This is a genomic window from Allobosea thiooxidans (assembly GCF_900168195.1).
Classification (GTDB): domain Bacteria; phylum Pseudomonadota; class Alphaproteobacteria; order Rhizobiales; family Beijerinckiaceae; genus Allobosea; species Allobosea thiooxidans.
Genome location: NZ_FUYX01000011.1, coordinates 1 through 56,221 on the forward strand (window position 1 = coordinate 1; position 56,221 = coordinate 56,221).

The following is a 56,221-nucleotide window of genomic DNA, read 5'->3' on the forward strand; positions in this document are numbered from 1 at the left end:
CCACTACTGGACCCCCACGATCCGTTCGGACATCTACGGTTCGTACTCGGCTCTCCAGACGAACGACGCCATCCTGATCAACGGCGTTGCTCGCGACTTCGACCCGAAGGAGCTCCTGGTCGCTGCCAACCTCGTCTGGTCGCCGGTCTCCGGTCTCGACCTCGGCGTCGAGGTGCTCTACTCGCGCACCGAGTACGGTGTTCGCGTTCCGGACGCCAAGGCCTTCGCCGTCAACGGTCGTACGATCAAGTCGGACGACGCCTGGACCGGCCGTCTGCGCATCCAGCGCGACTTCTGATCGGTTTCCGATCTTTGGTCAGGAAGCCCCGGGGAAACCCGGGGCTTTTTTGTTGCCTGTGGGTTATTGCGGCTTTGCCGTTGACGGGATGGCCGTGCCCGTCCCTGATCTCGAAGCCGGCTCATCGGGCCCGCTCGCTGCGGGCGCCGGCAGCGGCCCGGCAGGGCTGATTCGAAATCTGTGGATCTCCGGATAAGCCTTTGAGAAAATGGCGGTGATCCTCTTGGATGGAGGCCGTGCCGGCTGCGAGCTGGCACGGAACGGGGGGTAGAAATGTCTCAGCCGGCACGCTGGCTCTGGGGTTTCGTTCCGCTGGCCTTGCTCTGGGGCGCAGGCAATCTCGCTCTCGACCCTGCGATCGAGCGGGACGTCGCGGCGCGCGCGCTGCGGGTGGTGGATGGCGTGGCCGGAAAGACACCGGGCGCGCGTCCGATCGTCGCCCAGGTGGATGGTCGCGACGTCACGATCTCCGGCGAAGTCCTGTCGACCGATGGCGCCACCACCGCGATGGCGCAGCTGCGCGGCGAGTTCGGTGTTCGCCGTGCGCTCGGCGGGCTCTCGCAGGTCGTGGCGCAGAAGCCCTATTCGTGGTTCGCCAGCCGGCAGGGAGACAGCGCCGTGCTGGGTGGCTTCGTCCCCGATCTCGATACGGCGGCCGCCAACCGGACGGCCATGGAGGCGGCCCTGCCGGGGATGCGGATCGCCGACCGCCAGACGGTCGCCTTCGGCGCGCCGGAGGGCTTCGTGGCGATGACGGCGGCGATGATCACCGAACTGCCCAAGCTCTCCTCCGGGCGCGTGACGCTCGACGACGGCCGCTTCTGCATCGAGGGCAAGGCGGCGAGCCCCGACGCTTTCCTGGGGCTTCAGGCCGCCCTGGCGCAGCCGGCTCAGCCCGGTTTTCGCGCCGTGACCTGCGATCTCGAGCCTCCTGCAGTCTCGCCCTATCGCTGGAGCGCCGAGCGGCAGGCGGGCGGCGATCTTATCCTGCGCGGGTTCTATCCCGGCGCCGAGCCGCACGGCCGGATCCTGGCCGCGATCCAGCGCGCTTTCGGCTCCGCGGTGAACCTCAAGGACGAGCTCAAGCCGGCCCTCGGCGCACCCGCGACCTTTCTCGACAAGGTGGCGCGTGCGGTCACCGATCTCGCCCGGCTGAGCGAGGGCAGGGCTGAAATCACCGATAACGTCTATTCCCTGTCCGGGAAGGGCCCGGACGGCTACGACGCCTGCCAGGCGCTGCGCCTGCAGATTGCGCAGATGGACGGGCCCGACTCCGTCGCGCAGGTCGAGATCGAGTGCCCGCCGCCGCCGCCTCCGCCGGTCCCGGTCGTCGTGCCGTTGCCGGAGATGCCGGACCTGATCCTGCACGACGTGCTGCCGGCCGCGCCGCCTGCGCCCGCCGGTGCTCCGCCTGCGCCGGAGCCCGCTTCGCCTGGTACAGCGCCTGCGCCGGCTGTGCCGCCGCCTGCTCCCGCAGCGCCTGCCGATACTGCAAAGCCAGCAGCAGTGTCGCCGGCGCCGGTGCCGCTCGATTGGAGCGCGCGCCGTGCCGATGGACGGGTCGATCTCAACGGTCCCGTTCCGAGCGAGGCTGCGCGCGCCGAGATTCTCGACGCGGCGCGCCGCTTGTTCGGAGGCGCGACGATCGAGGATCGCATGGCCATCGCCCCGGCCTTGCGTTCGCAGCTCGACATACCGGCCGCGACCGGTTTTGCGCTCGAGGCGTTGTCGCAGCTGAAGGCCGGTTCCGTCACGATCCGGAACGACGCCTTCGCCATCGCCGGCGAGGCGGCGGATGCAGCGGGGCTGGCAGCCCTGCGTGCGCTTCTTGCGCGCGGCGGCCCGGCGGGGCTGGCCCTCTCGGCCTTGCCCGACGCCGTTACCGTGCGGCCCTACGGGCTCGCGCTTTCGGCCTCCCGGTCCGGGCTCCGCTTCAGCGGTTATCTGCCGGATGAGGAGACGCGCCGGGCCTTGCAGGCGCAGGTCGCGGAAACGCCGCTGAAGGAGCGTTTCGAGGATGCGACGCTCATCGTTCCCGGAGCGCCGGCGGGTTTCGGCGCGGCGGCGCGAGCGGTTCTGGCCGATCTGCTGCGGCTCGATCTCGGCACGGCCTCGGTCGAGGATGATCGCGTCAGACTGCGCGGCCTGACTTGCCGCGAACTGATGAGGAGCGAGATCCAGACCAGCGCGACGAGCGGCTTGCCGCAGGGCTTCAAGGCGGATGTCTCGATCGGCCTGCGCGAGACCGGTTGCGTGGCCGACCCTCCGGCGAGCTGCCAGAACCAACTCGACGGGCTGACGCGGGGCAACACCGTCCTGTTCGGGCAGGGCACCACCGTGGTCGAGCTCGACGAGCCGACCGAGCGCGTGATCGGGGAGGCTGCGGCGATCCTCGGGAAGTGCGCGGGCTCGGTCGTCACCATCGAGGGGCATGCCAATCGCGACGGCGAGTGGCGCGGCTACGACAATATGGACCTCTCGCTGCGCCGCGCCCTGCGCGTGCGGGACGAGCTGGAGCGGCGCGGCATCGACCCCGCGCAACTCGCGGTCAAGGCCTATGGCAGCACCCGTCCGCTGGTGCCCTATGGGGAGCCGGAAGCGCGGGCGATGAACCGCCGCGTGCAGTTCACGGTGGCGAAGTAGGAGGCGGCCATGCTCTATCTCGCCAGCCAGTTCGTCTGGTTCCTGCTCGCCGCCTTCGGGCTGGGCCTCGCCATGGGCTGGATCGGCCGCGACGGCGGCAAGCCCCGCCTGTGGAGCGCGGGCTGGAGTGTTGTCGCGGTGCTCTGGCTCGTCGGCGCGGCCGCGAGCTGGTTCCAGTTCCTCAACGGTGCGCTGGCGACCTGGGTCGAGACCGCTCTGCTGTTCGCCGCGGTCTATTGGCTCGGCTGCGCCTGTGCCGGCCTGTCGCGGCGGCGGGGAGCGGAAGCCCCCGCGCCGTCTGCGCTTTCGGCCCTGCCGAACGAGACTGCGCTGCCGGGCCAGCGCCCTGCCGGCCTTGCCGCTCCGCAACGCGGCGGAGCTGACGACCTCAAGCTGATCAAGGGGGTCGGCCGCCAGAATGAAGGGCGGCTGCACGGTCTCGGCATCTGGCATTTCGAGCAGATCGCGGCCTGGTCGCCGGGCAATGTCGAGTGGATCGGCGGTTATCTGGCCTTCCCGGGCCGGGTCGAGCGCGAGGACTGGGTCGGGCAAGCCAGGATTCTGGCGGCTGGCGGCGAGACCGAGTTTGCCGGGCGCGCCAAGGCCGGGCTGGTCGAGACCTCGCGGGATGACGGCTCGGCCGGGCAGGCCAATGTCGAGGCGTCGGCCGCCGAAGCGGGCCGGGCGAAGCCCTGAACCAGCCTCAGTCCGCCTGCCGTTCGGCCCGCGCGATCAGCTTGCCGATACGGCGGATCATGTCCTTCGTTCCGAGCAGCGGGGCATGGCCCTGTCCGGCCGCGGTGTGGATCTCGCAATCGGGGTGGCGCTCCGCCATCTCGTGCAGCGTCTTCTCGGCCAGCAGATCGGAGTTGGCGCCGCGGATCGCCAGCAGCGGCACCGTCCGAAGCGCGTCGAAATAGGGCCAGAGTACCGGCAGGGGCGCTTCCAGATCGAGCTCCTCCAGCACCTTCATCAGCCTGACGTCATAGTCCGGCCGCAGGGCGCCATCGCGATCCGTCCAGGTGCGACGCGCCATCATCTCCCATTCGCCGTCGCCGAGCGCGGGGAACTGCTGGTCCGAAAGCCGTTTCAGGATTTCGGCGCCTTCCGAGAAGCTGCGCGGCACCGGCAGCTTGCCGACATAGCCGCGGATGCGCAGGAGGCCGCGGGCATCGATGACCGGGCCGACATCGTTGAAGACGACGCCGCGGATGACGGCCGGGCGGGCGGCGCCCAGCGCCATGGTCAGCAGCCCGCCCCGCGACGTCCCGACGAAGACGGCGTCGTCGATGCCAGTCGCGACCAGCACCTGCATCAGGTCGTCGAGCTCGACGCGGATGTCGTAGTTCTTCCAGTTGCGGTCGTATTCGGAGAGCCCGCGCCCGCGATAATCGAGGGCGAGCACGCGGCGCGGCCGGCTGCCGTCCTCGGCCAGCGCGAGCGCCAGCTCATGGAAGTCGGCGGCCGTGCGCGCGAAACCCGGCAGGCAGACGACCGGCAGGGCCGTCGCGGCGAGCGGGCCATAGTCGCGCAGATGCAGCTTGAGACCGTCGCGAGCGGTGACGAAGCGGGAGATGAAACCGGAAGAGGCAGTCATGCGGGGCTCGGGCGGGCAGGGCGGGCAGCCTGCACCTAACCATGGCCCGGCCTGGTGCGAAAGCTTCCCGTCCGGCGCGTCCCGGAGGGCAGGCGTCGGTGGCCTGCGAGCGCGGTTTCTCAGTCCTGCTTGCCGCCGCGCTTCAGGTCGAAATCGATCAGATAGGCGGTGCGCTGGTTCAGCCGCTCCCGATAGACCTGCAAATTCTCCATCACGCGCTGGACGTAGTTGCGCGTCTCCGAAAAGGGGATGCGCTCGACCCAGTCGACGGCATCGACCTCGGGGTCGCGCGGGTCGCCATAGGCGGCGATCCACTTCTTCACATTCGGCGAGCCGGCGTTGTAGGCCGCGAAGCTGAGGATGTAGGAGCCGCGCCATCCCTTCAGCAGGTCGTTGAGATGGGCGGCGCCCATCCGGGCCGCATAGAGCGGATCCTCTCCCAGCTTCTGCCAGTCGAAGGGCAGGCCGGCACGGCGCGCCGTCTCGCGCGCGGTCGCCGGCATCATCTGCATCAGCCCGCGCGCGCCGGCATGCGACATCGCGGTCGGGTCGAAGGCGCTTTCCTGGCGGGCGATGGCGTGGACGATGGCGCGCTCCATCGGGTCTCCGAGCACGTCGAATTCGGGGATGCCGTTGGTCGGATAGGCCGCCATGTCGAGCGGGAAGCCGCGCTGCAGCGCCGCCTTGCCGATCCCCACCAGGGCGCGCGCATCCGCCTCCCGCTGCGCGATGGCGGCGATCGCCTCCAGCGCCTCGGTCGTGTGCAGCCGCTGCGCCAGATCCTTCAGCATCAGCGTGGCGAGCTCGCCCTCGCCGATGCCGTAGAGCAGGCGCACGCCGCGGTGTCCCGGCAGCGCCTCGAGCGCGGCCGCCGGCGTGCTCCTGAGCGGCAATCCGGAAAGCCCGAGCTTCGCCCGCGCGAGCTGGCCGTAATAGGCGACGGGCTGCTCTGCCGCCTTGGCGAAGGCGGCCCGGGTCTCGTCGGTCTTGCCCATCTCCTCATAGGCGCGGCCCTGCCAATAGGCCGCGCGCGCGACCGAAATCGGCGTCTCGGCGATCGCGCCGGCGGCCTCGAAATGCTTCAGCGCCACATCGGCCTTCTTGAGGAAGCGCAGGGCGAGGAAGCCGGCATGCCATTCGGCCTCGATGCGCTCGGCCGCGTCCTCGGCGCCGTGGCCGGCCGAGACCTCGTAGGCCTTGGCCGGCTGGCCGGCATCGAGCAGCTTGCGGGAGATGATACGGCGCTCCTCCCACCAGCCGTCACCATCTCCGAGCAGGGCCGGGTCGCGCGGGACATTGGCCAGCGCCTTCACGGCGTCGTCGAGCTTGTCGGCGCGGCGCGCTTGCTGCGCCTGCAGGAAGGCGAAGGAGACGTCGCCGCGCAGCGCTGCCGGAACGGCCGCGATCAGCTTCTCGGAAATCGGCCGGCGCGCCTTCGCGCTGGCGAGCCGTGCCCTGGCGAGCACGACATAGTCCGCCGAGACGCGCGCGGCGTTGCGCAGCGCCGCCTCGCCGCTCTCGCGAAACAGGAAGCGTTCGGTGCGCAGGCGGTGGTCGTCCTTGGTCAGCGCCGTCTCGAACGTCTTGAGGACGATCTTCTCGAGCCCGGTCCCGAACGGGTCCGTGCGCCAGCTCCGGCGGATGATCGCCATGGCCTCGGCGGTCTTGCCCTCGTCGGCGAGCGCCAGCGCCAGCGCGATGCGCCCGGCCGGCGAGACCGGCTGCTGGCCATGGAAGAAGGCGCGAACGATCGCAGGGCTCTTCCGTTCCGCGATCAGCGCCTCTTCGGCGCGGCGTCGAAAACGGGTTGTGGCCGGATAGTTGGGGTGCTCGCGCAGGAAGGTGTCGATCCGCGCGAAGGGCACGGCGCCGGCATTGGCATGGATCGCGACCCATTCGAGCAGCGTGCGCGCGCTCCGATCGTCGATCCGGGCCGCGAGGCCGTCACCCTCGGCGAGCGCGCCGCGGCGATAGGCTGAAACGGCGGCCTTCACCGCCTCCGGGCTGACCTCCTCCTCGCCGCGGACGGATGCCGGCGGATAGGGCGGCAGCGTGCCCGTGGTTTCGACATCGCCGATCATGGCGAGCTTGCGCTGGCTCGCCAGCATGCCGTCATCTCCCGCCTGGGTGGTCGAGGCGGTGAGCAGCGCGGGCAGCAGCAGGCCGATCAGTCTCCTCGCGGCGGCAGGCGAGGCCATGGCGGGTCTCCATCCTGGGGCAGGTAGCGGTCGATGGTCGGGGAAGGGAGTATATGAAGGCTTAACTATGAGCCCACGCATTTTCATGGGTTGCCGGCTTTGCCTTGGCGAAACGACGGTTTATGTGTGGCGGCCCCGAAACCCGTGTTTTCGCTTCAGGATCGTTCCCATGACCAAGCACATTGCCTTCACCGGCTCGATGCCCGCTCTGGTCACCCCGTTCAAAGCCGGCAAGGTCGACGAGGAAGCGCTGCGCGCGCTGGTCGATTGGCAGATCGCGAACGGCTCGACCGGCCTGGTTCCGGTCGGCACCACCGGCGAGAGCCCGACACTGTCGCATGACGAGCACAAGCGCGTCGTCGAGATCGTCGTCGCGCAGGCCAAGGGCCGCGTCCCGGTCATCGCCGGCGCCGGCTCCAACAACACGATCGAGGCGATCGACCTCGCCGTCCACGCCGAGAAGGCCGGGGCCGACGCCGTCCTCGTCGTCACGCCCTACTACAACAAGCCGACCCAGGAGGGCATGTACCAGCACTTCAAGGCGGTGAACGACGCGGTCGGCCTGCCGATCATCATCTACAACATCCCGCCGCGTTCGGTGGTGGACATGTCGGTCGAGACGATGGCCCGGCTCTACGAGCTCAAGAACATCGCAGGCGTGAAGGACGCCACCGCCAACCTCGCCCGCGTCTCGCAGCAGCGCCACGCCATGGGGCCGGACTTCATCCAGCTCTCCGGCGAGGACATGACGGCGCTCGCCTATATGGCGGCGGGCGGCCATGGCTGCATCTCGGTCGTCGCCAATATCGCGCCGCGCCTCTGCGCCGACCTGATGGACGCCGCGCTCAAGGGCGACTTCGCCGGGGCGCTGAAGGTGCAGGACCGACTGGTGCCGCTCCATGACGCCACCTTCAAGGAGCCCGGCCTCGCTGGTGCCAAGCACGGGCTCAAGCTGCTCGGCCGCATCGAGGAGGAGATCCGCCTGCCGCTGATGCCGGTGACGCCGGCCACGGGCAAGGTGATCCGCGAGGCGATGGTTTTCGCCGGGCTCCTGAATGCCTAAGTAGGGATTGCGTTCGGCCGGTCGCACCGGCCGAACGCCTGGCCATCGGATCCATCCGATGGCCAGACAACATCATGGACCGCCGGTCTGCGCCCGATGGGACGCAGGGCGATCCAGGGAGACGCGTGGGGATGTACGAGCCCAGTCACTTCAAGGTCGAAGATCGCGCGCAGCTTCACGCGGTCATCCGCCAGCACCCGCTCGCGACGCTGGTGACGGTCGGCGAAGACGGGCTGGTCGCCAACCTCGTCCCGTTCGTCCTGCATGCGGACGAAGGCGAGAACGGCGTGTTGCGCGCGCATCTCGCCCGCCCGAACGCGCAGTGGAAGGCGGTCGCGGCCGGTGCCGAGACGCTGGTGATCTTCACCGGCGTCGAGCGCTACGTCACTCCGGCCTGGTACGCGACCAAGCGCGAGACCGGCAAGGTGGTGCCGACCTGGAACTACGTCACGGTGCAGGTGCGCGGCCCGGCCCGCGCGGTCGAGGATCCGGCCTGGCTGCGGGCTCAGCTCGAGTCGCTGACGCAGCAGCAGGAGGCGCCGCGCGCCGAGCCCTGGGCCGTGACCGATGCCCCCGAACCCTTCATCGCGGCCCAGGCGCGCGGCATCGTCGGCGTCGAGATCGAGATCGCCTCGATCATCGGCAAGTTCAAGCTCAGCCAGAACCGGCGGGAGGACGACAAGCTCGGCGTTCTCAACGGCTTGAGTTCCGATCCTGAATCGGAATCGCAGGCCATGGCCTCGTTGGTGAAAAAACACGGATTCAGTGGAACGGCATGAAGAAGCCTGATCCCGCCCGCTACCGGCTCGCTGCCGACAACCGCAAGGCGCGGTTCAACTACGAGATCAAGGAGACACTGGAGGCGGGCATCGCCTTGCAGGGCACCGAGATCAAGTCGCTGCGCGGCGGCAAGGCGACGATCGGCGAGAGCTATGCCGGCCCGATGGGCGAGGAGCTCTTCCTGTTCAACGCCTATATCCCGGAATATCTGGAGGCGAATCGCTTCAACCATGAGGTTCGCCGGCCGCGCAAGCTGCTGCTCCACCGTCGCGAGATCAACAAGCTGATGGGTGCGGTTCAGCGCGAGGGCATGGCTCTCATCCCGCTCAAGGTCTATTTCAACGACAAGGGCCGGGCAAAGGTCGAACTCGGCCTCGGCAAGGGCAAGAAGCTCCACGACAAGCGCGAGACGGAGAAGACCCGCGACTGGAACCGTGACAAGCAGCGGCTGCTGAAGAACGGGTAAGCTGTTTGGCCGTCATGCTCGGGCTTGACCCGAGCATCGTGGAAACCACTGCCTTCTCGTCACAAAATTCTCGGGCCTGCGCTTCGCTTCGCCCGGGAATGACGGCAGGCGCGGCATCACCCCTCGACCGGCTCGTCGCCCTGGCGGATGCCGTAGCGGCGTTCGAGCGCCGGGTTGCCCGGAGCAGCCGGAGCGGCGGCAGGGCCGCCGGTGCGGCTCGCGCGCTCGGCCGGGTCGCGCCCGACCTTCGGCATCAACTGGGCGAGGTCGACGAACTCGTCGCATTGCCGGCGCAGCTCGTCCGAAACCATTGGCGGGTTGGTGGAGATCGTCGAGACGACTGAAACCTTGACGCCCTTGCGCTGCACCGCTTCCACCAGCGGGCGGAAATCGCCGTCGCCCGAGAACAGGTAGATCTGGTCGAGATGGGGGGCGAGCTCGAGCATCTCGATCGCCAGCTCGATGTCCATGTTGCCCTTCACGCGCCGCCGGCCGGTGGCGTCGGTGAACTCCTTCGCCGCCTTGGTGATGACGCGGTAGCCGTTGTAGTCGAGCCAGTCGACCAGCGGGCGGATCGAGGAGTACTCCTCGCTCTCGACGAGCGTCGTGAAGTAGAAGGCGCGGATCAGATTGCCGCGTCCCTGGAACTCGCGCAGCAGGCGGCGATAATCCATGTCGAAGCCGAGCTGCTTCGAGGTTGCATACAGATTGGCGCCGTCGATGAAGAGCGCGATGCGCGGTGCGCCGTTCATGGCAATCACTCCTGCTGAAATAACTTCAAGCAATAAAGATGGAAGCAAAACGCGTTCGAACAATGTCGTTCATGAATGAAATTTGACAAGTTTCAAGGAGTCGTGAGGGCGCCGTGGCTGGGCTCAGCCATGCCGTGGCGGCGAAGTTTCAGCCGTTGTCCGGCGAGGCCCTCAAGGGCGCAGCCGCGCCGGATTTCCGACCGCCGTGCCGCCTGCTGGCACGTCGCGCGTGACCACGCTGCCGGCCCCGATGATCGCGTCGTCGCCGATCGTGACGCCGGGCAGGATGATGGCGCCGCCGCCGATCCAGACATTGCGGCCGATGCTGACCGGGCGGCCGAATTCGAGCATCTGCCGGCGCTGGGCCGGATCGCGCGGATGATCCGCCGTCAGGATCTGGACGCCGGGGCCGATCTGCGTGCCGTCGCCGATGGTCACGGCCACGACGTCGAGGATCACGCAGTTGAAGTTCAGGAAGACGCCGTCGCCCAGGCTGATGTTGTAGCCGTAGTCGCAATGGAAGGGCGGGCGGATGGTGACGTCGCGCCCGACATGGCCGAACGCTTCGTGCAGCAGCGGCAGGCGCTGCTCCGGCGTGGCGCCGGTCGCGTTGAAGCGCTCCATCCAGGCGCTGATACGGCGGTTGTCGGCGATGAGCTCGGGGCTGTCGGCGCGGTAGAGCTCGCCGGCCAGCATCTTGTCCTTCTCGCTGCGCATCGATGTCCCGAACTCCAATCCACAGCCCTCATCCTGAGGAGCGCTCGCAGAGCGCGTCTCGAAGGATGCTTCAGCAAACTCCGGAGCTATCTGGAGCATCCTTCGAGAGGCGCTTCGCGGCTCCTCAGGATCAGGGCTCATGAAACAGCAGGTTGAAAACGGATCGGTTTGATGCAGCTCAGCCTTTTCCCTTCGGGAATTCGAGCCCCATCTCGCGATAGCGCTCGGGGTCGTCGCTCCAGTTCTCGCGCACCTTCACGAACAGGAAGAGATGCACCTTGGCCTCGGCCGCCTCGGCGATCTCGGCGCGGGCCTTCTGGCCGATCGCCTTGATCGTCTGTCCGCCTTCGCCGAGCACGATCTTCCGCTGGCCCTCGCGCTCGACATAGATCGTCTGCTCGATCCGGACCGAGCCGTCCGGCTTCTGCTGCCAGCTCTCGGTCTCGACGGTCGAGCGGTAGGGCAATTCGTCATGCAGCCGCTCGAAGATCTTCTCGCGGGTGATCTCGGCGGCGAGGAAGCGCAGCGGCGCATCCGAGATCTGGTCCTCCGGATAGAGCCAGGGCCCGAGCGGCAGGCGCTTTTCCAGCCAGGCCAGGATGTCCTTGACGCCGTAGCCGGTCAGCGCCGCGACCATGAAGGTTGCCTCGAACTGCCCCCGTTCGTTCATCTTGGCGGTGATCTCGAGCAGCTTCTCCTTCGCCACGGTGTCGATCTTGTTGAGGATCAGGAACTTCGGCTGCTTCAGCTCGGCGAGCTTTTCGAGCAGCAGGGTGTTCTCCTCATGGTCGAAGCGCGCAACGTCGATCAGCACGCCGATCAGGTCGGCATCGGTCGCCCCGCCCCAGGCGCTTGTCACCATGGCGCGGTCGAGCCGGCGCTTCGGTGCGAAGATGCCGGGCGTGTCGACGAAGATGATCTGCGCCGTGCCGGACAGTGCGATGCCGCGCACCTGGGTGCGCGTCGTCTGCACCTTGCGCGAGACGATCGAGATCTTGGCGCCGACCAGCTGGTTGAGCAGCGTCGACTTGCCGGCGTTGGGCGCGCCGATCAGCGCGACGAAGCCGCAGCGCGTGGATTGATCGGTCTCAGACATTGTCGCCTTCCGGATTGTCGTTCCACAGGCCCTCGCGTCTCAGGAAGGCCTCGGCCGCCGCCTGTTCGGCGAGCCGCTTGGAGGGGCCGCGCGCCTCGGCGTCGGCGAGCCCGGTGATCTTCGCCGCCACGACGAAGACCGGCGCATGGTCCGGCCCCGAACGGGCGCGCTCGCTATAGGTCGGCGTCGGGTAGCCTCGGCCTTGCGCCCATTCCTGCAGGGCCGTCTTGGCGTCGCGCAGCGGGCGGACCGGCTTCAGCAGCCGCTCGCCGAAGGCGCGCTCGACGAGCGCGCGGGCCGCCTCGTAGCCGCCATCGATGAAGACGGCGCCGATGATCGCCTCGCAGGCATCGGCCAGGATCGCCTTGTTCTTGCGGGCCCCGCCGAGGATCTCGCCGTCGCCGAGGCGCATGTACTGGCCGAGATTCCAGCCCAGCGCCACCTCGGCGCAGCTTTCCTTGCGCACCAGATCGGCGAGGCGCCGGGAGAGGTTGCCCTCTTCCGCCTGCGGGTATTGCCGGAACAGCAGGTCCGCGATCGACAGGCCGAGCACCCGGTCGCCGAGGAATTCCAGGCGCTGATAGCTCGCCAGGCGGGATTCCTCGGCGCTCATATGGGTGAGCGCCGTGGCGAGGAGCGTCTTGTCGGTGAAGCGGTGCCCGAGCGTGGCCTCGAGCCGCGCGGTATCCGGGGCCTTGCGCCCGGCTTCGCTGCCCTTGTTCACTTGATGGTGCTGAACAGACGGTTCCAGCGAACCGTGGAGGGCCATTCCCAGATCTTCCAGGCCGAGGCGCCGTCCTCGATCGAGAAGAAGATGATCTCCGCGCGGCCGACGAAGTTCTCGAACGGCACATAGCCGACGCTGCGGTCGCGCGAATCGAGCGAGTTGTCGCGGTTGTCGCCCATCATGAAGAAGTGTCCGGGCGGCACGGTGAAGACGGGGGTGTTGTCGAAGGTGCCGGTGTCGCCTTCGCGCTCTATGATCTCGTGGCTGACGCCGTTCGGCAGCGTCTCGCGATAGCGGATCACCGGGACGCTGCGGCCCCAGTTGTCGGCGGTCATGTAGTCGGCGATGCGCTCGCGCTTCACCGGCTGGTTGTTGATGTGCAGGATGCCGTCGATCATCTGGAGGCGGTCGCCCGGCAGGCCGATCACGCGCTTGATGTAATCGGTCGAGTTGTCGGTCGGCAGCTTGAACACGGCGATGTCGCCGCGCTTGGGCTCGGCCGCCCAGATCCGGCCCGAGAACAGCGGCGGGCTGAACGGGATCGAGTGCTTGGAATAGCCGTAGGTGTATTTCGACACGAACAGGTAATCGCCGATCAGTAGCGTCGGGATCAGCGAGCCCGAGGGGATGTTGAAGGGCTGGAACAGCAGCGTGCGGATGACCAGCGCGATGAGCAGCGCCTGGACGACGACCTTGATCGTCTCGAGGATGCCGCCTTCTTCCTTGGCCTTGCTCTTGCTGTCGACTTCGTTGGCCACGCGGGCGCTCCTGACTGCGATCCAGCGCGCGGTCTAGCCGACTATCGCGTCTGCGACAACGCGCAAGAGCAGTCCGGGGGGATGACGCTGCCGGATGGCGATTACATGACAACAACGATCCCATTCCGGGAAAACGGCAGGAGGAAGGCCGAATTCGCAGGTCGAATACGCGCTGTCATGCGTTGACGATATCGTGTTTCGAGAACAGCATTTCTTTTTACGACTTTTGGGGGAATCAGCATGAGCACGAAGAAATATGTCGCCGAGGCCATCGGCACGTTCTGGTTGACGTTTGCGGGTTGCGGCAGCGCGGTCATCGCTGCGGGTTTTCCGAATGTCGGCATCGGGTTGCTCGGCGTCTCGCTCGCGTTTGGCCTGACGGTGGTGACGATGGCTTATGCGATCGGCCATATTTCCGGCTGCCATCTCAATCCGGCGGTCACGGTGGGCCTCGCCGCCGGCGGGCGCTTCCCGGGCGGGCAGGTCGTTCCCTACATCGTCGCGCAGGTGATCGGTGCCGTCGTGGCCGCCGCGCTGCTCTATCTGATCGCGCGTGGGGCGCCGGGCTTCGATCTCGCCAACGGCTTCGCCTCGAACGGCTATGGCGAGCACTCGCCCGGCAAGTACAACCTTGTCTCGGCCTTCCTCATGGAAGTCGTCATGACGATGATGTTCCTCTTCATCATCATGGGGGCGACCCATGGCAAGGCGCCCGCCAGCTTCGCGCCGCTCGCCATCGGCTTGGGCCTCGCCCTGATCCATCTCGTCAGCATTCCCGTGACGAACACCTCGGTGAACCCGGCGCGCAGCACCGGTCCAGCGCTGTTCGTGGGCGGTTGGGCCATTCAGCAGCTCTGGCTGTTCTGGGTGGCGCCGCTCATCGGCGGCGTTCTCGGCGGCGTCGTCTATCGCTGGCTCAGCGGCGAGGCGCAGGGCGTCGTCAGCGGCACGGCGCCGGCCGAATAAGACGGGCGACACAGGATGCGGCCGATCAGGCCGCCTCGGGGAGGGCCGGTGCCGCGCAGGCGCCGGCCTTTCTTTTTGCGGCGGCGAAGCCGGCGCGCGCTGCTCGGTTCAACCGGAGACGGCGCGGGCCTCGATCACGACGAAGGCCTGCGCCAAAGGCGGGTCGTCCGTCAGAGAGACATGCACGATCGCCGTGTGGCCGGGCGGCGTCATGGCTGCGAGCCGCTCCGCCGCACCGCCGGTCAGGCGCATCGTCGGCCGCCCGCCCGGCAGGTTGACGACCTCCATGTCGCGCCAGAAGACGCCGCGGCTCATGCCGGTGCCGAGCGCCTTCGAGCAGGCCTCCTTGGCGGCGAAGCGGCGGGCATAGGACGCGGCCCGCGTCGCGCGGCGGTCGGATTTCGCCCGCTCGCCATCGGTGAAGACGCGCTGGGTGAAGCGCTCGCCGAAGCGTTCGAGCGAACGCTCGATCCGGCGGATGTCGCAGAGGTCTGAACCGATGCCGAGGATCATGCCCTGCGATGTAGCGCGCTTTTCGTCCGACCGGAACCGCTTCCGGGGATAGCAGGCGAAGCCGGCTGCTTAGAAGTTGATTGGAATGTCAGCCCTCATCCTGAGGAGTCGCGAAGCGGCGTCTCGAAGGATGCCCCAGAAGGTTCCAGAGCCCCTGGAACATCCTTCGAGAGGATGAGGGCTCCATCAATTTCCAAGCAGGATCTCAGCGCGTGGCGCCGCGTCCCTCATCCATGGCCTGGCGCATCCTGCCGATCGCCGCCTCCAGCCCGATGAAGATCGCCTCGCCGATCAGGAAGTGGCCGATGTTGAACTCGACGAAGGCGGAAACGCCGGCGAGCTGGCGCGCGGTGTCGTAGTCGAGCCCGTGCCCGGCATGGACTTCGAGCCCGAGCTTCGCCGCATAGGCGGCGCCGTTCGCCAGCCGCTGGAACTCGGCCGCGGCCTTCGCCGTTTCGCCATCCGCGACGGCATGGCACCAGCTGCCGGTATGCAGCTCCACGACGGGGGCGCCGAGCTTGGCGGCCATGGCGATCGGCGCCTCGTCGGGCTCGATGAAGAGCGAGACGCGGCAGCCGGCCGACCTCAGTTGCGCGATGCGCGGAGCGAGCTGCGCCTCCTGCCCGACGACGTCGAGCCCGCCCTCGGTGGTGCGCTCCTCGCGCTTCTCCGGCACAAGGCATGCGGCATGCGGCTTCAGCCGCTTCGCCAGAGCCAGCATCTCGTCGGTGGCGGCCATCTCGAAATTGAGCGGCTTCGTCAACTCGGCGGCGAGACGCACCATGTCGGCGTCGCGGATATGGCGGCGATCCTCGCGCAGATGGGCGGTGATGCCGTCGGCGCCGGCGGCGATGGCGCGATGGGCCGCGCGCACCGGATCGGGCAGGGCGCCGCCGCGCGCATTCCTCACCGTGGCGACATGGTCGATGTTGACGCCCAGACGCAGCCGTTCGGCCATGATGCAAGCCCTTTCGTAGCTACGCCGTGCTTAGACGAAATCGCGCCTTCGGCTCAATGCAGGGATTGTGATGGCGGCCTCACCAATTGTGATCGGTGCCGGCCGGTAGCGCCGTTTGCGACTCGATAACCCAGAACAGTTGTTTGCCCTTCGTGAAGGTAATCGTAACCGGGCTTCTGTAACGTCAAGACTGAGCCGAGTTGAATTTTGGATCGAATGGGCGGGGCCGATGCAACTCCCCTTGAAGAACGCGACCTTCCGGACGGACATCGCGCCTGACCGCCGCGACGCAGGCCAGCCGCCGGAACGGGCGCTGGGACGGGTCATCGCCTGCGACGGCTCGCGTGCCACGATTCTCAGCGCCGTCTCCACCGGCAACTGGCTGGCGAGCGACGCCTGGGCGATCGGCCGGATGATCTCGATCAATCTCGGCAGCAGCCGCATCGTCGCGCTCGTCTACAAGCTGCATGCGGTCGAGGCCGCCTGGAACGATGGCGAGAACCCGATCCAGGTCGAGGTCGAGTTTCTCGGCGAGGTCCAGGAGAGGCCGGACGGCCTCCAGCATTTCCAGAGCGGCATCACCAATTACCCACCGATCGGCGCCGTCGCCCACCGCATCCGCTCCGGCGATCTCGCCCTGGTGCACGATCTCGGCGACCGTGCCGGGGTGGAGATCGGCCATGTCACGCAGGATGCCAGCATTGCCGCGACCGTCAGCATCCAGGACATGCTCTCGCGCCATTTTGCGCTCGTCGGCACCACCGGCGTCGGCAAGTCGAGCGCGGTCGCGCTGCTGCTGCGCCGGGCCGTCGCCACTCGCCCGCGCCTGCGCGTGCTCGTTCTCGATCCGCACAACGAATACTCCATCGCCTTTCCCGACCTCGCGCTCACCATCGACGGCGAGGCGCTCGACCTGCCGTTCTGGATGTTCAAGCAGGAGGAACTGGCCGACGTCGTCTTTCGCGGCCGTCCGGCGCTCGACGACGAGCCCGACATCCTGCGCGAGGTCATTGCCGCCGCCCGGGCCCGCTATCGTGTCCCGAACGGCCAGGAACTGGCGCGCGATCTCGGTTCGAGCCTGCTCAAGCGACCGCTCGATCTCGGTGTCGGCCGTGCCGCCCCCGAGTCGACCCAGGCTGCGAGCATCGACGCCGCGACACCCTATCGCCTGAAGGATGCCTTCGCCGTCATCGACGAGCTGATTGGCCTGCACGAGCAGCGCTGGCCCCGCCCGGCTCTGCGTTCGCTGAAGGTGCGGCTGGAATCGCTCCACGCCGATCCGCGCTACCGCTTCATGTTCGGGCGCGCCAACATGTTCGAGACGGTGGCGCCGATCCTCGGCCAGATCTTCCGCGTCCCGATGCATGGCCGGCCGATCACGGCCTTCCAGCTCGGCGGCCTGCCGGGCGAGGTGGTCAATGCCGTGGCCTCGGTGCTGTCGCGGCTCGCCTTCGAGCTCGCCATGGCGAGCCAGGGCGCCTGCGAAGTGCTGCTGCTCTGCGAGGAGGCGCATCGTTACGTGCCGTCCGACCCGGCGCTGGGTTTCGCTCCGACCCGCCAGGCGATCGCGCGCATCGCCAAGGAAGGCCGCAAATACGGCGCCTATCTCGGCGTGGTGACGCAGCGGCCAGGCGAGCTCGATCCGACCATCCTGTCGCAATGCTCCACCGTCTTCGCCATGCGGCTCGCCAACGAGCGCGACCAGCAGATCATCCGGTCGGCGATCTCGGACGCCTCCGCCAGCACGATCAATTTCCTGTCCTCGATCGGCAACCGCGAGGCCATCGCCTTCGGCGAGGGCGTTGCGACGACGATGCGGATGCGCTTTGCCGAGCTCAAGCCGCACGAGCTTCCGGCGATGGGCGGGATGCGCGGCGAGGGCGGGCGGCTCGAGCCGACGCTCGACGACATGGTGCGGCGCATGCGCGCCTGAGCCGCACAGCCTCGCTGCCTGCGCCACGCGAGCGCGAGCGATGCCGAAGGAGTGCGTTGCGCGCCGTCCATCGGCGGCTGGCGCCGCCTGCGATTTTCTTGCATCGCGACGGCTTTCCCTGTAAGGCCCTGCTCAATCCATTCCCTTCATCGTCGAGATCGGAAGAAGCCGCCCATGGCTCGCGTTACCGTTGAAGACTGCATCGACAAGGTCGAGAACCGCTTCGAGCTGGTGCTGCTCGCCAGCCATCGCGCCCGGATGATCGCGTCCGGTTCCTCGATCCTCGTCGCGCGCGACAACGACAAGAACCCTGTCGTCGCGCTGCGCGAGATCGCCGACGAGAAGCTGAAGCCCGAGGATCTCAAGGAAGACCTGATCCACTCGCTGCAGAAGCATGTCGAGGTCGACGAGCCGGAGCCGGAGACCGTGCCGCTGCTCGCCAACCCCGCCACGGCCACCTCCGACAGCGACATCCAGTTCGACCGGATGAGCGAAGAGGACCTGCTGCGCGGTCTCGACGGCCTCGTTCCGCCGACCGAGAGCGCCGACGACGAGGATTGATCCTCGGCACGCGTGAATCGATTGTTCACTGTTTGACGCTAAAGCCCGGCAGTGCCGGGCTTTTTCATGCCCGCCTTCTGGAAAACGCCTTGCTGCCGCCAATGCCTGTGCAAATATTGATGCGTTGCAACGATCGAGGGACGAGGCAGGGGCCCGCATGGGCATGATGCGGCAATACGAGCTCGTTGACCGGGTCAGGAGCTACAATCCGAACACCGACGAGGACCTGCTCAACCGGGCCTATGTCTATGCCATGCGCGCGCACGGCACGCAGAAGCGCGCCTCCGGCGACCCCTTCTTCGCCCATCCCCTCGAAGTCGCGGCGATCCTGACCGATCTCAAGCTCGACGACGCCACCATCGTCGCGGCCGTGCTGCACGACACGGTCGAGGACACGGCGGCGACGCTGGAAGAGATCGAGAGCATGTTCGGGCCGGATATCCGCCGGCTCGTCGACGGCCTCACCAAGATCAAGAAACTCGATCTCGTCTCGAAGAAGGCGGCCCAGGGCGAGAATTTCCGCAAGCTTCTGCTCGCCATCGCCGACGATGTCCGCGTGCTGCTGGTCAAGCTCGCCGACCGGCTGCACAACATGCGCACCCTGCACTTCGTTCCCCCGGAGAAGCGCCTGCGCATCGCCGAGGAGACGATCGAGATCTACGCCCCGCTTGCCGGCCGCATGGGCATGCAGGAGCTGCGCGAGGAACTGGAGGAACTCTCCTTCCGCCATATCAAGCCGGAAGCCCACGCCACCGTGACCAAGCGGCTGGAGGAGGTCACTGCGCGGGAAGGCAGGGTGATCGGCGAGATCGAGCTGGACCTCAAGGAAAAGCTTGCCGCCAGCGGCATCCAAGCGGAGGTCACCGGCCGGCGCAAGCGGCCCTATTCGATCTGGAAGAAGATGGAGCGCAAATCCGTCTCCTTCGAGCAGCTCTCCGACATCTTCGGCTTCCGCGTCATCGTCGAGAAGCCCGAGGACTGCTACCGCGTCCTCGGCATCGTCCACATGACCTGGCCGATGGTGCCCGGCCGCTACAAGGACTACATCTCGACGCCGAAGCAGAACGATTACCGCTCGATCCACACCACGGTCGTCGGCCCCGGCCACAGCCGCGTCGAGCTGCAGATCCGCACCGATGCGATGGATCGCATCGCCGAATACGGCATCGCCGCCCACGCCCACTACAAGGACGGCCGCCCCGGCGAGCCGATCCAGCTCGGCGACGAGAGCCGGGCCTATCAGTGGCTGCGCCGCACCGTCGACCTCCTCAACGAGGGCGACAGTCCGGAGGAGTTCCTCGAGCACACCAAGCTCGAGCTCTTCCACGACCAGGTCTTCTGCTTCACGCCGAAGGGCCGGCTCATCGCCCTGCCGCGGGGCGCGACGCCGATCGATTTCGCCTATGCGGTCCACACCGATGTCGGCAACAGCGCCGTCGGCGCGAAGATCAACGGGCGCATAGCCCCGCTGCTGACCGAGCTGCAGAACGGCGACGAGGTCGAGATCACCCGCGCCGAGGGCCAGGCGCCACCGGCCGCCTGGGAATCGCTCGTTGTCACCGGCAAGGCCCGCGCCGCCATCCGCCGCGCCACCCGCGCCGCCGTGCGCCGGCAATATGCCGGGCTCGGCCGGCAGATCCTTGAGCGTGCCTTCTCGCGGGCCGAGCGCGCCTTCTCCGACGAGAAGCTCAAGGCGGCGCTGAAGCGCCTCGCCCGCAACACCGTCGACGACGTGCTCGCCGCGGTCGGCCGCGGCGAGATGTATTCCGGCGACGTGGTCAAGGCGGTTTATCCCGATCTCGAGCCGGAGAAGCGCGCCACGGCGGAGGGCAAGCCGGCTGGCGCGCCCTCGGGCAAGGGCTGGTTCGAACTGCGCCAGGGCGAGAACCTCAAGTTCAAGCTCCCGGGCGAAGGACCCTCCGACAGTGCCATTCCGATCCGCGGCCTCGGCCGCGACCTGCCGGTGCGCTTCGCGCCCCAGGGCGGCGCCGTGCCCGGCGACCGCATCGTCGGCATCCTGACGCCGGGCGAGGGGGTGACGATCTATCCGATCCAGTCTCCGGCGCTCGCGGCCTTCGACAACGAGCCGGATCGCTGGCTCGACGTGCGCTGGGATCTCGACGACAAGGTCGCGCAGCGCTTCCCGGCCCGCATCGCCCTGAAGTCGATCAACGAGCCGGGTTCGCTCGCCCAGATCACCACCACCATCGCCGAGCATGACGGCAACATCGATTCCGTTTCGATGAACCGCCCGAATCCGGACTTCACCGACGTCACCATCGACCTCACGGTCTGGGACCTGAAGCACCTCTCGGCGATCATCAGCGAGCTGCGCGAGAAGCGGGTGATCAGCCGGGTCGAGCGGGTGATCGGGTAGGGAGTGGCCCAGCCGTCATGCTCGGGCTTGACCCGAGCATCTCGGAAACCAGCCCCCTTCTTTTCATGAGATTCTCGGGTCGAAGCTGCGCTTCGCCCGAGAATGACGGGTTTATCCCCGGAACGCCGCGGCAAGCTCGCGCACGAAAGCCCCTGCACGCGGTGTCGCGACATTGCTCCGGAGCACGACCTGCGACCCGCCGAGCGATGGCAGGCCCCAGCTCGGACCGATATCGACCGTGCCCGCCGGCGCGATCCGCGCGGCCAGCGGCGAGACGCCGAGCCCGACCTGAACGGCGGCCGCGACCGCCGCCATGCCGCCGCCTACGAAAGCCTCGCGCCAGGCGATGCCGGCGCGGTCGAGCGTGTCCATGCTGTGCCGGCGCAGGCGGCATTCGGCGACGAGACTGACCAGCGGCACCGGCGCGTCGGCTTGCCGAACGAGACCGGGGGCTGCGAACCAGCCGACGGCATCCTCGCGCAGGACCTCGCCGGTCCGTCCTGCCGCGAGCCGGCGCACGATCACGACATCGAGCTCGCCGCGTTCGAACGCGTCTTCCAGCATCCGCGACGGCTCGATCCGCAGATTGATGACGATGCCGGGATCATGCGCCGTCAGGCGCGCCAGCACGGCTGGGACCTCGGCTCCAACAGCCTGTTCACTGATGCCCACCGCAATATGCTCTGGAGCCACCGCGAAGGCGGCGAGCGCCTTGCCATGGGCCGCCAGCAAGTCGCGGGCGGCGGGCAGGAAGCGCTCGCCCTCGGCGGTCAAGCGCACGAGTCGGGGATGGCGCTGCAGCAGCAGGCGACCCAACCCGTCCTCCAGCCGTTTGACCCGCGTGCTGACCAGCGATTGCGTCGTGCCGAGTGCCTCGGCGGCGCGGGTGAAGCTTTTCAGCTCGGCCGTGCGCAGGAAGGAGGCGACGGCATCGATGTCCAGAGTGTTCATAAATCATAATACCATATCATTGATATCATCATAGATGCGATTTTTAGATCATGAGCAGCGGTCTAAGGTGCTCTCGAAAGGCGCGGTTGCGCCTGGACACGGAGACAGACCATGCCCCTGATCAGGATTTCCATGCGCCGCGGCCGCCCGGCCTCCGAGCCGGCCGCGATCATCGATGGCGTCTACAAGGCGCTGCGCGAGACTTTCGAGGTGCCGGAGAAGGACCTCTTCGGCGTCGTCCACCAGCACGACGCCGACGAGTTCGTCTTCGACGCGAATTATTTCGGCTTCAATCGCAGCGACAGGTTGGTGATCATTCAGCTCACCGTCGCCAATACGCGCGGCGTCACGCAGAAGAAGAAGCTCTACGCCGCGATCGTCGAAAATCTGGGGAAGGAGCCCGGTCTGAAGCCGGACGACATCTTCATCAATCTCGTCGAGGTGAAGCGCGAGGACTGGTCCTTCGGCGGCGGCATCGCGCAATATGTGGCGTGACGCACGCTGTCATTCTCGGGCGCCGCTTTGCGGCGACCCGAGGATTTCATGACCGGATGGCTGGTTTCCGAGATGGTCGGGTCAAGCCCGACCATGACGCTGTTTCTTCCGGCGCCCGGCTGCCCTAAATCCTGTCCTCATGGAATGGACCGACGAGGGCACGATCATCGGCCTCAAGGCTCATGGCGAGAGCGCCGTGATCCTGGAGGTGATGACGCGCGAGCATGGTCGTCATCTCGGGCTCGTCAGGGGCGGGCGTTCCGCCAAGGCGCAGGCGCCGCTCCAGCCCGGCAACCACGTTTCGCTGACCTGGCGCGCCCGGCTCGACGAGCATCTCGGCGAGTACAAGATCGAGCTCCTGGCCTCCCACGCGGCGCGGCTGATGGCCGCCCCGGTGGCGCTGTACGGGCTGGCAACGGTCTCCGGCCTGCTGCGGCTGCTGCCGGAGCGCGATCCCCATCCCGGGCTTTATGAGGGGCTCTCGGTCCTGATCGCCCATCTCGACGAGCCGCAACTCGCCCCCGCGCTGGTCGTGCGCTTCGAGCTCGCCATGTTGGGGGAGCTCGGCTTCGGGCTCGACCTCTCGCGCTGCGCCGTCACCCAATCGCCGGACGATCTCAGCCATGTCTCGCCCAAATCGGGCAAGGCGGTGAGCCGCCCGGTCGCGCAGCCCTATCTCGACCGGCTGCTGGCGCTGCCGGCCTTCCTGGTCGAGGGGCAGGGTGGGCGCACGCCTTCCGCGGCGGAAATCCTGGCGGGCTTCGCGCTCACCGGCTTCTTCCTGCGCCGCCACATCCTCGAGCCGCGCGACCTGCGCGAGCCGCCGGAGCGGGCGCGGCTGATCGAGCTGGCCGGGCGCGCTGCGGCGAATGCGGCCGAGGCCGATCCATCCACCGATTCAGCGTGAAATGCCGGCGCCGGCGTTTGCGCGCATGGCAGCGTACCTGCATTGTTCTAGCGGGCTGATTCGCGCTGTGCCATAGAGCATTGCGCGAAAAAGTGGGTCCCGGTTTTTCGCGTCGAGCAACGCTCTGACTCTGAGAATCGATCCCATCGTATTCGGACGGTGCCGTCCGAATACGATGGGATCGGGACCGCGCGAAATTTGGACAAGACGAGGGCTGAAGACGCATGGGCAAGCCGGTCGATCCGCCGCCGGAGGACGAAGCCGAGCGCATCGATCTGAAATCGGCGCTCGAGGAGCGCTATCTCGCCTATGCGCTGTCCACCATCATGCACCGCGCCTTGCCGGATGCGCGCGACGGCCTGAAGCCGGTCCACCGCCGCATCCTGCACGCCATGCGGCTGCTCCGGCTCGATCCCGGCCAGGTCCACAAGAAATGCGCCCGCATCGTCGGCGACGTCATCGGTAAGTTCCACCCGCATGGCGACCAGTCGGTCTATGACGCGCTGGTTCGCCTCGCGCAGGATTTCGCCCAGCGCTATCCGCTCGTCGACGGGCAGGGCAATTTCGGCAATATCGACGGCGATAACGCCGCCGCCTACCGCTACACCGAAGCGCGTATGACCGAGGTCGCGCGGTTGCTTCTCGACGGCATCGACGAGGACGCGGTCGATTTCCGCGAGACTTATAACGGCGAGGACGAGGAGCCGATCGTGCTCCCGGCCGCCTTTCCGAACCTGCTGGCCAATGGTTCGCAGGGCATCGCGGTCGGCATGGCGACCTCGATCCCGCCGCACAATGCGGCCGAGCTCTGCGACGCCGCACTCTACCTGATCCAGCACCCGGAGACCTCCTCCGAGCAGCTCATGACCTTTGTGCCCGGCCCGGATTTCCCGACCGGCGGCATCATCGTCGAGAGCCGCGAGTCGATGGCGGAGACCTATCGCACCGGCCGCGGCGCCTTCCGCACCCGCGCGCGCTGGCATGTCGAGGATCAGGGCCGCGGCACCTGGCTCGCCGTCGTCACCGAGATCCCCTACATGGTCTCGAAGGGGCGGCTGATCGAGAAGATCGCCGAGCTGCTCAACGATAAGAAGCTGCCTCTGGTCGCAGACCTGCGCGACGAATCCGCGGAAGATATCCGCATCGTCATCGAGCCGCGCGCCCGCAACGTCGACGCCAACCTGATGATGGAATCGCTCTTCAGGCTCTCGGAGCTCGAAGCCCGCATTCCGATGAACATGAACGTGCTGACCGGCGGGCTGGTGCCGCGCGTGCTCGGGCTCGCCGAGGCGCTGCGCGCCTGGCTCGACCACCGCCGCGAGGTGCTGCAGCGCCGCTCGCGCTTCCGGCTCGGCCAGATCGACAAGCGCCTCGAGATCTTGCGCGGCCTGCTGATCGTCTATCTCGACCTCGACCGGGTGATCAAAATCATCCGCGAGGAGGATGAGCCGAAGATCGAGCTGATGAAGGTCTTCGATCTCACCGAGATCCAGGCCAATGCCATTCTCGACACGCGCCTGCGCGCTTTGCGCAAGCTCGAGGAAATGCAGCTCAAGACCGAACTGGACGAGCTGACCAAGGAGAAGGAGCAGATCGAGGGTCTGCTCGCCTCCGAGGCGACGCAATGGAAGACCATCGCCTGGGATATCCGCCAGGTGAAGAAGACCTTCGGCCCGGAGACGGTGATCGGCAAGCGCCGCACCGATTTCGCCGACATGCCGGACACCGCCGATATCGACCTGACCCAGGCCATGGTCGAGCGCGAGCCGATCACGGTGGTGATCTCGAAGAAGGGCTGGATCCGGGCGCTGAAGGGCCATGTGCAGGATCGCTCCAGCTTCTCCTTCAAGGGCGACGACGCGCTGCAGACGGCCTTCTTCACCGAGACCACGGCGAAGGTGCTGGTGCTGGCCTCGAACGGCAAGATCTTCACGCTCGATGCCTCCAAGCTGCCGGGCGGGCGCGGCTTCGGCGATCCGATCCGGCTGATGATCGAGCTGGAGGAGACGGCCGAGATCGTCACGGCCTTCCCCTACAGGCCGGGCACGAAGTTGCTGATGGCGACGAGCGAGGGCAGGGGGTTCGTGGCACCGGCGGACGACGTCGTCGCCAATACCCGCAAGGGCCGGCAGGTGCTGAATGTCGACGGCAAGGCGACGGCCGTCCTCGCCGCACCGGCGGATGGCGACCATGTCGCGATCATCGGCCAGAACCGCAAACTGCTCTGCTTCCCGATCACGGAAGTGGCCGAGATGGCGCGCGGCAAGGGCGTGCGGCTGCAGCGCTACAAGGACGGCGGCTTCTCCGACGCCAAGACCTTCAACCTCGCCGACGGCCTGACCTGGCTCGACACCTCAGGCCGGACCTGGACCGTGGCGCAGAGCGAATTGCTTGAGTGGCTCGGCCACCGCGCCGAGGCCGGGCGCCTGCCGCCGAAGGGCTTCCCCAAGAGCAATACGTTCGGGGGCTGAGTGCTTGCCTGCGCCAGCGTGGCGACTGGTGGTAGGGCAGCGAAAATCCCGACGGAAAACCCTCTCCCAGCGGGCAGAGGGTAGGCTGAGGGGAAGGTCGCTAGAGTTTGCGCATTTGCTCGGAACCATTCCGCCATCCTGGGCTTGACCCGGGATCCATGCCGGTACGGTACCGATCAAGGTTCAGGCATGGATCCCGGATATTCGCTTCGCTCCGTCCGGGACGACCCGCGCTTCCATGCAGAATGCAGCACGCTCTAACCGAATTTGGAGCGAGTTTGTCACAGCAGGCGTGAGGGCGCAGCGCTGGTCGAGCGGCTTACATCTCACCCCTTATCCCCCTCCTTACAGGAGAGAGGGCCCGTGTCACCCTCGTAAAATGTCAATAATATCAAAGGTCTGTAGGCGATTCCGGAATCGGATCCGCAGCCGCTTGAATCAGCTTCTCAGCGGATCGCCTGGCCGACGAAGCCGACTTCCAGACCGAGCGTGACCTTGTCGGTCACGGCCCATTCCACGCCGGCGCGCGCCTCGGGCCGCACGGCGATCTCGCTGCGGCTGAACGGGCTGTAGAAGGGCGTCGCGCCATAGCGCCAGGTCTCGTTGGCGGCGCTCATCCCGACCTTGGTATAGAGCAGCACGTCGGGCGTCACCAGCACGCCGGTCTTGATCTGGAAGGCGCCGGCGAAGTCACGCGTATAGGCGACGTTGCCGAAGCTCGGATAGCCGTAGCCGCCGATCGCGGGGGCGTAGTCGAGCGCGCCGATGATGCCGTAGACGAAGTTGCCCTCCCGCCGCATCATCCCCGCCTCGAGCCCGATGGTCGGCCCGGCGCTGGTGCGCATATGCTTCGAGCTGGTGACCTGGAAGCCGGAGGAGATCCGGGCATAGGACCCTTCCCAGCGTGGCGACAGCATCGGCTCGTCCCAGGCGAAGGAGGGCAGGGTGGCGAAGCCCGTGAGCGGCAGCAGGGCCTGTGCCTGCGCGCTGGTGCCGGCTGCGATCAGGGTCGCAAGCACCGCAGTGGCAAGAGGCGTATATCTCACGTCGTAGGCATCCTCGCGTCAACGCACCCCATGGCAAGCTACCATGGGGCCGGGAGAATGTCGCGGTTTTGTGGCCGGGCCCTGCCGCCTCAGGCGATCTTGGTCCTGAGCTTGAGAAAGCGCAGCGTCCGCTCGGCGGTGGCGAGGTCGAGCTTGGCATAGGCGTCGACATCGTCGTCGATGTCGCGCGAGGAGAAATAGAGCCGCCGCGCCCGCAGCTGCAGGATGGCGCGGAAGGCCGTGGTGCCGATGCCGAGCGAGCGACAGGTGACGGCGATGCCGCTGGCGTCGCGCTGCATGAGGACGCGCAGTGCCTGTTCGATCGTAATGTCGGCGACCTGCGCCAGCACCTGGGCGAGGTGGTAGGCCCGGTCCTCGTCGGCCAGCATGGTCAGCACGTCGTCGACCTCGCGCACCTTCGCCGTCAGGTCGGAGAGCAGGAGCTTGACCTCGAGCCGCTGCTGGCGCGCCTGGCGGGCGAGCGACACAGCCTCTTCCGTCGCCTTCGCGCCGGCGCCAGCACCGTCGGCGAAATGCTCGACGATGCGCAGCACGCGCTGGGCCCGGTTCGGGGCGAGGTCGGAACGGCGGGCCAGCGCGCCGGCGATTGCGGCATCGCCTTCGCCGCGTTCGAGCAGGCGGTCGAAGCCGCGGTCCGAGAAGGCGGCGCCTTCGTTGGCGCTGACCGTGTGCAGCACCTTCTGGTCGCCGCGCTCGACGAGGATGTCGGTGACGCTTTCCGAAAGCCGGGCACGTTCGGCGATGGCGACGAGGTGCTGCTGGGACTGGCCGACGGCGATGGCGGCGAGATCCGTATCGGTCAGCACCGGTGAGAGCGTCAGCACGAGGCGTGCCACCTCGGCATTGCTGTCGCCGCCGAGGCTTACCGCGACATTGTGCGGCAGGGTCGGCATGCTCGCCACGCGGTCGGCGTAGCCCTTGCGCTCGTCGTCGCCGAGATGGGCGAGCGAAGTCGTCGCGATCTCGCCGTAATGTTCCTTGGCGGCGTCGTTGGGTTCCTGATCGAGCAGGAACAGGTCCGTGACGGCATGAAGCAACTGCCGGCGCGAATCCGACGACATGTCGGCCGGCATCCGGGTCAGGTTACGCAACATCGAAGCCCCCACGGCAAAACAGCGGCGGAACCATGCCCGTGTCAGCTTGATTTACTCTTAAGGCAGCAGGTTGTTTTCCCGGGTAACGGAGTAATTTCTTGCTTCGTCACCCGGTTCTTGTCGTGGCCTGGGTCCCGGCAGGGGCGTTTTCCAGCCTATGTGCGTCCGGGTTGCACGTTTCTCGTCGCGATGAAATCGACCAGTCCCATCGCGATCAGCGACAGCCCGACCAGCGGGAAGACGATCCCGCCGACCGCGAGCAGGCCGAGGACGACGCGCATCGTACCTCTTTCGCCCGGCAGCGGCGGGACGCCGAGCGAGCCTTGCGGCCGCCGCTTCCACCACATGGCCAGCGCCGAGACGGCGAGCAGGATGATGGCGAGGCAGACCGCGAGCATCAGCAACTGGTTCGCCAGGCCGAATTCCTGGCCCATATGGACGTTGATGCCCCATTCCAGCGCTTTCCCGAGCGGGCCGTAATCGGCATAGCTCATGTCGATCAGCGGCTTGGCTGTGTACTGGTCGAGATGGATCACCCGCTGGAACGCCATGTCCTTCGGATAGACCGAGCCGGTGTAGACGCCGCTCGGGCCGCCCGGCAGGTTGACGGCATAGCCGCGCGTCAGCCCGAGGCGGTCGAATGCGGCGACCGCCGCATCGAGATCGATCGGTTTGCCGCCAGTCGACGCCGATTCCGGCACCTTGGCCTGCTCCAGCGACCAGGAGGTCGGGCCGGCATGGGCGAGGTGCTCGTCCGACATCGGCACGGCGACGCGGACACCGGCCGGGTAGCCGAAATTGTTCCCGTTGGCCCACTGGTTGACCTTGGCGCCCCAGAGCACGGACCAGGGCATGCCCGTGATCGCGAGGAAGAGGATGAAGCCGCCTGCGACGACCCCCGTCACCGCGTGCAGATCCCGCCAGAATACGCGCTGGCGCGGCTTGCCGCGCACGGAGAGCACGCCGCCGCTCTGCCTGCGCGGCCACCACAGATAGAGGCCGGTGAGCACGAGCAGGATGGCCCAGCCGCCGACGATCTCGATGACGCCGTTCGCCACCGGTCCGAAATAGGCGAGGCTGTGCAGCTGGCGGATAACCCACATCACGGTGCCGCGATCCGGGATCTGCCCGAGCACGCGCGCGTTATAGGGGTCGACATAGACCACCATCCGCGCGCCGGCGGCGTCGCGGATCGTGACCTCGGCGGAAGCGCTCGCGGTTTCCGGCGGCACGTATTTTACCGGCTGGCCGGCGAAGGTCTTCACTGCCTGGGCGACGATCTCGGTCGGCGGCCGCTCGCCCGTCGCGCGGGCCTCGACCTGCTTCAGGTCGCGATGGATCAGGCCGTCGATCTCGGCCCGGAAGAGGTAGAGTCCACCGGTCACGGCCAGCAGGATGAGAAAGGGCAGGGTGATCAGTCCGGCATAGAAATGCCAGCGCCAGACGGCGCGATAGAAGGATGCGGCGCGTCGGTCCGCGCGCTCGGGCGCGGCCGCCGCCGTGGAGACGGTTGTCATGGAAGGATCCTGGTCTGAGCTGAAGGAAAGGGGCTTCAGGCCAGGACGGGTGGAGCGCGGGCGCCGAGCGGGTAGCCATGCGCCGTGGAAAGCGCGACGGTCGTTGCCGGCCGCGCGGAGATGACATGCGGCGCCGGTTCGCGCCGGGCGACGGCGAAGGACGTGGCGGGCGGCGGCAGTGCGATCGCGGCAGAGAGGCACAGGCTCGCGCAGCAATCCGGCAGTCTGGCGTCGCTGCTGTCCGAGGCCGGGTCTACCGGAGCCGTCTGGCCGGGCGTGCACAGCGGATGCAGGAGCGCGGCCGAGGGCTGCGCCATGAGCCCGGCGGCGAGCGCCGCGAGCGTCGTCTGCAGGACGAGGACATAGACGGCCAGCAGCGCGAGCGCGCTCCTGTGCCAGTTCATCCCTCCCGTCCCCTTCATGCGAACGGGCTTAGCCGATCCGCCTCCGCTGCGGAAGCGCGCGTGATGACGCGCCTGCGCTCACGCTGCCGGCAGGCAGGCCGGGCCGAGCGGCTCGAAGCTCTTGTAGGTCAGGATGAATTCCTGATGGCCGAGCTCTTCCGACTTCGTCCTGCCGCCCTGGCCGAGCGAGACCACGAGGTCGCGGATCTCGGTGCCGACCTCATCGAGGCTGGCGCGGCCTTCGAGGATGCGCCCGGCATCGACATCCATGTCCTCGGACATCCGGCGATAGGTCTCCGGATTGGCGCAGATCTTCACCACCGGCGAGATCGCCGAGCCGACGACCGAGCCGCGCCCCGTGACGAACAGCACGCAATGCGCTCCACAGGCGATCAGCTCGGCGATCTCGGCATTGTCGTTGATGTTGGGGAAGCCGAAGCGGACCTCGCCGTCCGGCACGACGTCGAGCAGATAGAGCCCGCCATGCGGCGGCACGTCGCCGGGCTTGATCAGGCCGGAGATCGGCGAGGCGCCGGATTTCGCATAGGCGCCCATCGACTTCTCCTCGATGGTCGAAAGCCCGCCCTCAGCATTGCCGGCGGCGAAGGAGCCATAGCCCAGCGTCGCGTAGTAGCGCGCCGCCTTGGCCACCGACTTCTCCAGCTCGGCGCCGAGTTCGGGCGTGATCGCGCGCGCCGCCATGATGTGCTCGCAGCCGATCAGCTCGCCGGTTTCCTCGAAGATGCAGGCGGCGCCCTCGGCGATCAGCTGGTCGAAGGCGCGTCCCGCCGCCGGGTTGCCGGTGATGCCGGAGGTGCCGTCCGAGCCGCCGCAGACGGTGCCGATCACGAGTTCGGAGACCGCCATCGGCACCGTCTCCTGCGCATCGAGGGCGATGCGTTGCTCCTCGACCCAGGCGCGTCCCTCGCGGATCGAGGCGCGGGTGCCGCCCGTACCCTGGATGATGATCGTCTTCACCGGCCGGCCGGTGGCGCGCACCGCCCGTTCAAGCGCATATTTGTTGAAGCTCTCGCAGCCGAGCGAGATCAGCAGCACCGCGCCGACATTCGGATGGGTGCAGAGCTGCTCCATCATCCGCTCGGCATAGGGGTTCGGGTAGCAGCCCGGGAAGCCGATCGCGTGGACGCCTTCCTCGCGCCAGGGCAGGGCGATCTCGCGCGCCACATGGTGGGCGCATTCGACGAGATAGGCGACGGCGACGGTGTTGCGGATGCCCTTGCGCCCGTCGGACCGGAGATAGCCGCGCATCGCGCTCATGCCGAGGCTCCCGCCTTGCGTTCGTCTTCGAGATGATAGGTCGGCGTGTAGTCGCTGCGCATGTTGTGGACATGGACATGCGCGGCCGGAGCGATCGCTTCGGTCGCGACACCGATCGGCGCGCCGTATTTTAGGATCTTCTCGCCGGCCGCGATGGCGCGGCGGGCGATCTTGTGCGCGAGCGCGATGTCGCGGTCGAGCGCGGCCGGACCGGAGCCGGTCTCGATCGTCTCGCCGGCTTTCAGCCGCACCCGCGCGACCAGGACGTTGTCGCGCGGATCGAGCAGGATGAGGCGCGGATCGTGGGACATGGTGTCGAGGCCTCTCGGGGAAGGGAGCCTCATCCTGAGGAGCCATTTCCGAGGAAATGGCGTCTCGAAGGATGCTCACGGAGGCTCCGAAACCATCTGGACCATCCTTCGAGACGCCGCGTACCGCGGCTCCTCAGGATGAGGGCTGAAAACCTCTCAGAACTTGCCGTACTGCAGATAGGCCTTCTGCGGATCGGTGCCGGCCAGGATCGCGGTGCGGACCTTGTTCTCGGCCGAGATCGAGGCCTCCGACGTCTCCAGGACCTCCTCGATAATCTCCGAGGGAATGCGGACGACGCCGTCACGGTCGGCGAGGATGTAGTCGCCGGGGCGGATCCAGACGTCGCCGATCTTGATCGGCTCGTCGACCGCCTTGGGCAGCCAGGCGCCGACGATGTCGCGCGGCGTATAGGCCTTGAAATAGGCCTGGAAGCCCATCTCGACCATGAATTCGGTGTCGCGCGAGAGCCCGTCGATGACGCAGCCGCGCACGCCCTTGTTCTTCAGCGTCTCGGCCGAAAGCTCGCCCATCAGCGCGACCTCTTCGGTATTCGGCTGGCAGACCCAGACATGGCCGGGCTTGGCGGCGGAGAGCAGGCCGGTCCAGCTGAGCAGTGTCTCATGCGCGTCGAACTCGCCGAACTTGCCTTCGACGGTGAAGGCGGGGCCGGCGAGCTTCTGGCCGGGCAGGAGCGGGCGCAGTTCCGTGGGCAGCACGAAGTCCTTCAGGCCCATGGCGCGCATCGTGTCGTGGATGATGCCGGTGTAGCAGCGCTCCAGCCGCTGGGTCAGTTCGTCGCTCATATTTCCTCCGGGCGGGACTGGTCGCGGCTCACCTGCCGCGTTTCGCCGTGGGCGGCACAGTGCCGGGAGGAGGGGGGTGTCGCAAGCGCATTTTCCGCGCGTCGCTGATGCGTTTCAAACGGTTGAATCGGCGTGGTCGACGCGCTCCCAACCCTGTGGCATCAGCCGCTCCTGCGGCAGAAAGCGGGATTTGTAGGCCATTTTCGGCGAGCCGGCGACCCAATAGCCGAGATAGACGTAAGGGAGCCCGAGCCGCCGTGCGCGGGCGACGTGGTCGAGCACCATGAAGGTGCCGAGCGAACGCAGCTCCAGGCCCGGATCATAGACCGAGTAGACCATGGAGAGGCCGTCGCCGAGCGTGTCGGTCAGCGCCATGGCGAAGAGGTCGCCCTCGCCGCGGCCGGTGAAGCCGGAATCGGGGCCGCGCCGGCGATACTCGATCAGTTGGGTCTCGACATGGGTGTCCTCGACCATCATCGCGAAGTCGAGCGCCGACATCGTCGCCATGCCGCCGTCGGGATGGCGTTCGTCGAGATAGGAGCGGAACAGGGAATAGTGCTCGGAGCGCGGCTGCGGCGCCCTGGCCTCGCCGATCAGGTCCTCGTTGCGGGCGAGCACCCGGCGAAAGCCGCGCGAATAGCGGAAATCGTCGACGCAGATCCTGACGGAGACGCAGGCCCGGCAGGTCTCGCAGGCAGGCCGGTAGGCGATGCTCTGCGAACGGCGGAAGCCACCCTGCGAGAGCACGTCGTTGAGCTCGCGCGCCCGCGCCCCGACGAGATGGGTGAACACCTTCCGTTCCTCGCGCCCGGGCAGATAGGGGCACGCGGTCGGGGAGGTCAGATAGAATTGCGGGGCATCCCGCAACGGGCGCGTCACGTCGACCGGCTCCGGAAAAAGCTGCGCCCCTTCAATGTAGCATCGGCGGCGATGGCAACAAGCGTGTGGCGCGGCAAGGGTCGCTCTTATCGCGGCGATCTTGCTGCCGACATCTTCCCGGCGTCGACTGCAGCGCAGCTGGCGCGCGTGGAGTGTGGCGATGGCCGGGGAGAAGGTGACGCTCAGCGGCGCGAAGGAAACCCTCCTGGTCACGCTTAGTGCGAAGGCGGGCGAAAGCCGGCTGCACGATTCGCTTCTCAAGGATCGCTTCGCCGCCGAGGCGATGGCCCGGATCGACTATGATTTCTCCCGGCTCGGGGTCGATCGCGACATGATGATCGGCGTGGCCCTGCGTGCCCATGTCATTGATGGCTGGACGCGGGACTTCATCGCGCGAAATCCCGAGGCGACGGTGCTCAATCTGGGCTGCGGCCTCGACTCTCGCATCTTTCGCGTTGCGCCGCCGCCGGGCATTCTCTGGTTCGACGTCGACTACCCCGATGTCGTCGCCCTGCGGCAGCGCCTCTATCCGCCGCGCCAGAACTGCCGGCTGCTGGGTTCGTCGGTCACCGAGCCGGGGTGGCTCGAGGCCGTGCCCGGGGACCGGTCGACCTTCGTCATCGCCGAGGGCCTGCTGCCCTATCTGGAGCCGCAGGACGTGCTGCGCCTGCTCGACCGCCTCATCGCCCATGTTCCGGGCGGCGAGCTGGCCTTCGATGCCTATAGCGCTTTGGGCCTGGCCCTCATCGCCTGGCAGCCATCCATCCGCGCGACCGGCGCGACGCTGCACTGGTCGCTTGACGATCCATCGGAGCTGACCGCCGATCTGCCGCGGCTGGAACTGGTCGAGGAACTGACGGGATACGGCTCGGACGGGTACGATCCGCGCCAGATCGCACGCATGTCGCTGCCGGCGCGAATGGCGGTCGAGCTCTTCGGCTGGATCCCGGCCCTGTCGCGGATCGGCCGGCTCCTGCGGTTCCGATTCTAGACGAGGGATGGATCGCCGCAGGTCCTCGGAGGGAGGCGGCGATCCAGGGTTCCTCAGGCCCGGACGACGACGAGGCCGGTCAGGAGGTCGTGGCCCATGCGCCGGTCGGCGCGGGCGAAGCCGCAGGCGACGTCGAGCAGCCAGAGCAGGAAGGTGCCGGCCGCGACATAGAACAGCAGCGCATGCACAGCGGCGGCGAGCCCCTCGGGCCGGCCGCCATCGGCGGCTTCGACCCTGAGGCCGGCGACGCGCATGCCCCAGGTCGACTGGTGCCGCCCGCCGATCGTCAGCGCGGCATAGCCGAGCGCTGTCGCCACCGCGGCGATCGGGATCAGCAGCCAGGTCGCGCCGAAGGTGACGATGCCGAGCAGGGCCAGCAGGACGACGACCAGCCAGCCGAGGAAGAACAGCACGACGATGTCGATGAGCCAGGCGAACAGGCGCGAACCGAGAACGCCGCTGACGTTCTGGTAGGGGCGCTGTTCCAGCGCCGTGATAGGCGGCCGGCTATAGCGGGTGTCGCTCATCGGGACTTCGATCCTCCATCGGCGCGCGAAATGCGGCCTCTGGTCGACAATGTTTGGTCAGTGTCCCGGTTCCGCAAGACCACGCGGCAGTATGCGCCGCGGCGCGAAGCCGTTTTCGGCGAGAACGTTCTCGATCGTGCGCGAATGCGCCTCGCCGCGCGTCTCGACGGTGACGTCGAGCGAGACGCCCTTGGCCGGCACGTCGAGGAAGAGGCGGCCATGGCTCACCTCGAGGATGTTGGCGCCCTCGTTGCCCAGCAGGCTCGCGATCTTGCCGAGCAGTCCCGGCCGGTCGGCGGTGGTCAGGCGGAAGGCGACGATGCGGTCCTCCCGCTCCAGCTCGCGCACCATGATCGCGGCGAGCAGGCGGGTGTCGATATTGCCGCCGCAGAGCACGAGGCCGATCTTGCGCCCGGCATAGCGCTTCGGCTCCTTCAGCATCGCGGCGAGCCCGGCCGCGCCGGCGCCTTCCGCCAGGCTGTGCTGAAGGCTTGCATAGGCGTTGACCGCGCGCTCGATCAGGTCCTCGCCGACCAGGACGATGTCGCTGACGAGGCTGGAAACAATCGGCAAGGTGAGCTGGCCCACGGTCTTGACCGCGATGCCCTCGGCCAGTGTCGGCCCGCCGATCGGCCGGTCCTGCCGATGCACGGCATTGAAGAACGAGGGGTAGAGATCGGCCTCGACCCCGATCAGTTCGATGCCGGGCTTGATCGCCTTGGCGGCGATGGCGTTGCCGGCCATCAGGCCGCCGCCGCCCAGCGGGATGATCAAGGCGTCGAGATCGGGCTCGTCGGCCAGCATCTCGCGCGCCACCGTGCCCTGACCGGCCATCACCGCCGGGTCGTCATAGGGATGGACGAAGACGAGCTTCTCGGTGCCGGCGAGCTCATGCGCCTTCTGGCTCGATTCGTAGAGCGTCTCGCCATGAAGCACGACGCGCGCGCCATGGGCGCGGGTGTTCTCGACCTTCACCAGCGGCGTCGTCTCGGGCATCACGATCGTCGCGGGAATGCCGAAGCGCTTCGCGTGATAGGCGACGGCCTGGGCATGGTTGCCGGCCGACATGGCGATCACGCCGCGCGCCCGCTCGCTGTCGTCGAGCGAGAGCAGCTTGTTGACCGCGCCGCGCTCCTTGAACGAGGCGGTCGCCTGCATGTTCTCGTGCTTCACCAGCACGGTCGCGCCGGTCAGCGCCGACAGGCGCGGGGCGGGCACCAGCGGCGTACGCAGCACATGCCCTTCGATTCGGCTCGCCGCGGCGTCGATGTCCTCGGGGGTGATGGCGAAGGTTTCGCTCATGATGCGTTCCGTCCCGGTGTTCTGTCGTCGGACTCTGTGCGTCAGACTTGTCGTGGTGTCAGATCGCCATCGCCGAAAAAGCCTCCCGGGCGCAAGATCAGCACGATCGCGAGCAGCGAATAGACGGCGAGGTCGCGCTGTTCGATCGGCAGCGTCGCCGACCAGACCGCCTCGAAGACGGCGATGCAGAGCCCGCCCAGTGCCGCGCCGCTGACCGAGCCGATGCCGCCGAGGATGGCGGCGACGAGCGCCTTCAGGCCGAGCGAGAAGCCGCCGGCGAAGCCCATGCCACCATAGATCACTGTCACGATGACGCCGGCCATGCCGCAGACGGCGCAGGCGAGGATCACGGCGACATCGTGGACGGCGCGCGCGTCGACACCGAACAGCGCGGCGGTGCCGGCGTCGTCGGAGACCGCGCGCCAGGCCCGGCCATAGGCGGTGTGCCGGATCAGCGCGACGAGGCCAAGTGCGGTGCCGAGGCCGATGACGGCGAGCGCCAGTGCCAGCGGGTTTAGCGTGACGATGAAGTCGCCGGCATGGGCGAGAGGGATCGGGGTATTGAACACGGGCGGCAGCCAGCGCAGCTCCGGCCCCTGCGCCAGCCGGAGATATTCGGACATCGCGATGGCGAGGCCGATCGTGGCGATCAGCATCTGCTGGCCGCTGGCGCGCTCGAGGCGGCGCAGTACGAAGCGTCCCATGGCGAAGCCATGCAGGGCGCAGACCAGGATTGCGACGGAGAAGGCGACGACGAGCCCGGAAAGGGGGGTCGAGAGCGCCAGCGAGAGCAGCAGCGCCACCCCCACGACGGAGGCCAGGGCCCCGAGCGCCGCGAACTCGCCGAAGCTCAGGATGATCCGCCCGGTCAGCCCGTAGACCAGCGCATAGGCTGCCGCGAGCAGGCTGTAGATCGCCGCCGAGGGCAGGGCGCTCAGGCCCTGTTGCAGGCCGTAGGCGAGCCCGCGCGGGATCGCCGTCAGATCCTCGGCCGAAGTCGCCTCCGGGTCCGGCGGCGGCTCGGTGCGATTCTCGAGATAGAAGCGTCGCAGCAGGTAGAAGCTGGCATCGGCCATGGGGCGCCCGTCGGAGGCGATGCCGATCAGGGCGCCGCGGCCCGGCCCGCTGCCTTCCCCGGCGAAGAGGCAGTCGATGCTGCGATGGCGCGATACGCCGTCGCCGAGCTGGACGCGGTAGAGGAGCCTCAGCGCGCGCGGCACCGGCCCCGTGGTGGTGCGCTCGATCACGATCCGGGCGTTGGGGGGATTGAGCGGCGGGATCGCCTGCCGGCAGAGCCGTATCTGGTCGGTGTCGAAATTGGCGCCGCAGCCCGCAAGCGCGAGCGCGATGGTAGCCAGAATCGACAGGAGGAGCGGGCGCATGCCGGGCGACGGTAGCGCTTGCCCGTGCCGTTTGGAACATGGCTCCGATGCGGACGGGCAGGCCGGAGACGGCGCTGGCAGCCAGTATCGCAGTCATGCTGTGATTGATCCCGCTGCGCCCGGGCGGGCGGCGGGAGATTCCGTGGCTAGCCCGAGGCGAGTGGCACGCCGTAGCGGCTCAGGATCTCCACTTCCTGGGACAGGTCCCGAGCCTTGTCGTCGCGCCCGAGGCGACGATAGTCGTCGGCCGCATCGCTGCGGCTGCGGATCTCGGTTTCGACGAGCCGGAGCAGCTCGGCCCTGCCCAGTGCCTTGCGGGGCACTTCGACCGCGCCGTCGCCGAACGCATGAAAGACGTAGGTCTCGTGCCGGTCGCCGACCGGGACGGCCTGGGCGTTGTCGACCGCGGCGATCAAGCCGCGCAGGGTCGTGATCTCGGCCGCGTTCCGCGCCCGCATCGCGTCCCGCAGGTCGTTTTTCAGCAAGGCCAGGAAGCCGAGGCTCTCATCGGTCGTCATGCTGGGAACCGTGTCCACCTCCGACAGCGTGGGAGCGGGTTCCCGCGCAGGCCGAAAAGGCGATCGTTCGAAACGGAGAAGGTCAGCCCGCCTTCAGCTTCTTGGCGACGCGCGGCGCGAAATAGGTCAGCACGCCGTCGGCACCGGCGCGCTTGAAGGCCAGCAGGCTCTCGAGCATCGCCTTGTCGCCGTCGAGCCAGCCATTATTCGCCGCCGCCATGATCATCGCGTACTCGCCGGAGACCTGGTAGGCGAAGGTCGGCACGCGGAAATGGTCTTTCACGCGCGCCACGATGTCGAGATAGGGCAGGCCGGGCTTGATCATCACCATGTCGGCGCCTTCCTCGAGGTCGAGCATCACCTCGGCGATCGCCTCGTCGGAATTGGCCGGGTCCATCTGGTAGGTGCGCTTGTCGCCGACCAGCGTGGCGTTGGTGCCGATCGCGTCGCGGAACGGGCCATAGAAGGCCGAAGCGTATTTCGCCGCATAGGCCATGATCTGCACGTCCTCATGACCGTCGCCGTCGAGCGCGGCGCGGATCGCGCCGACGCGCCCGTCCATCATGTCGGAGGGCGCGATGACGTCGGCGCCGGCATCGGCGAGTGCCTGGGCCTGCTGGACGAGGATCGCGACGCTGGCGTCGTTCAGGACCCGCTCGCCGTCCATGACGCCGTCATGGCCATGCGAGGTGTAGGGGTCGAGCGCGGCGTCGCAGATGATGCCGATCTGCGGCACCGCGGCCTTGATGGCGCGCACGGCGCGGCACATCAGATTGTTGGTGTTGAGCGCTTCCGAGCCGGTCGGGTCGCGCAGCGCCTTGTCGACATAGGGGAAGGGCGCGATCGCCGGGATGCCGAGCGCGGCGGCCTCCGCGGCCTGGCGCACGGCCTCGTCGATGTTCAGGCGGTCGACGCCCGGCATCCATTCGACCGGAGAGCGGGCCTCGGGCGTGTCCATCAGGAAGATCGGCCAGATCAGATCGTCGGTCGTCAGCGCGGCCTCGCGCACCAGCCGGCGCGACCACTCCGCCTTGCGGTTGCGGCGCATACGGCGGGTGAGCCCGAGCGAAGACGCGGCATGCGCCTCGTCCTGGCGCGACTGAGGAGCGGGGAAAGGCCGCACGACCCGGGATTCCATCAAACTGTGCCTCAAGCGATGAACGAGAACGGCCCGGCATTCGTCGAACAGGCGATGTCGGCAGGCGGTTTACATATCACATCGGAACCGTTCCAAAACAGGGCGCATGGTCGCAATGCTGCTGTTTGCGTGGCGCAAGGCGCGGGGCGGGCGGTTTCGTGCGGCGAGACCGAAACGCGCTTGCCTATCCGTCGCGTTGACAAGCCTGCCCCCGCCTTCCAGAACCGCCCCATCGCAACCGGAGCGGGCCATGACGCAGGACCAGGACATCATCTGCGAGATCCGCGGCGCAGCCGGCGTCGTCGTGCTCAACCGGCCGAAGGCGCTGAACGCGCTGAGCCTCGGCATGGTCCGCGAGCTCGCCCGCGCGCTCGATGCCTGGGAGAACGACCCGCGAGTCACCCGCGTCGTCGTCCTCAGCACCAGCGAGAAGGCCTTCTCCGCCGGCGGCGACATCCGCTGGCTGCATGATTGCGGCAAGGCCGGCCGTCATGACGAAATGCTTGCCTTCTGGGGCGAGGAATACATCCTCAACCACCGCATCAAGACTTATCCCAAGCCCTATGTCGCCCTGATCGACGGCATCGTCATGGGCGGCGGCGTCGGCATCTCGCTGCACGGCAGCCACCGCATCGCCGGTGACCGCTATCTCTTCGCCATGCCCGAGGTCGGCATCGGCTTCTTTCCGGATGTCGGGGCGACCTATGCCCTGCCGCGCCTGCCGGGCGCCTTCGGCCGCTTCCTGGCGCTGACCGGCGAGCGCATCGGCGCCGCCGACGCGCTTGCGGTCGGGCTCGCGACCCATGGCGTGCCGAGCGCCCGGATGGCGGAGCTGGCCGATGCGCTGGCCGGGCCCGGCGCGCTCGACGAGATCCTCGCCGCCTTCGCCGTCGCGCGCGATCCCGGGCCGCTCCAGGGCGAACGCGCCCTGATCGCCGAGGTCTTTGCCGGCGAGACCCTGCCGGGCATCGTCGACGGCCTGAAGCGGGCCGCCACCGGCGGCAACGCCTTCGCGGGCAAGCTTCTGCAGACGCTCACGGCGAAGTCCCCGACCAGCGTCGCCATCGCCTTCGAGCAGATGCGGCGCGGGGGAGCGCTCGACTTCGCCGAGGCGATGCGCACCGAATACCGCATCGTCTCGCGCATCGCGCGCGGGCATGATTTCTACGAGGGCGTGCGCGCCGTGGTGATCGACAAGGACCAGGCGCCGCGCTGGGTCCCGGCGACGCTCGAAGCCGTGCGTCAGGCCGACATCGACGCCTATTTCGCGTCGCTGGGTGCCGACGAACTCGGGCTGGAGGGCTGAGCTTGGGTCTTGGCGGTGACGGCGAGGCCCTGCGCGGCGCCCGGGCCGGAGAGGACGGCGAGAAGCGCGCCAACCGCTGGCGACTGCTGCTCGTCTGGTTCCTGCGGCTGCTTTCAGCCTTCTGGCTGGCGAAGGGCCTGACCGCCTGGGCGGTGATCTTCGGGCTGCCCGGCAATTCGCAGCCGCCCTTCGAGAACCGGCTGCTCAGCTATCAGGCAATCATCGTCTATTTCGCGGTGATCGATCTGGTCGCCGCCGTCGGGCTCTGGCTGACCTCGACCTGGGGCGGTGTCCTCTGGCTGCTGGCGGCGATCAGCCAGATGCTGCTCGGCTTCTTCTTTCCACGCTTCGTGCCGATGACGGCCTGGCTCGCCGGCATCTATATCGCGTTGATGGCGGTCTATTTCCTGGCGACCTGGGCGGCGGAGAACGAGGCCGAGTAGTGGCCGGCATGAGCGTCGGGACCGCTCCGTCTTTCCAGAGCAGGCCGAAGGCCTGAGTCTGGATCCATGGCGCGAGGCCGCTCCAGTTCGTCATGCTCGCCCTTGTGGCGAGCATCCACGTCTTGAACACGGCCCTTCATCGACGAAGACGTGGATGGTCGGGACAAGCCCGACCATGACGGGTGTGGCGTGGTCTTCGGGTGCCGGCTCATCGCGGAGTTTATCCTTGGGCCGACCGAAGGCCGGACCCGAGGGCGACGCCCCGGAACGACGTCCCACGCCCCTTCGATTGCGCCGAGTCATGGTAAGAATCGCTTTAGCTTAAGCGTTTCTGGCTTCACCTACGATTCACCCAAAGGGGTAAATCCCTGATTCATCCTGATATTTAAACTCGTTTTCATCCGAGCCGTCATATGGTGTTTTTCAGAAGCGGACCGGAAGACAAATTCCGGCTGACACACAACAGGCGGGATATACAATGAAAGCGAGCGTCAAGACTTCGGATGTTGCTCACAAGGTTGAAGCTGAGCTCAACGTGAAGCCTCTTTATCTTGAGTCACTCACCCTGGTGGAGCGTCTGCATCGCCGTCTCCTCGATGTCATCAAGGATGAGTTCGAGCGTCGCGGTCGCGACGACGTCAACAGCGTGCAGGCCCTGCTGCTCTACAACATCGGCGATGCCGAGCTCTCCGCCAGCGAACTGCGGACGCGCGGCTACTATCTCGGCTCGAACGTCTCCTACAACGTCAAGAAGCTGGTTGAGCTCGGCTATCTCCACCACGCGCGGTCGCGCATCGACCGCCGCTCGGTCCGCATCAGCCTGACCGAGAAGGGCACCGAAGTGCACGACATCGTGAAGGGCGTCTACGACAAGCACGTCCGCACGGTCGAGCAGATCGGCGGCATCGCGGCTGATGACTTCGAGCGGATGAACAACGCCCTGCTGCGCCTCGAGCGCTTCTGGACCGACCAGATCCGCTACAAGCTCTGATATCGTCGCCAGAATTGCGGCGGTTCCGGTCTATCTGCCTGTTGCGCGGCGGGGCCCTGTGTCCCGGCCGCGTCGGCGCGTTCTTTGATGCCTGCGGGCATGACTGTGGTTTTGTTGCCATGCACGCGGCAAAACCATGCCATGCCCTAAATTCGCCTCTGTCATCACGCCTCGTTAACCGTGCTAGGACACCGTCGTCGGCCGAGAGGTAGCTTGTTGCGGCAGTCCGCCGCGAGCGTCGCCCCGGTTGGCGGCGTTTTTGTGCGGTCTGCCTGCGTGTGGTCCAGAAGAGGGAAGAGATGTCGCAATTGAGCCTGACCCGCCGCGAAACCGTGCTCGCCTTGCTCTCCGGCGTGGCTACGGCGGCCGCGGCACCGGCGCTCGCTCAGCAGGCCGAGTGGCGCCAGAGCTATGATTCCGGTGCGCGCAATGCCGTCCAGCGTTCGTCGACGCCGATGCTCTCGTCCGAATCCCTTCAGGCGACCGAGCAGGCGATCGTGGCCTATCGCGATCTCGCCGCGCGCGGCGGCTGGCCGCAGGTTCAGCTGCCGGACCGCATGAGCGTCGGCGCCAAGGGCCCGGGCGTCGTCGCCCTTCGCCGTCGCCTGATCATCACCGGCGATCTCGATGCCGCAGCCGGCGACAGCAACGTCTACGATTCCTATGTCGAGGCGGGCGTGCGCCGCTTCCAGGCCCGCGTCGGCCTCTCGACCACGGGTGCCATCAACCGCTCGACGATCGTCGCGCTCAATGTCCCGATCGATCGGCGCATCCGCCAGCTCGAGACCAATGTCGTGCGCCTGCGCAGCTGGTCCGGCAATCTCGGCCAGCGCTATGTCGTCGCCAACATTCCGGCCGCGATGGTCGAGACGGTCGAGAACGGCCATGTCGCGACGCGCCACGCCGCCGGCGTCGGCAAGATCGACCGGCAGTCGCCGCTGCTGCAGACCAAGATCCCGGAAATCAACTTCAACCCGACCTGGACGGTTCCCGCCTCGATCATCCGCAAGGACCTGATCCCGAAGATGCGCAAGGAGCCGAACTACCTCACCGAGAACAAGATCCGCATTATCTCGCAAAGCGGTGCCGAGATCTCGCCCGCCAGCGTCAACTGGAATTCGGACGAGGCGACGCGCTACACCTTCCGGCAGGATCCGGGTGGCGACTTCAACTCGCTCGGCTTCGTGCGCATCAACATTCCGAGCCCGCACGGCGTCTACATGCACGACACGCCGTCGAAGGGCATTTTCGGCGACGATTATCGCTTCGTCTCCTCCGGTTGCATGCGCGTGCAGAACGTGCGCGACTACATCGCCTGGCTGCTCAAGAACACGCCCGGCTGGGACCGCGCCAAGATCGACGAGGTGATCCAGTCCGGCCAGCGCATCAACGCCCGCATCGCCGACCCGGTGCCGTGCTACTGGGTCTATGTCACCGCTTGGGCGACGCCGGATGGCGGCGTGCAGTTCCGAGACGACATCTACAACAAGGACGGCCTCGGCCCGGCGCCGGTCGCGGCTCTGCAGGGCGACCAGGACATCTGACGTCCCGGCCTTTCGCCGCCGCGGAAGCCGGCGAGCGATCAGGCCGCTCGAAACGGTTCGAACGGCCCCTCCGGCGATGCCGGAGGGGCCGTTTCCGTTTGGACCGCAGCGCCTATTCGCGGGCGAATACGAGCTGCGGGCTTGCCGACGTCAAGGACTGGTCCAGCACCAGGTCCTGTCGGGCCGGATTTGCGGTGGCCTTGAGTTCCTTCGCCAGTTCGGCATAGGGCGACGGCGCGGTCATGGTCTCCATCGGCCTGAGCTGGATCATGGTCCGGGCCTGCACGTTGGGTACGCCGGCCGTGACGAACTTGCCCGATGTCGTGATTGCGCTCATCTCGTAGGACATCGGCTTGGTGTCGTCGCAGTCCCAGATGGTCAGGTCCAACGAGGACGCCAGAAGCCGCACGCCGGCGCTGTTGACGCGATCGGCGCGGATGAGATTGCGCATCTGCGTGCCGTCCGACTTGCGCTGGAAGGTGACGGCGAGATCGGCCCTCTTCACCGCCATCGGGCTGCCATTGGTCAGGAAGTCGACGACCCTCTCCTGATAGAAGTCGCTGCTGCGCCCGGGAGCCGTGATGTCCTGGTCGCCGGTGCTGTAGGTCTGGACCGCGCCCTTGATTTCCTCGCTCGGTGTCGTCACCCGGGTCTGCGCCTTGAACTCCAGCGTCTGCGCCTGCCGGGGTTGCAGCGTCGCGGTCTGCGGCGATGGCTGGCGCCCGCCCGCGACGTTGAAGCTGAGGGTCTGTGTCCCCGCCGGTGCCCCACCAGGCATTTCCTGCCAGAGCGAGGTCGTGACCTTGACCGCTCCGCTCGCGCCCAGGATGGGCAGGGTGCTCACGCTGACCTTGCGGGTTTCCGGGAATTTCTGGATGAGGAAGAAGTATCTGTCGAGCTCGCTCTGAAGCGAGCTGGTGTCGATGTTGTAATAGAAGTCGCGAGCGCGCCTCTGGGCGCGTTTCTGGTCGATCTGATACTCATAATGAGCATCGAACGATTTTTGGATGTCGATGACGTCAGCAGTCAGGTAGCCGCTGCCGGTCGCGAGCTTGTAGTTGTTATAGAAGTCGTTCGCGACCGCCAGGATCGCTGCCGGCCAGCCGCCGACGGGAGGGGTCGGCGCCGGATTCGGCGTGATGGTCTGGCGGAAGAGGATTTCCTTGATGCGCTTCCAGGCCTCCTCCTGGGCTTCCTCCAGCCGCTCGCCGGAAACCCCTTCGCCCTGGAAGGTCGTGACATGGATGTAGTTGTCGATGTTGTGGCTCTCTCGAACCTGCCGATAGGAGGCCTTGAAGACCCAGAAGCCGACCGAGGCATTGGCTGAGAAGTACTTGTAGACTTCGTGGATATCGATCTTGATGTTGACCTTCAGATCGGTCGTGACCGCAAGGATATGCCGCTTCAGGAACAGAGTGACGGGGAGTGTGTTCCCTTTCCTAGTCTGCCAGACGCGCTCCGCCTGATCCGATGTCAGCGGGATGTGGAATGAGATCCGGTTCTGCGCATCCGTCGTCGCTTCCAGGAACATCCGCTGGCGGTTTCCGGCCTGGTCCCTGATTTCGACATAGGTCAGGTCGTTCGGGTCCGCGATGAATGGCATCGACCTGATGTCCTTGCCGGCCCAGACGCCGTCGAAGTCGCTGGCGTTGTTCTGCAGGGAGATCGTGGCGGTGATCGTCCCGCCGAATCTCGCGGTCTCGCCATCGAACTTCTCCATGGAGAAGATGGCTCCCCCGTTCTGGGCCGTCGCCAGGACAGGCTGCGTGCGCAGCGCGTAATGGACGTTCGGATCGGCCCCGTCCCTGTAGATCTCGTAGGTCTTGAAGATCTGGCCGCCCGTCGTCGGGAGCAAGGGCCCGACCGGGTCGGCGCGGCCGTTCTGGGCATGGAGGCAGGCTGCGGCGGCGAGGCAGAAGCTCAGGCTGTAAGCGCGAAGGTATTTCCGCATGGTGATCCCCCCCTTTGCTATGGGAGGTATTACGTCAACTGCAATGCAACTTCAAGTTGAATTCTATCAATCGCAGTCGCATTACGCGATTTTCAGGGATTCGGATCCGCTGCAGCAGACTCCGCCCGTCGCGTTGGACGCCGCCGGAGTCCGATCTCGTCGACCCGCGTCCATCTACCGCTTGGACAGCCTCCCGCCGCGTGATAGGGACGCCGCGACGGAGCCGGGCGCCCACCGGCCGTTGAACTTCAGGAGCCGGACATGACCGACGCCGCGCCGAACAAGCACCTCTCGAACTCCTTCTTCGGCGCCTCGCTGCATGACGCCGATCCCGAGATCGCCCGCGCGATCGACCTGGAGCTCGGCCGCCAGCGCGACGAGATCGAGCTGATCGCCTCCGAGAACATCGTCTCGCGCGCCGTGCTCGAGGCGCAGGGCTCGGTGATGACCAACAAATACGCCGAGGGCTATCCGGGCCGGCGCTATTACGGCGGCTGCCAGTTCGTCGACATCGCCGAGAAGCTCGCCATCGAGCGCGCCTGCCGGCTCTTCGGCTGCAGCTTCGCCAACGTCCAGCCGAACTCCGGCTCGCAGGCCAATCAGGGCGTCTTCATGGCGCTGATGCAGCCCGGCGACACCTTCATGGGCCTCGACCTCGCCGCCGGCGGGCACCTGACCCATGGCGCGCCGGTCAACCAGTCCGGCAAGTGGTTCAACGTCGTCTCCTACGGCGTCTGCGTCGTCGACCAGCTGATCGACTACGACGCGATGGAGCGCCTCGCCGTTGAGCACAAGCCGAAGGTCATCGTCGCCGGCGGCTCGGCCTATGCCCGTCACTGGGACTTCGCCCGCTTCCGCGAGATCGCCGACAAGGTCGGCGCCTATTTCATGGTCGACATCGCCCATTTCGCCGGACTCGTTGCCGGCGGCGCGCATCCCTCGCCGTTCCCGCATGCCCATGTCGTCACCACCACGACGCACAAGACGCTGCGCGGCCCGCGCGGCGGCATGATCCTGACCAATGACGAGGCGATCGCGAAGAAGGTCAATTCGGCGATCTTCCCGGGCATCCAGGGCGGCCCGCTGATGCATGTCATCGCGGCCAAGGCGGTCTCGTTCCAGGAGGCGCTGCAGCCTGAGTTCAAGACCTACGCCCATGCCGTGGTCGCCAATGCCAAGGCGCTGGCCGAGACGCTGAAGTCGAAGGGCTTCGACCTCGTCACCGGCGGCACGGACAATCACCTGATGCTGGTCGACCTGCGCTCGAAGAAGCTGACCGGCAAGGCGGCGGAAGCCGCGCTCGGCCGCGCCCACATCACCTGCAACAAGAACGGCATCCCCTTCGATCCCGAGAAGCCGATGACCACCTCGGGCATCCGCCTGGGCACGCCGGCGGCGACCTCGCGCGGCTTCGGCATCGCCGAATTCAAGCAGGTCGGCGAGCTGATCGCCGAGGTGCTGGACGGGCTCTCAGCTCATGGCGAGGAAGGCAACGCCGCCGTCGAGCAGGCCGTCACGGCCAAGGTCAAGGCGCTGACGGCGCGCTTCCCGATCTATTGAGCAGGTTCTCGAAGGGGCTCTGAGAAAGGCTGGCGAACCGGTATGCGCTGTCCCTATTGCGGCTCCCTCGACACGCAGGTGAAGGACTCCCGTCCCACCGACGACCATGCCTCGATCCGCCGCCGCCGCGTCTGCCCCGATTGCGGCGGCCGCTTCACCACCTTCGAGCGCGTCCAGCTGCGCGAATTGACGGTGGTCAAGCGCTCGGGCCGGCGTGCGCCCTTCGACCGTGACAAGCTCGAGACCTCGATCGCGCATGCGCTGCGCAAGCGTCCGGTCGCGCCGGAGCGCATCGAGCGCATGGTCAACGGCATCGTGCGACAGCTCGAAAGCTCGGGCGAGGCCGAAATCCCGAGCTCGACCATCGGCGAATTGGTGATGGAGGGGCTCAAGGGCCTCGACGACGTCGCCTATGTCCGCTTCGCCTCGGTCTACAAGAACTTCCGCGAGGCGAAGGACTTCGAGGAGCTTCTCGGCCAGCTCGGTGCCGGCGAGGAGGAGGTCGCTTCCGCCGCGGCTCTGCGCGACCGGTCCTCCCGCGACGATGACTGACCGCAGCGCGGTCGACCGCGCCTTCATGCGCCAGGCGCTCGCCTATGGCGCCCGCGGATTGGGCACGACCGCGACCAACCCGTCCGTCGGCGCCATCATCACGCGCGACACGCCGGACGGCCCTGTGGTCGTCGCGCGCGGCCGTACCCAGCCCGGCGGCCGGCCGCATGGCGAGGCGCATGCCTTCTCGCGGGCGGGTGCGGCCTCGATGGGCGGCACGCTCTATGTCACGCTCGAACCCTGCTCGCATCGTTCGGTGCGCGGTGGCATCCCTTGCGTCGAGCATACCATCCTCTCGGGCGTGAAGCGTGTGGTCTCGGCGATGTCCGATCCCAACCCGTTCATCGCCGGGCTCGGCCATGCGCTGCTGCGCACGGCCGGCATCGAGGTCACAGTCGGCGTGCTGGAGGAGGAGGCGCGGCAGGCGCATCGCGGCTATCTCACGCGCATCACCCAGGGGCGGCCGATGGTGACCTTCAAGATCGCCCGCACCGCGGACGGCTATGCCGGCGGGCCCGGAGGCACGCCCATCGCCGTATCGAGCCCTGTCGCCGGCGGCTGGGTTCATCTCCAGCGCGCTCATCACGACGCGATCATGCTCGGCGTCAATTCCGTGCTCTCGGACGACCCGCAGCTCACCGTGCGCCTGCCCGGCCTGGCCGCGCGCTCGCCGATCCGCGTCATCCTCGACACCCATCTGCGCCTGCCGCTCGGTTCGAAGCTCGTGCGCTCGGCGCGCGAGGTGCCGGTCTGGGTCATCGCGGCCGAGACCGCTCCGGTGGAGCCCGAGCACGCCCTGGTCGCGGCCGGCGTCGAGGTCATGCGCGTCTCCCTGGCGCCGGACGGCCATCTCGACCTGCGCGAGGCGCTGACGCTGCTGGGCACGCGCGGCATCACCCGCGTCTTCTCGGAAGGCGGCCCGCGCATCGGCGAGAAGCTGGCCCTGGCCGGCCTCGCCGACGAGGTGATCGTCTCGACTTCGCCAAAAACGCTGGGGCAGCCCGGCGTCGTTGCCGTGCGCCCGGGGCTTGCCGGGCTGCTCGCCCAGCCCGATCTATACGCACTGGCCGAGGCCGGCATGATCGGCCACGACCATTTCGAACATTTCGTGAGGAGAGGCTGATGTTCACCGGCATCGTCACCGCCATCGGCGAGGTCGTGGAGGCCGAGCGCAAGGGGCCGAATCTCAAGCGCCTCGCCATCGCTTGCCCCTATGAGGCGGAAGGCATCGCCATCGGCGCTTCGATCTGCTGTGCCGGCATCTGCCTGACCGTCACCGCGCTGAAGCCGCGCACGGACGGCGCACCTGGCTGCATCTTCCAGGTCGAGACGGCGGCCGAGACGCTGGCGAAGACGATCGCAGGCGACTGGGAGCCCGGCACCCGGATCAATCTGGAGCGCTCGCTCAAGGTCGGCGAGGAGCTTGGCGGCCACCTCGTCACCGGCCATGTCGACGGCGTCGCGCGCATCCTCAAGATCGATGCGATCGAGGCCGATCCGGACGAGCCCTGGGGCGCGACCGCCCGCTTCCACATCCGCGCGCCGCAGGGGCTGGCCCGTTTCATCGCGGCCAAGGGTTCGGTTTGCCTCGACGGCACCTCACTGACCGTCAACACCGTCGAGGACGACGTCTTCACCGTGCTGCTGATTCCGCACTCCTTCGCAGTGACCACCTGGGGGCAGCGCAAGGAAGGCGACCCCATTCATCTCGAGGTCGATCTGATGGCGCGTTACGCCGCACGGCTTGCGGAGGCGCGTCCGCAGGGATAGACCGTGGCCAATCCATCAAGCGCGCCGTCATCCCGGGTCGAGTTCCGCTCGCTCCGGGATGACGGCGTGTTCTGCCTCGTGCTCCAATCGATCGTTTTGATTTAAGGACAAGAACCATGGCCGGACCCCGGCAGACCTCGGCCGACAAGGCCGCAACTCTTGCCGTCGAGCTCGACGGCGCCCGCGTCCTCGTCGTCGAGGCACGCTTCTACGACAAGCTCGCCGATGAACTCCTGGCCGGCGCGACCGCCGTGCTGGAAGAGGCGGGCTGCCGCGTCGACGTCGTCACCGTTCCCGGCGCGCTGGAAATCCCTTCCGCCATCGTCATCGGCCTGCGCGCCGCCGACGAGGCCGTCGATCCCTATGAGGCCGTCGTCGCGCTCGGCACCGTCATCCGCGGCGAGACCGGCCATTACGACATCGTCGCCGGCGAGAGCTCGCGCGCGCTGATGGATCTCTCCGTCGCCTTCGCCCTGCCGCTCGGCAACGGCATCCTGACCGTCGAGAACGAAGCGCAGGCCTGGGCTCGCGCCAACCGCTCCGAGATGGACAAGGGCGGCGGTGCGGCCGAAGCGGCGCTCGCCGTGCTGCGCTACAAGCGCTCCCTGGCGGAGAAATCTCAATGAGCCGGGCCGAGATGCGGCGCGGCGCGCGGCTCTCGGTCGTGCAGGCGCTCTACGAGATGGAAGTCGGCGGCCGTGGCGTCGTCGAGGCGATGGCCGAGTTCGAGGCCTTCTGGATCGGCAAGGAGGTCGAGGAGATCGAACTGCCGCGGGCCGAGCTCGCCTTCTTCCGTGACGTGCTCGGCGGCGTGGTCCGCGAGCAGCGCGTGGTGGACCGTACGGTCGATGATCTTCTCGCCAAGAACTGGCCGCTGAAGCGCGTCGAGGCCGTGGTGCGCGCGATCCTGCGCGCGGGCGCCTACGAGCTCGCCTTCCGCAAGGACGTGCCGGCCCGTGCCGTGATCTCCGAATATGTCGCCGTCGCGCGTGCCTTCTATGACGGCGAGGAGATCGGCATGGTCAATGCCGTGCTCGACCGCATGGCCCGCGATTTCCGCGCCGACGAGTTCGACGTTCCGGCGGCGTAGCCTGGTATGACGAACGGCTCGATGTTTCGAGCCCTCATCCTGAGGAGCAGCCCAAGGCTGCGTCTCGATGGATGTTCCAGATTGCTCCGGGTTCGTCTTCTGGAGCATCCTTCGAGACGCCGCTGCGCGGCTCCTCAGGATGAGGGCTGCGCAGACGGGCCTGCAGCTTCGGACGATCATGAGCAGCCAAATCCCACGCCCCGGCGAGTTCGAGCTGATCGCCCGCCATTTCGCGCCGATCGCCGGGCCAGGCGGCCTCGATCTTCTCGACGATGCCGGGCTGCTGCGCCCCGGCCGCGGCTATGAGCTGGTCGTCACGGCCGATGCGCTCGTCGCCGGCGTCCACTTCTTCCCCGATGATCCGCCAGACGCGATCGGCTGGAAGGCTCTGGCGGTCAATCTCTCCGATCTCGCGGCCAAGGGGGCCAGGCCAGAAGGCTTCGTGCTGACGCTCGCCCTGCCGCACGGCTGGACCGAAGCCTGGCTCGCCGGCTTTGTCGCCGGCCTTGGCCGCATGGCCGAAGAGGCGCGATGCCCGCTGATCGGCGGCGACACGGTCTCGACCGCCGGGCCGCTCACCCTGTCGATAACCGCCTTCGGCACGGTTCCGGCGGGACGGATGGTCCGCCGCGCTGGCGCCAGGCCGGGCGATGTCGTGCTCGTGTCCGGCAGCATCGGCGATGGCGCGCTCGGCCTGAAGGCGCATGGTCCGGACAAGCCGGGCTGGGTCGCTTCGCTCGCTCTCGAACAGCGCGCTTTCCTCGCCGATCGCTACCTGCATCCGCAGCCGCGCCATGCCCTCGCCGAAGCGCTGCAACGCCACGCCTCGGCCGCGATGGACGTCTCCGACGGGCTCGTCGGCGATCTCGCCAAGCTGCTGAAAGCCTCTGGCGTCGGGGCCGAGATCGACCTCGATTCAGTCCCGCTCTCGCCGGCGGCCCGCGCGGCGCTCATGGCCGATCCTGCACTGGCGGAACTGGCCTGGACGGGTGGAGACGACTACGAAATTCTCTGCACGGCTTCGGAAAGGGAATATCCTGCTCTTATTGCGGCTGCGGAGGGAAGTATGCTTCCGCTGACGCCGATCGGGCGGGTCACGGCCGAGGCCGGCGTGGTGACATATCGCGAGCAAGGTCGCCTGCGCAGCTTCGCGCAGGGCTCCTTCTCGCATTTTTGACAGCGGTTCGTCCCGGCGGCCGCGAGGCGGCATTGTAATGAACCAGCATGTTCCGGTCCTCGATGGCGACAGGCTCGCGAAGCGCAACGCGCTGGTCCTTGCCGGGGCGCAGGCACTCGGCGGCGCCAATCCGGCGATCATCGTCTCGCTCGGCGGCATCGTCGGCGCCCAGCTCGTCGCCGACCAGGCTTTCGCGACGGTGCCGGTCAGCCTGCTGCAGCTCGGCATCGCCTGCGGGGTGATCCCGGCGGCCATGGTGATGCGCCGGCTCGGGCGGCGCAGCGGCTATCTGATCGGTGCGCTCATCGGCGCCGCCGGCGCGAGCCTCGCGGCGGGAGGCGTCTCGCTCAGGCTGTTCTGGCTGTTCTGCATCGGCACCTTCGTCTGCGGTCTCTACGGCTCCTTCGTGCAGAGCTATCGCTTCGCCGCGGCGGACACCGCCAGCGACGACTTCAAGCCGCGCGCGATTTCCTGGGTGATGATCGGCGGTCTCGCCGCGGGCGTCATCGGGCCGCAATCGGTCTACTGGACGCGCGATCTGACACCGGCCGCACCTTTCGCCGCGAGCTTCCTCGCGCAGGGCGTGCTGGCGCTGCTGGCGATCGGCATCGTCGCGCAGCTGCGCGCGCCGCGGATGGCGGCGGTTCGCTCCGGCGGCGGCCGCCCGCTCGGCGAGATCATGCGCCAGCCGAAATTCATCGCCTCGGTCACAGCCTCGCTGGTCGCCTATGGCCTGATGAGCTTCGTCATGACGGCGGCGCCGATGGCGATGGTCGCCTGTGGTCACACGGTCGGCGACGCGGCGCTCGGCATCCAGTGGCATGTGCTCTCGATGTTCGGGCCGAGCTTCTTCACTGGCCGCCTGATCGCCCGCTTCGGCAAGGGCAAGGTCACCGCCGCCGGGCTGATCCTGACGGCGCTCGCCGCCGTCGTCGGCCTCACCGGCCTCAGCGTCGGTCATTTCTGGCTGGCCCTGATCCTGCTCGGCATCGGCTGGAACTTCGGCTTCATCGGCGCGACTGCGCTGGTGACGGAGTGCTACCGGCCGGAGGAGCGGGTGAAAGTGCAGGCCGCCAACGACTTCCTCGTCTTCGGCTCGGTCGCCATTGCCTCCTTCTCCTCGGGCGGCCTGCTCAGCCATGGCGGCTGGGACGCCGTGAACTGGCTGGTCTTCCCGCCGGTCGCGCTTGCGCTCGCGCTCGTGGCCTGGCAGCGCTTCCAGCGGCCCGCCATCGGCTGAGCCTTCCGGCCTTCGCTTTCCCCCTTTCCCAATCCTGGAGGACAGGAATGACCAACCGCGCTTTCCCCGCAGCCACCGGCCATGTGCCGCCGGGGGCGATCGGCCATAATCGCGGGGTGGTGCGGTCCAACTACGCCTTCATGCCGCCGGAGGGTGTGCTGGTGAGCCGCCTGCCGCACTATCGCGACACGATCGTGCGCGTGCTGGCGGCGCCGGTCCTCGGTGCGGCCTTCGCGCAGTATGTCCTCGAGATCGCGCCCGGCGGCGGCACGCCGGCGCCGTTCAGCGAGGAGGGCGTCCAGCACTTCTTCTACGTCCTGTCCGGTGAGGTCGCCTTCGGAATGGCGGGAGCAGCGGCGCAGGCGATGACGCCCGGCGGCTTCGCTTACCTGCCGCCGGCCACGCCCTTCACCCTTCGGAACGAGAGCGGCGCGCCCGCCCGCGTGCTCGCGCTGCGCAAGCGCTACGAGGCGGCCCCCGGCCTCGCCATGCCCGAGCCGATCCTGTCGCATCGCGATGCCGTGCCGATGACGAATCACACCGGCATGGAAGGGCGCGGCTTCCAGTTCCTGCTGCCCTATGGCGATATGCGCTTCGACTTCGAGATGAACCTGATGTGGTTCAAGCCGGGCGTCTGCTTCCCGGCGGTCGAGACCCATGTGATGGAACACGGCCTCTACATGCTGGAAGGGCAGGGGCTCTATCTCCTCGGCGCCGACTGGCACGAGATCTGGGAGCGCGATTTCATCTGGATGGGCGGCTATTGCCCGCAGCAGTTCTACCCGACGGGCTACGGAGACGCCTGCTACCTGCTCTACAAGAACGTCAACCGCGACTTCGCTCTCTGACCCTGCGGAAGGTCATGGCTGACATTTTGCGGGATTTGTAAGCGCGCCGTTTGCGCTCCTCGCCGAAACTTGCCACAAATTCGCCTGACACTGGCGACGCGGAGCGGGCCTTGTAGTCTTCAGGGCCCGTTTTTTCGTTGCCTGACGTCCAACGCTGCAAATGAGGAGCGACAGCGCTCCCGCCGGCTGCAAGCTCTAGGGTCAGGATAACGAATGTCAGCTCTGCTTCTCATCATCATATTGAGTGCGCTGTCGATAGCCTACGGCATCTGGGCCTATGGCGACGTCATGAAGCGCGATGCCGGCAACCAGCGCATGCAGGAGATTTCCGGCGCGGTCGCCGAAGGCGCGCAGGCCTATCTGAAGCGCCAGTACATGACCATTTCCATGGTCGGCATCGTGCTTTTCGTCGTGCTCGCCTGGCTGCTCGGCAAATGGGTGGCGCTCGGCTTCCTGATCGGGGCGATGCTCTCGGGCGCTGCCGGCTTCATCGGCATGAACGTCTCGGTGCGCGCCAATGTCCGCACCGCCCAGGCGGCGATGAAGTCCCTCGGCGAGGGGCTCGACGTGGCCTTCAAGGCGGGCGCCGTCACCGGCCTGCTGGTCGCGGGCCTCGCGCTGCTCGGCGTGGCGGTCTATTACGGCGTCCTGACCTCCTGGCTCGGCTTCGAGCCTTCCAGCCGCACGGTGATCGATTCGCTGGTGGCGCTGGGCTTCGGAGCCTCGCTGATCTCGATCTTCGCCCGTCTCGGCGGCGGCATCTTCACCAAGGGCGCCGATGTCGGCGCAGATCTCGTCGGCAAGGTCGAGGCCGGCATTCCCGAGGACGATCCGCGCAACCCGGCGACGATCGCCGACAATGTCGGCGACAATGTCGGTGACTGCGCCGGCATGGCGGCCGACCTGTTCGAGACCTATGCGGTGACGCTGGTCGCGACCATGGTGCTCGCCGCCATCTTCTTCGCCGGCCAGCCGGTGCTGGGCACGATGATGCTCTATCCGATGGCGATCGGCGCGGCCTGCATCGTCACCTCGATCATCGGCACCTTCTTCGTGAAGCTCGGTGCCAACCAGTCGATCATGGGGGCGCTCTACAAGGGCTTCATCGGCGCCGGCGTGCTCTCGGTCGGGGCGATCGCGGTGGTGAACTACACCATGTTCGGTGGCTTCTCCGCTTCCTTCACCACGGTGCAGAACGTCACCTTCACCTCGGGCGGGCTCTTCGCCTGCGCGCTGGTCGGCCTCTCGGTGACGCTGCTCATCGTCGTCATCACCGAATACTACACGGGCACCGGCAAGCGCCCGGTGGTCTCGATCGCCCAGGCCTCCGTCACGGGGCACGGCACCAACGTCATCCAGGGCCTCGCGGTTTCGCTGGAATCGACGGCGCTGCCGACGATCGTGATCGTCGCGGGCATCATCGTCGCCTACAGCCTCGCCGGCCTGTTCGGCATCGCCATCGCCACCACCGCCATGCTGGCGCTGGCCGGTGTCGTGGTGGCGCTCGACGCCTTCGGCCCGGTGACGGACAATGCCGGCGGCATCGCCGAGATGGCGGGGCTGCCCAAGGAGGTGCGCCAGTCCACCGATGCGCTCGATGCGGTCGGCAACACCACCAAGGCGATCACCAAGGGCTATGCGATCGGCTCCGCCGGCCTCGGCGCGCTGGTGCTCTTCGCGGCCTATACCTCGGACCTGAACTTCTTCATCGCCGAGGCCAACAAGGCGGGCTCGACCACCTTCCAGTACTTCAAGGGCGTCACCGTCGATTTCACGCTCTCCAACCCCTATGTCGTCGTCGGCCTCCTGCTCGGCGGCCTCATTCCGTTCCTCTTCGGCGGCATGGGCATGACGGCGGTCGGGCGTGCGGCGGGCTCGGTGGTCGAGGAGGTGCGCAGGCAGTTCCGCGAGAAGCCCGGCATCATGGAAGGCAAGGACCGGCCCGATTACGGCCGCGCCGTCGACATGCTGACGCGCGCCGCGATCAGGGAAATGGTCGTTCCCTCGCTCCTGCCGGTGCTGGCGCCGATCGTGACCTATTTCGTGATCAACGCCATCGCCGGTCGCAACCAGGCCTTCGCGGCGGTGGGGGCAATGCTGCTGGGTGTCATCGTCACCGGCATCTTCGTCGCCATCTCGATGACCTCAGGCGGCGGCGCCTGGGACAACGCCAAGAAGAGCTTCGAGGATGGCTTCGTCGACAAGGACGGCGTGCGTCACCTCAAGGGCTCGGAGGCGCACAAGGCCTCGGTGACCGGCGACACCGTCGGCGACCCCTACAAGGACACGGCGGGCCCCGCCGTGAACCCGGCGATCAAGATCACCAACATCATCGCCCTGCTGCTTCTGGCGATCCTGGCGCATTCCTGATCGCAGGTTCGACCTGAACAACACCAACCCGCGGCGAAAGCCGCGGGTTCTTCTTTGGCCAGTAGGTGGGCAGGCCGTCATTGCGAGGAGCGAAGCGACGAAGCAATCCAGGGGCGGCAGAGCTGAACGGTTCCACCAGTCCCCCTGGATCGCTTCGCTGCGCTCGCAACGACAGCGCCCGCCTCGGAGCAAATGCGGCGGAAACCCCGGGCGGACCAACGGCTTGCCGCTCCGGCTTGAATCACTTTGGCAAGTTCTTGAATCAAGCTGGGAAGCTACGGCCGGCCCCGTAGCGTTCTCGCATGCGTCGGCGCTCTTCCGCTGGCATGGTCCCGCCGAACCGAGGAGAGGCCATGTCCACGCAAGCGCTCGATACACAAGCCGCCACGCCGAACCGCACCACCGAGATCGCCCTCCTGCTGGCGCTCGCCACGCTCTGGGGCGGCTCCTACACCTTCATCAAGATCGGGGTGGAGACGATCCCGCCGTTGACGCTGATCGCGGCCCGCACGCTGATCGCGGGGGGCGTCCTGTTCGCCGTCATCCGCTGGCGGGGACTGCGCCTGCCGCGCGACTTTGCCGCCTGGCGCCGCTTCATGACGCAGGCCTGCCTCAACAGCGTCGTTCCCTTCACCCTGATCGCCTGGGCGGAACGCAGCGTCGATGCCGGCCTCGCCTCGATCCTCAACGGCACGACGCCGGTCTTCGTCTTTCTGATCTCGCTGGCGCTGTTTCCGGGCCGCCGGCCGGACTGGCGCAAGGGGCTCGGCGTCCTGGCCGGTCTCGCCGGCATCGGCCTGATCGTCGGCGTCGATGCCCTGTCGGGACTTGGTCATGCGGTTGTGCCGCAGCTCGCGATCGTCGCTGCGACCATCGCCTATGCCTGCGCAGCGCTGTTCGGCCGCCATTTCTCCGACATGGACCCGCTGCTTCCGGCGGC

At 67.4% G+C, this 56,221-nt stretch carries 52 protein-coding genes and 1 pseudogene (1 of these 53 cut by a window edge); 29 read left to right on the forward strand and 24 right to left on the reverse strand.

Annotated elements, in window-relative coordinates; translation table 11 throughout:
• The 3 genes and pseudogenes from B5Y19_RS26165 to B5Y19_RS18235 all read left to right on the forward strand — a co-directional run.
• Positions 1-298, forward strand: a pseudogene (locus tag B5Y19_RS26165) (hypothetical protein); the annotation flags it as partial.
• A 273-nt stretch (positions 299-571) separates the two neighbouring features.
• Positions 572-2,941 (forward strand): OmpA family protein, encoded by a 2,370-nt coding sequence (locus tag B5Y19_RS26615; protein WP_055726240.1) that lies wholly within the window; start codon positions 572-574, stop codon positions 2,939-2,941.
• Positions 2,942-2,950: 9 nt separating this feature from the next.
• The gene (locus tag B5Y19_RS18235; protein ID WP_055726241.1) at positions 2,951-3,637 is read left to right on the forward strand and encodes a helix-hairpin-helix domain-containing protein; all 687 of its coding nucleotides are present in this window, start codon (positions 2,951-2,953) and stop codon (positions 3,635-3,637) included.
• A 7-nt stretch (positions 3,638-3,644) separates the two neighbouring features.
• Here the strand turns inward: B5Y19_RS18235 and B5Y19_RS18240 are convergent, their stop codons facing one another.
• A complete protein-coding gene (locus tag B5Y19_RS18240) occupies positions 3,645-4,538 on the reverse strand; it encodes an alpha/beta fold hydrolase (RefSeq protein WP_055726242.1) in 894 nt (297 codons plus the stop codon).
• Positions 4,539-4,657: 119 nt separating this feature from the next.
• Positions 4,658-6,736 carry a lytic transglycosylase domain-containing protein gene (locus B5Y19_RS18245; RefSeq protein WP_139384458.1) on the reverse strand — a complete coding sequence of 693 codons (2,079 nt, stop codon included), beginning with the start codon at positions 6,734-6,736 and terminating at the stop codon, positions 4,658-4,660.
• Positions 6,737-6,905: 169 nt separating this feature from the next.
• Between B5Y19_RS18245 and dapA the strand changes: the two genes are divergently transcribed.
• The 3 genes from dapA (at position 6,906) to smpB (ending at position 9,045) form a co-directional block, all read left to right on the forward strand.
• Positions 6,906-7,799 (forward strand): 4-hydroxy-tetrahydrodipicolinate synthase, encoded by an 894-nt coding sequence (gene dapA, locus B5Y19_RS18250; protein WP_055726244.1) that lies wholly within the window; start codon positions 6,906-6,908, stop codon positions 7,797-7,799.
• A 131-nt stretch (positions 7,800-7,930) separates the two neighbouring features.
• Positions 7,931-8,578, forward strand: a complete 648-nt coding sequence (locus tag B5Y19_RS18255; RefSeq protein ID WP_079591900.1) for an FMN-binding negative transcriptional regulator — start codon at positions 7,931-7,933, stop codon at positions 8,576-8,578.
• Positions 8,575-9,045 (forward strand): SsrA-binding protein SmpB, encoded by a 471-nt coding sequence (gene smpB / locus B5Y19_RS18260; RefSeq protein WP_055726246.1) that lies wholly within the window; start codon positions 8,575-8,577, stop codon positions 9,043-9,045. The genes B5Y19_RS18255 and smpB overlap by 4 nt, the downstream gene beginning before the upstream one ends.
• 116 nt (positions 9,046-9,161) lie before the next feature.
• On the opposite strand, the gene B5Y19_RS18265 is transcribed toward smpB, so the two are convergent.
• From B5Y19_RS18265 to lepB, 5 genes are all read right to left on the reverse strand, one after another.
• Entirely contained in the window at positions 9,162-9,797 is a 636-nt protein-coding gene (locus B5Y19_RS18265; RefSeq protein ID WP_055726247.1) for a LabA-like NYN domain-containing protein, read from the reverse strand.
• Between the two features lie 171 nt (positions 9,798-9,968).
• Positions 9,969-10,514 (reverse strand): sugar O-acetyltransferase, encoded by a 546-nt coding sequence (locus B5Y19_RS18270; protein ID WP_055726248.1) that lies wholly within the window; start codon positions 10,512-10,514, stop codon positions 9,969-9,971.
• 178 nt (positions 10,515-10,692) lie between these two features.
• Positions 10,693-11,610 carry a GTPase Era gene (gene era, locus B5Y19_RS18275; RefSeq protein ID WP_055726249.1) on the reverse strand — a complete coding sequence of 306 codons (918 nt, stop codon included), beginning with the start codon at positions 11,608-11,610 and terminating at the stop codon, positions 10,693-10,695.
• The gene (rnc, locus tag B5Y19_RS18280) at positions 11,603-12,334 is read right to left on the reverse strand and encodes a ribonuclease III (protein ID WP_244555637.1); all 732 of its coding nucleotides are present in this window, start codon (positions 12,332-12,334) and stop codon (positions 11,603-11,605) included. Before rnc ends, era begins: the two co-directional genes overlap by 8 nt.
• Complete coding sequence (gene lepB, locus B5Y19_RS18285) at positions 12,331-13,095, reverse strand: signal peptidase I (RefSeq protein WP_176168658.1); 765 nt, start codon at positions 13,093-13,095, stop codon at positions 12,331-12,333. The genes rnc and lepB overlap by 4 nt, the downstream gene beginning before the upstream one ends.
• Positions 13,096-13,335: 240 nt before the next feature.
• Between lepB and aqpZ the strand changes: the two genes are divergently transcribed.
• Positions 13,336-14,061 carry an aquaporin Z gene (gene aqpZ, locus B5Y19_RS18290; RefSeq protein WP_079591902.1) on the forward strand — a complete coding sequence of 242 codons (726 nt, stop codon included), beginning with the start codon at positions 13,336-13,338 and terminating at the stop codon, positions 14,059-14,061.
• 108 nt (positions 14,062-14,169) lie between these two features.
• Here the strand turns inward: aqpZ and acpS are convergent, their stop codons facing one another.
• Together acpS and B5Y19_RS18300 are read right to left on the reverse strand one after the other, a co-directional pair.
• Positions 14,170-14,574 carry a holo-ACP synthase gene (gene acpS, locus B5Y19_RS18295; protein ID WP_055726253.1) on the reverse strand — a complete coding sequence of 135 codons (405 nt, stop codon included), beginning with the start codon at positions 14,572-14,574 and terminating at the stop codon, positions 14,170-14,172.
• 205 nt (positions 14,575-14,779) lie between these two features.
• On the reverse strand, positions 14,780-15,532 hold the full coding sequence (locus B5Y19_RS18300; protein WP_055726254.1) for a pyridoxine 5'-phosphate synthase: 753 nt from the start codon (positions 15,530-15,532) through the stop codon (positions 14,780-14,782).
• Positions 15,533-15,761: 229 nt separating this feature from the next.
• Between B5Y19_RS18300 and B5Y19_RS18305 the strand changes: the two genes are divergently transcribed.
• The 3 genes from B5Y19_RS18305 (at position 15,762) to B5Y19_RS18315 (ending at position 20,403) form a co-directional block, all read left to right on the forward strand.
• On the forward strand, positions 15,762-17,465 hold the full coding sequence (locus B5Y19_RS18305) for an ATP-binding protein (protein ID WP_079591903.1): 1,704 nt from the start codon (positions 15,762-15,764) through the stop codon (positions 17,463-17,465).
• Positions 17,466-17,639: 174 nt separating this feature from the next.
• A complete protein-coding gene (gene rpoZ, locus B5Y19_RS18310; protein ID WP_055726256.1) occupies positions 17,640-18,026 on the forward strand; it encodes a DNA-directed RNA polymerase subunit omega in 387 nt (128 codons plus the stop codon).
• Positions 18,027-18,189: 163 nt separating this feature from the next.
• A complete protein-coding gene (locus B5Y19_RS18315; protein ID WP_055726481.1) occupies positions 18,190-20,403 on the forward strand; it encodes a RelA/SpoT family protein in 2,214 nt (737 codons plus the stop codon).
• A 111-nt stretch (positions 20,404-20,514) separates the two neighbouring features.
• On the opposite strand, the gene B5Y19_RS18320 is transcribed toward B5Y19_RS18315, so the two are convergent.
• Entirely contained in the window at positions 20,515-21,354 is an 840-nt protein-coding gene (locus B5Y19_RS18320) for a LysR family transcriptional regulator (protein ID WP_055726257.1), read from the reverse strand.
• Between the two features lie 111 nt (positions 21,355-21,465).
• Between B5Y19_RS18320 and B5Y19_RS18325 the strand changes: the two genes are divergently transcribed.
• From B5Y19_RS18325 to parC, 3 genes are all read left to right on the forward strand, one after another.
• A complete protein-coding gene (locus B5Y19_RS18325) occupies positions 21,466-21,849 on the forward strand; it encodes a tautomerase family protein (RefSeq protein ID WP_055726258.1) in 384 nt (127 codons plus the stop codon).
• A 139-nt stretch (positions 21,850-21,988) separates the two neighbouring features.
• Positions 21,989-22,756, forward strand: coding sequence for a DNA repair protein RecO (recO, locus tag B5Y19_RS18330; protein ID WP_055726259.1), 768 nt, complete (start codon positions 21,989-21,991; stop codon positions 22,754-22,756).
• A 224-nt stretch (positions 22,757-22,980) separates the two neighbouring features.
• The gene (gene parC, locus B5Y19_RS18335; protein WP_055726260.1) at positions 22,981-25,227 is read left to right on the forward strand and encodes a DNA topoisomerase IV subunit A; all 2,247 of its coding nucleotides are present in this window, start codon (positions 22,981-22,983) and stop codon (positions 25,225-25,227) included.
• A gap of 446 nt (positions 25,228-25,673) precedes the next feature.
• Here parC and B5Y19_RS18340 read toward each other — a convergent pair whose 3' ends face one another.
• From B5Y19_RS18340 to B5Y19_RS18375, 8 genes are all read right to left on the reverse strand, one after another.
• On the reverse strand, positions 25,674-26,273 hold the full coding sequence (locus B5Y19_RS18340; RefSeq protein ID WP_055726261.1) for an outer membrane protein: 600 nt from the start codon (positions 26,271-26,273) through the stop codon (positions 25,674-25,676).
• A gap of 89 nt (positions 26,274-26,362) precedes the next feature.
• Positions 26,363-27,388: a DUF2336 domain-containing protein gene (locus B5Y19_RS18345; RefSeq protein WP_079591904.1), complete on the reverse strand. Its 1,026-nt coding sequence runs from the start codon at positions 27,386-27,388 to the stop codon at positions 26,363-26,365.
• Positions 27,389-27,543: 155 nt separating this feature from the next.
• Positions 27,544-28,905, reverse strand: a complete 1,362-nt coding sequence (locus B5Y19_RS18350; RefSeq protein WP_055726263.1) for a PepSY-associated TM helix domain-containing protein — start codon at positions 28,903-28,905, stop codon at positions 27,544-27,546.
• A gap of 35 nt (positions 28,906-28,940) precedes the next feature.
• The gene (locus B5Y19_RS18355; RefSeq protein ID WP_055726264.1) at positions 28,941-29,309 is read right to left on the reverse strand and encodes a hypothetical protein; all 369 of its coding nucleotides are present in this window, start codon (positions 29,307-29,309) and stop codon (positions 28,941-28,943) included.
• A 78-nt stretch (positions 29,310-29,387) separates the two neighbouring features.
• The gene (locus B5Y19_RS18360; protein WP_055726265.1) at positions 29,388-30,587 is read right to left on the reverse strand and encodes a UxaA family hydrolase; all 1,200 of its coding nucleotides are present in this window, start codon (positions 30,585-30,587) and stop codon (positions 29,388-29,390) included.
• Positions 30,584-30,898 (reverse strand): UxaA family hydrolase, encoded by a 315-nt coding sequence (locus tag B5Y19_RS18365; RefSeq protein ID WP_055726266.1) that lies wholly within the window; start codon positions 30,896-30,898, stop codon positions 30,584-30,586. Before B5Y19_RS18365 ends, B5Y19_RS18360 begins: the two co-directional genes overlap by 4 nt.
• A 156-nt stretch (positions 30,899-31,054) precedes the next feature.
• Positions 31,055-31,702, reverse strand: coding sequence for an RraA family protein (locus B5Y19_RS18370; protein ID WP_055726267.1), 648 nt, complete (start codon positions 31,700-31,702; stop codon positions 31,055-31,057).
• A gap of 114 nt (positions 31,703-31,816) precedes the next feature.
• On the reverse strand, positions 31,817-32,581 hold the full coding sequence (locus B5Y19_RS18375; protein ID WP_055726268.1) for an arginyltransferase: 765 nt from the start codon (positions 32,579-32,581) through the stop codon (positions 31,817-31,819).
• Positions 32,582-32,741: 160 nt separating this feature from the next.
• On the opposite strand from B5Y19_RS18375, the gene B5Y19_RS18380 reads away from it, so the two are divergent.
• A complete protein-coding gene (locus B5Y19_RS18380) occupies positions 32,742-33,572 on the forward strand; it encodes a class I SAM-dependent methyltransferase (RefSeq protein WP_055726269.1) in 831 nt (276 codons plus the stop codon).
• 53 nt (positions 33,573-33,625) lie between these two features.
• On the opposite strand, the gene B5Y19_RS18385 is transcribed toward B5Y19_RS18380, so the two are convergent.
• The 5 genes from B5Y19_RS18385 to hemB all read right to left on the reverse strand — a co-directional run bounded on the left by B5Y19_RS18385 (position 33,626) and on the right by hemB (position 38,439).
• A complete protein-coding gene (locus B5Y19_RS18385; protein WP_055726270.1) occupies positions 33,626-34,099 on the reverse strand; it encodes an RDD family protein in 474 nt (157 codons plus the stop codon).
• A 57-nt stretch (positions 34,100-34,156) separates the two neighbouring features.
• Positions 34,157-35,401, reverse strand: a complete 1,245-nt coding sequence (locus B5Y19_RS18390) for a threonine ammonia-lyase (RefSeq protein WP_055726271.1) — start codon at positions 35,399-35,401, stop codon at positions 34,157-34,159.
• Positions 35,402-35,442: 41 nt separating this feature from the next.
• Positions 35,443-36,783, reverse strand: coding sequence for a branched-chain amino acid ABC transporter permease (locus tag B5Y19_RS18395; protein WP_055726272.1), 1,341 nt, complete (start codon positions 36,781-36,783; stop codon positions 35,443-35,445).
• A 146-nt stretch (positions 36,784-36,929) separates the two neighbouring features.
• Complete coding sequence (locus B5Y19_RS18400) at positions 36,930-37,301, reverse strand: GatB/YqeY domain-containing protein (protein WP_055726273.1); 372 nt, start codon at positions 37,299-37,301, stop codon at positions 36,930-36,932.
• 82 nt (positions 37,302-37,383) lie between these two features.
• Positions 37,384-38,439, reverse strand: coding sequence for a porphobilinogen synthase (gene hemB, locus B5Y19_RS18405; protein WP_055726274.1), 1,056 nt, complete (start codon positions 38,437-38,439; stop codon positions 37,384-37,386).
• A gap of 250 nt (positions 38,440-38,689) precedes the next feature.
• Here hemB and B5Y19_RS18410 point away from each other — a divergent pair, with 250 nt between their 5' ends.
• The 4 genes from B5Y19_RS18410 (at position 38,690) to B5Y19_RS18425 (ending at position 42,723) form a co-directional block, all read left to right on the forward strand.
• A complete protein-coding gene (locus B5Y19_RS18410) occupies positions 38,690-39,745 on the forward strand; it encodes an enoyl-CoA hydratase/isomerase family protein (protein ID WP_055726275.1) in 1,056 nt (351 codons plus the stop codon).
• A gap of 2 nt (positions 39,746-39,747) precedes the next feature.
• Positions 39,748-40,188: a DUF6163 family protein gene (locus B5Y19_RS18415; protein ID WP_055726276.1), complete on the forward strand. Its 441-nt coding sequence runs from the start codon at positions 39,748-39,750 to the stop codon at positions 40,186-40,188.
• A gap of 478 nt (positions 40,189-40,666) precedes the next feature.
• Positions 40,667-41,179, forward strand: coding sequence for a transcriptional regulator LdtR (gene ldtR, locus B5Y19_RS18420; RefSeq protein WP_055726277.1), 513 nt, complete (start codon positions 40,667-40,669; stop codon positions 41,177-41,179).
• Positions 41,180-41,478: 299 nt separating this feature from the next.
• Complete coding sequence (locus B5Y19_RS18425; RefSeq protein ID WP_055726278.1) at positions 41,479-42,723, forward strand: L,D-transpeptidase family protein; 1,245 nt, start codon at positions 41,479-41,481, stop codon at positions 42,721-42,723.
• Between the two features lie 112 nt (positions 42,724-42,835).
• Here the strand turns inward: B5Y19_RS18425 and B5Y19_RS18430 are convergent, their stop codons facing one another.
• Positions 42,836-44,674, reverse strand: a complete 1,839-nt coding sequence (locus B5Y19_RS18430; protein ID WP_055726279.1) for a hypothetical protein — start codon at positions 44,672-44,674, stop codon at positions 42,836-42,838.
• A gap of 261 nt (positions 44,675-44,935) precedes the next feature.
• Between B5Y19_RS18430 and glyA the strand changes: the two genes are divergently transcribed.
• The 11 genes from glyA to B5Y19_RS18485 form a co-directional block, all read left to right on the forward strand.
• Positions 44,936-46,234 carry a serine hydroxymethyltransferase gene (glyA, locus tag B5Y19_RS18435; RefSeq protein WP_055726280.1) on the forward strand — a complete coding sequence of 433 codons (1,299 nt, stop codon included), beginning with the start codon at positions 44,936-44,938 and terminating at the stop codon, positions 46,232-46,234.
• A gap of 42 nt (positions 46,235-46,276) precedes the next feature.
• The gene (gene nrdR, locus B5Y19_RS18440; protein ID WP_055726281.1) at positions 46,277-46,786 is read left to right on the forward strand and encodes a transcriptional regulator NrdR; all 510 of its coding nucleotides are present in this window, start codon (positions 46,277-46,279) and stop codon (positions 46,784-46,786) included.
• Positions 46,779-47,909 (forward strand): bifunctional diaminohydroxyphosphoribosylaminopyrimidine deaminase/5-amino-6-(5-phosphoribosylamino)uracil reductase RibD, encoded by a 1,131-nt coding sequence (gene ribD / locus B5Y19_RS18445; protein WP_055726282.1) that lies wholly within the window; start codon positions 46,779-46,781, stop codon positions 47,907-47,909. Before nrdR ends, ribD begins: the two co-directional genes overlap by 8 nt.
• Positions 47,909-48,556 carry a riboflavin synthase gene (locus B5Y19_RS18450; protein ID WP_055726283.1) on the forward strand — a complete coding sequence of 216 codons (648 nt, stop codon included), beginning with the start codon at positions 47,909-47,911 and terminating at the stop codon, positions 48,554-48,556. The genes ribD and B5Y19_RS18450 overlap by 1 nt, the downstream gene beginning before the upstream one ends.
• 116 nt (positions 48,557-48,672) lie before the next feature.
• On the forward strand, positions 48,673-49,182 hold the full coding sequence (ribH, locus tag B5Y19_RS18455; protein WP_055726284.1) for a 6,7-dimethyl-8-ribityllumazine synthase: 510 nt from the start codon (positions 48,673-48,675) through the stop codon (positions 49,180-49,182).
• Positions 49,179-49,646 carry a transcription antitermination factor NusB gene (gene nusB / locus B5Y19_RS18460; protein ID WP_055726285.1) on the forward strand — a complete coding sequence of 156 codons (468 nt, stop codon included), beginning with the start codon at positions 49,179-49,181 and terminating at the stop codon, positions 49,644-49,646. The genes ribH and nusB overlap by 4 nt, the downstream gene beginning before the upstream one ends.
• Positions 49,647-49,824: 178 nt before the next feature.
• Positions 49,825-50,823, forward strand: coding sequence for a thiamine-phosphate kinase (gene thiL / locus B5Y19_RS18465; protein WP_079591928.1), 999 nt, complete (start codon positions 49,825-49,827; stop codon positions 50,821-50,823).
• Between the two features lie 37 nt (positions 50,824-50,860).
• A complete protein-coding gene (locus tag B5Y19_RS18470) occupies positions 50,861-52,063 on the forward strand; it encodes an MFS transporter (protein WP_055726286.1) in 1,203 nt (400 codons plus the stop codon).
• 47 nt (positions 52,064-52,110) lie between these two features.
• Positions 52,111-52,911, forward strand: coding sequence for a (S)-ureidoglycine aminohydrolase (gene allE, locus B5Y19_RS18475; RefSeq protein ID WP_055726287.1), 801 nt, complete (start codon positions 52,111-52,113; stop codon positions 52,909-52,911).
• Positions 52,912-53,124: 213 nt separating this feature from the next.
• Complete coding sequence (locus B5Y19_RS18480) at positions 53,125-55,281, forward strand: sodium-translocating pyrophosphatase (RefSeq protein ID WP_055726288.1); 2,157 nt, start codon at positions 53,125-53,127, stop codon at positions 55,279-55,281.
• Positions 55,282-55,634: 353 nt separating this feature from the next.
• A protein-coding gene (locus B5Y19_RS18485) for a DMT family transporter (RefSeq protein ID WP_055726289.1) crosses the window boundary here: on the forward strand, positions 55,635-56,221 show its 5' portion. Its footprint extends 340 nt past the window's final position; only the first 587 of its 927 coding nucleotides appear in the window; the start codon lies at positions 55,635-55,637; the stop codon falls past the right edge of the window.

Coding starts and splice junctions, on each gene's coding strand:
- B5Y19_RS18355 (WP_055726264.1), bottom strand. CDS start 29,309: ATGAACTGGCACAGGAGCGCGCTCGCGCTGCTGGCCGTCTATGTCCTC.
- dapA (WP_055726244.1), top strand. CDS start 6,906: ATGACCAAGCACATTGCCTTCACCGGCTCGATGCCCGCTCTGGTCACC.
- B5Y19_RS18470 (WP_055726286.1), top strand. CDS start 50,861: ATGAACCAGCATGTTCCGGTCCTCGATGGCGACAGGCTCGCGAAGCGC.
- B5Y19_RS18450 (WP_055726283.1), top strand. CDS start 47,909: ATGTTCACCGGCATCGTCACCGCCATCGGCGAGGTCGTGGAGGCCGAG.
- B5Y19_RS18265 (WP_055726247.1), bottom strand. CDS start 9,797: ATGAACGGCGCACCGCGCATCGCGCTCTTCATCGACGGCGCCAATCTG.
- B5Y19_RS18240 (WP_055726242.1), bottom strand. CDS start 4,538: ATGACTGCCTCTTCCGGTTTCATCTCCCGCTTCGTCACCGCTCGCGAC.
- B5Y19_RS26615 (WP_055726240.1), top strand. CDS start 572: ATGTCTCAGCCGGCACGCTGGCTCTGGGGTTTCGTTCCGCTGGCCTTG.
- allE (WP_055726287.1), top strand. CDS start 52,111: ATGACCAACCGCGCTTTCCCCGCAGCCACCGGCCATGTGCCGCCGGGG.
- B5Y19_RS18320 (WP_055726257.1), bottom strand. CDS start 21,354: ATGAACACTCTGGACATCGATGCCGTCGCCTCCTTCCTGCGCACGGCC.
- B5Y19_RS18370 (WP_055726267.1), bottom strand. CDS start 31,702: ATGAGCGACGAACTGACCCAGCGGCTGGAGCGCTGCTACACCGGCATC.
- B5Y19_RS18410 (WP_055726275.1), top strand. CDS start 38,690: ATGACGCAGGACCAGGACATCATCTGCGAGATCCGCGGCGCAGCCGGC.
- ribH (WP_055726284.1), top strand. CDS start 48,673: ATGGCCGGACCCCGGCAGACCTCGGCCGACAAGGCCGCAACTCTTGCC.
- B5Y19_RS18235 (WP_055726241.1), top strand. CDS start 2,951: ATGCTCTATCTCGCCAGCCAGTTCGTCTGGTTCCTGCTCGCCGCCTTC.
- B5Y19_RS18270 (WP_055726248.1), bottom strand. CDS start 10,514: ATGCGCAGCGAGAAGGACAAGATGCTGGCCGGCGAGCTCTACCGCGCC.
- nrdR (WP_055726281.1), top strand. CDS start 46,277: ATGCGCTGTCCCTATTGCGGCTCCCTCGACACGCAGGTGAAGGACTCC.
- parC (WP_055726260.1), top strand. CDS start 22,981: ATGGGCAAGCCGGTCGATCCGCCGCCGGAGGACGAAGCCGAGCGCATC.
- B5Y19_RS18360 (WP_055726265.1), bottom strand. CDS start 30,587: ATGAGCGCGATGCGCGGCTATCTCCGGTCCGACGGGCGCAAGGGCATC.
- B5Y19_RS18325 (WP_055726258.1), top strand. CDS start 21,466: ATGCCCCTGATCAGGATTTCCATGCGCCGCGGCCGCCCGGCCTCCGAG.
- glyA (WP_055726280.1), top strand. CDS start 44,936: ATGACCGACGCCGCGCCGAACAAGCACCTCTCGAACTCCTTCTTCGGC.
- B5Y19_RS18305 (WP_079591903.1), top strand. CDS start 15,762: ATGCAACTCCCCTTGAAGAACGCGACCTTCCGGACGGACATCGCGCCT.
- B5Y19_RS18390 (WP_055726271.1), bottom strand. CDS start 35,401: ATGAGCGAAACCTTCGCCATCACCCCCGAGGACATCGACGCCGCGGCG.
- acpS (WP_055726253.1), bottom strand. CDS start 14,574: ATGATCCTCGGCATCGGTTCAGACCTCTGCGACATCCGCCGGATCGAG.
- B5Y19_RS18365 (WP_055726266.1), bottom strand. CDS start 30,898: ATGTCCCACGATCCGCGCCTCATCCTGCTCGATCCGCGCGACAACGTC.
- thiL (WP_079591928.1), top strand. CDS start 49,825: ATGAGCAGCCAAATCCCACGCCCCGGCGAGTTCGAGCTGATCGCCCGC.
- B5Y19_RS18315 (WP_055726481.1), top strand. CDS start 18,190: ATGATGCGGCAATACGAGCTCGTTGACCGGGTCAGGAGCTACAATCCG.
- smpB (WP_055726246.1), top strand. CDS start 8,575: ATGAAGAAGCCTGATCCCGCCCGCTACCGGCTCGCTGCCGACAACCGC.
- ldtR (WP_055726277.1), top strand. CDS start 40,667: ATGAAAGCGAGCGTCAAGACTTCGGATGTTGCTCACAAGGTTGAAGCT.
- B5Y19_RS18425 (WP_055726278.1), top strand. CDS start 41,479: ATGTCGCAATTGAGCCTGACCCGCCGCGAAACCGTGCTCGCCTTGCTC.
- rpoZ (WP_055726256.1), top strand. CDS start 17,640: ATGGCTCGCGTTACCGTTGAAGACTGCATCGACAAGGTCGAGAACCGC.
- B5Y19_RS18245 (WP_139384458.1), bottom strand. CDS start 6,736: ATGGCCTCGCCTGCCGCCGCGAGGAGACTGATCGGCCTGCTGCTGCCC.
- hemB (WP_055726274.1), bottom strand. CDS start 38,439: ATGGAATCCCGGGTCGTGCGGCCTTTCCCCGCTCCTCAGTCGCGCCAG.
- B5Y19_RS18350 (WP_055726263.1), bottom strand. CDS start 28,905: ATGACAACCGTCTCCACGGCGGCGGCCGCGCCCGAGCGCGCGGACCGA.
- B5Y19_RS18400 (WP_055726273.1), bottom strand. CDS start 37,301: ATGACGACCGATGAGAGCCTCGGCTTCCTGGCCTTGCTGAAAAACGAC.
- B5Y19_RS18480 (WP_055726288.1), top strand. CDS start 53,125: ATGTCAGCTCTGCTTCTCATCATCATATTGAGTGCGCTGTCGATAGCC.
- aqpZ (WP_079591902.1), top strand. CDS start 13,336: ATGAGCACGAAGAAATATGTCGCCGAGGCCATCGGCACGTTCTGGTTG.
- ribD (WP_055726282.1), top strand. CDS start 46,779: ATGACTGACCGCAGCGCGGTCGACCGCGCCTTCATGCGCCAGGCGCTC.
- B5Y19_RS18380 (WP_055726269.1), top strand. CDS start 32,742: ATGGCCGGGGAGAAGGTGACGCTCAGCGGCGCGAAGGAAACCCTCCTG.
- B5Y19_RS18255 (WP_079591900.1), top strand. CDS start 7,931: ATGTACGAGCCCAGTCACTTCAAGGTCGAAGATCGCGCGCAGCTTCAC.
- B5Y19_RS18385 (WP_055726270.1), bottom strand. CDS start 34,099: ATGAGCGACACCCGCTATAGCCGGCCGCCTATCACGGCGCTGGAACAG.
- B5Y19_RS18300 (WP_055726254.1), bottom strand. CDS start 15,532: ATGGCCGAACGGCTGCGTCTGGGCGTCAACATCGACCATGTCGCCACG.
- B5Y19_RS18395 (WP_055726272.1), bottom strand. CDS start 36,783: ATGCGCCCGCTCCTCCTGTCGATTCTGGCTACCATCGCGCTCGCGCTT.
- era (WP_055726249.1), bottom strand. CDS start 11,610: ATGTCTGAGACCGATCAATCCACGCGCTGCGGCTTCGTCGCGCTGATC.
- B5Y19_RS18430 (WP_055726279.1), bottom strand. CDS start 44,674: ATGCGGAAATACCTTCGCGCTTACAGCCTGAGCTTCTGCCTCGCCGCC.
- nusB (WP_055726285.1), top strand. CDS start 49,179: ATGAGCCGGGCCGAGATGCGGCGCGGCGCGCGGCTCTCGGTCGTGCAG.
- B5Y19_RS18345 (WP_079591904.1), bottom strand. CDS start 27,388: ATGTTGCGTAACCTGACCCGGATGCCGGCCGACATGTCGTCGGATTCG.
- recO (WP_055726259.1), top strand. CDS start 21,989: ATGGAATGGACCGACGAGGGCACGATCATCGGCCTCAAGGCTCATGGC.